We start from the raw sequence: 57,671 nt of genomic DNA, 5'->3' as shown, positions 1-57,671 counted from the left end.
CGCGCCCATGCTTGACAGCGCGGGCAGGCCGGTGTTCCTGCCCGCGCTTAATTCGTTAACCTGCGGACCATATCTGCATGAGCACAGCTTTCGTTTTCCCCGGACAGGGCAGCCAGGTCGTCGGCATGGGCAAGTCGCTCGCCGACAACTTCGCGGTCGCGCGTGATGTCTTTGCGCAGGTCGACGAGGCGCTCGGCGAAAAGCTGTCCGCGGTGCTGTGGGACGGTCCGATCGAGACGCTGACCCTGACCGCCAATGCCCAGCCGGCGCTGATGGCGACCTCGCTCGCGGCGATCCGCGTGCTGGAGGCCGAGGTGGGGCTGGACCTTGCCCGCGACGCGGCCTTCGTGGCCGGCCATTCGCTTGGCGAATATTCGGCGCTTGCCGCCGCCGGCGCATTCTCCATCGGCGACGCGGCACGTCTGCTGCGCCTGCGCGGCATTGCGATGCAGTCGGCCACGCCGGTGGGCACCGGCGCGATGGCGGCGATCCTCGGCCTCGACTACGACAAGGTGGTCGCGGTGGCTGCGGAGGCCGCGCAGGGGCAAGTCTGCGATATCGCCAACGACAATGCCCCGGGGCAGGTCGTGGTGTCCGGCGACGTGGCGGCCGTGGAGCGTGCGGTCGAGATCGCCAAGCGCGAGGGTGCCGCCCGCGCGATTCTGCTTTCCGTCTCCGCTCCCTTCCATTGCCGGCTGATCGCTTCCGCCGCCGAGGCGATGCGCGAGGCGCTGGCCTCGGTCGAGGTCGCCACGCCGAAGGTGCCGGTCGTCGCCAATGTGACCGCCGCCCCGGTGACGGATCCGGCGGTGATCCGCGAACTTCTCGTGCGCCAGGTGACCGGTACGGTGCGCTGGCGCGAATCCGTCGCCTTCATGGCCGAGCAGGGCGTGACCCGTCTCGTCGAGGTCGGGGCCGGCAAGGTACTGTCCGGCCTCACCAAGCGTATCGCCCGGCAGGTCGCCTCGGCCAATGTCGGCACCGCCGAGGACGTGGCGGCCTTCACCGCGTCCCCCGCCTCGGCCTGAGCAGCAGGAGTTTTCATGTTCGACCTGACCGGCAAGACCGCTCTCGTCACCGGTGCCACGGGCGGCATCGGCGGCGCCATCGCCAAGGGCCTCCATGCGCGTGGCGCGACCGTCGCCCTCTCCGGCACCCGTCGCGAGGCGCTGGACGCGCTGGCCGGCGAGCTCGGCGAGCGCACCGTGGTGCTGCCGTGCAACCTCGCCTCGACCGAAGAGGTCGAGGCCCTGGTGCCGTCCGCCGAAGAGGCGTTCGGCGGCAATCTCGACATTCTCGTCAACAATGCCGGCATCACCCGTGACGCGCTGTTCGTGCGCATCTCCGACGAGGCGTGGGATACGGTGATCGCGGTGAACCTCACCGCCGGCTTCCGCCTGATGCGGGCGGCCGCGCGCAACATGATGCGCCGCCGTTCCGGCCGCATCATCGGCATCACCTCCATCGTCGGCGTCACCGGCAATGCCGGCCAGGGCAACTATGCCGCGGCCAAGGCGGGCATGATCGGCATGTCGAAGGCACTGGCCAAGGAAGTGGCGGCGCGCGGGGTCACGGTGAACTGCATCGCGCCCGGCTTCATCGCCACGCCGATGACCGATGTGCTGAACGACAAGACCAAGGACGCGATTCTCTCCTCGGTGCCGGCCGCGCGCCTCGGCACCCCGGAAGACATCGCCGCCGCCGCCGTCTATCTCGCCTCCGACGAGGCCGGCTATGTCACGGGCCAGACGCTGCACGTGAACGGCGGCATGGCGATGATCTGATCAAAGCCGCTGAATCCGGCCATTCCGGTGCCCGCGGGGGCGCTGGTTTTGCCGGATGAAGTGTGCTAACGACCGCCTCGGCTCACAGGGGGCCGGACGCCGCACGCAAGGTGCGAGTCGTCCGCGACATCCTCTAATCGGGGCAGATAAGCGGGCTGTTCATCCGGAGTTCCGGGCGACGGCCGAAATTGAAACAACGTAGCAACCTCCTGATACGGACGAGGGTGAACCGATGAGCGATATTGCCGAGCGCGTGAAGAAAATCGTCGCCGAGCACCTGGGCGTGGAGCCCGAGAAGGTGACTGAGAATGCCAGCTTCATCGACGATCTCGGCGCAGACAGCCTCGACACTGTCGAGCTGGTGATGGCCTTCGAAGAGGCCTTCAATTGCGAGATCCCCGACGACGCCGCCGAGACGATCCTGACCGTCGGCGACGCGATCAAGTTCCTTGAAAAGAACGCCGCCTGAGGGTGGTGGAACGCGGCCGCGATGGCCGGTTTTCCCTCGGGGAGAACGCCGTCGCGGCACGCTGTGCTCCTGCTTCCGGAGAGATTGAATGAGGCGTGTCGTCGTTACCGGCCTTGGCATGGTGACGCCGCTTGGTTGCGGCGTCGATACCAGCTGGAAGAACATCCTGGCGGGCAAGAGCGGCGCGCGCGTCATCGAGAATTTCCCGGTAGACGACCTGCCCTGCAGGATCGCCTGCCAGGTTCCGCGCGGCGACGGCTCCGCCGGCAGCTTCAATCCCGACGAGTGGATGGAGCCGAAGGAGCAGCGCAAGGTCGACGACTTCATCATCTACGCGATGGCGGCGGCCAAGCAGGCGCTGGACGATGCCGACTGGCATCCCTCGACCTATGAGGATCAGATCGTCTCGGGCGTGCTGATCGGCTCCGGCATCGGCGGCCTGCAGGGCATCGCCGAGACCAGCCTGCTTTTGCAGGAGCGCGGTCCGCGCCGGGTCTCCCCCTTCTTCATTCCCGGCCGCCTGATCAATCTTGCCGGCGGTTATGTCTCGATCGCGCACGGTCTCAAGGGGCCGAATCACGCGGTGGTCACCGCCTGCTCGACCGGCGCCCATGCCATCGGCGATGCGGCGCGTCTCGTCGCGCTCGGCGATGCCGACGTGATGGTGGCGGGCGGTACAGAATCGCCGGTCAGCCGAATCGGCCTTGCCGGTTTCGCTGCCTGCCGCGCTTTGTCGACGAGCTACAACGACACGCCGGAAAAGGCCTCGCGCCCCTATGACAAGGATCGCGATGGCTTCGTCATGGGCGAGGGGGCTGGCGTCGTCGTGGTCGAGGCGCTCGAGCACGCGCTGGCGCGCGGCGCCAAGATCTATGGCGAGGTCGTCGGCTACGGCATGTCCGGCGACGCCTTCCACATCACCGCTCCCTCGGAGGATGGCGACGGCGCCTATCGTTGCATGGGCGCGGCGCTGAAGCGGGCCGGCATCTCGGCCTCCGAGATCGACTACATCAACGCCCACGGCACCTCGACCATGGCGGACGAGATCGAGCTGGGCGCGGTGCAGCGCCTGGTCGGCAATGCGGCGGCGACCATCTCGATGTCCTCGACCAAGTCGTCGATCGGCCATCTTCTCGGCGCGGCCGGCGCGGTGGAAGCCATCTTCTCGCTGCTGGCCATTCGCGACCAGATCGTGCCGCCGACCATCAACCTCGACAACCCGTCGATGGAGACGGCGATCGATCTCGTTCCGCACACGCCGCGTGAGCGACAGGTGGATTATGCCCTGTCGAACTCCTTCGGCTTCGGCGGGACCAATGCCTCGCTGGTGTTCAAGCGCTACGCGCATTGAACGGACGATGCCGATCTGCCTGTGGGGAAGTTGCGAGCCGGCTTCCCGCTTTCGCCATATTTGGAGGTAGTCTGCCTCCTGCGTCGTGCGGCCCCGCAGGCGCTGCGACCCGGCCCTCCGGGCGGGATCGCGAATTAGGCATAGGCGGCATGGACCGCCCGGCGGATTCGATCGATCCGCCCGGAACAGGCTTTCTGCGAGGCTCCCGATGACTGACGAGAATTCGCCGGCACCCGGATCCAATCCCGCCGGAGAGCCATCGACTCCGCCCCCGGCCTTCGAGCCCGCACACGCCGCACCGCCTCCGCCGCCGCGTCCGGCGAAGAAGGCCAAGCCGGGTCGCAAGGCCTCGGATCGCGCGAATCATCCGCTGGTGGTGGCCGGCAGCGCGGTGTTCACCCTGTTGCTGGTCGCCATCCTGCTCGGTGGCGGCGCCTTCTGGATCGGCAAGTCGCGCTATGTCGCGCCGGGCCCGTTGACCGCGGACACCACGCTGATCATTCCCGGCGACTACGGGCTGATGGACATCGCCGACCTGCTCGCCACCAAGGGCATCATCAACGACAAATGGGTCTTCGTAGCCGCCGCGGTCGGCACGCGCTCTTCAGGCAAGCTGAAGGCCGGCGAATATGCCTTCGACGCCGGCGCCTCCTCCCGCGACGTGCTGGATACCCTCGTCTCCGGCAAGGTCATCGAATACAACCTGACCATTCCCGAGGGGCTTACCAGCGACCAGATCGTCCAGCGGCTGGCGGAATTCGAGGTGCTGTCGGGCACAGTGCGCCAGACGCCGCGTGAAGGCAGCCTGCTGCCGGAGACCTACAAGGTCACCCGCGGCACCTCGCGCGAGGACATCCTGCGGCGTATGGCACGTTCGCAGCAGGCGGTGCTGCAGGAGATCTGGCAGAAGCGCGATCCCGCCGTTCCGCTGAAGAGCCCCGAGGAACTGGTGATCCTCGCCTCCATCGTCGAGAAGGAGACCGGCGAGCCGGACGAGCGCTCGCGGGTGGCGGCGGTGTTCATCAACCGGCTCGACAAGAAGATGCGGCTGCAGTCCGATCCGACGATCATCTACGGCCTCGTGCGCGGCAAGGGGCGGCTGGAGCGGCCGATCACCCGTGCCGACATCACCACGCCGACGCCGTTCAACACCTACGCGATTCCCGGCTTGCCTCCGGGTCCGATCGGCAATCCCGGTCGGGCCTCGCTGGAGGCCACCGCCAATCCGGCCAAGACCAAGGACCTGTACTTCGTCGCCGACGGCACGGGCGGGCACGTCTTCGCCGAGACGTTGGACCAGCACAATCGCAACGTCGCGAAGTGGCGCCAGATCGAGCGTCAGCAGCCGGCCTCGGCTGGCGTTTCCGGCAATACCGGCGCACCGCCGGCGGATTGAACGCGGCAATGGCTTGAGGGTCGAGGCATCGCTGGCTATGGTCCCGCCCTCCCGAAGGGTTCGGGTGGGGGAGTAGTGTTCATGGCGCTGGCCAGCATGACGGGGTTCTCGCGCACGCAGGGGCTCTCGGGCGCCTGGAATTGGGCGTGGGAGCTCAAATCGGTCAATGGCAAGGGGCTGGACCTTCGCCTTCGCCTGCCGACCGGCTGGGACGTCCTCGAGGCGCCGCTGAAGGTCATCGCCGCCAAGCAGCTGTCGCGCGGCAACATTAACGCCAATCTGACCATGACGCGCGGCGATTCGGCTGTCAGCGTGCGGGTCAACGAGGATGTGCTGCGCGCGGTGGCCGCGACGGTGTCGCGGATCGCCCGCGAAATGGAGGCTCCGCCGGTGCAGCTGGAGAGCCTGCTCGGCCTCAAGGGCGTGATGGAGATCGCTGAGGCCGAGGATACGCCGGAAGAGCTCAAGGCGACGGAGGCGGCGGTGGCCGCCGGCTTCGAGGCGGCGCTGGACGCGCTGATCGCCATGCGCGCCAGCGAGGGTGCGGCGCTCGGCGTCGTTCTCAACGAGCGACTCGACGGTATCGAGCGACTGACGGCGGCGGCCGAGGCCAATCCCGCTCGCCAACCAGAAGCGATCCGCGCCAAGCTCGCCGAGCAGATCGCGACGCTGACGGCCGGCAACGGCAAGACGTTCGATCCCGACCGGCTGCACCAGGAAGCGCTGATGCTTGCCAGCAAGGTCGATGTGCGCGAGGAACTCGACCGGCTGGTGGCACACGTGGCAGCCGCCCGTGCCATGCTGACGGAGGGCGGGCCGGTGGGCCGGCGGCTCGACTTCCTCGCCCAGGAATTCAACCGCGAGACCAATACCCTGTGCTCCAAGGCCAATGACGTCTCGCTGACGGCGATCGGCCTGGAGCTGAAGGGCATCGTCGAGCAGTTCCGCGAACAGGTCCAGAATATCGAGTGAGGCGCATGATCCCGGCCCGAACCGAAATCTCCATCGCCCGACGCGGGCTGATGCTGGTGCTGTCCTCGCCCTCTGGCGCCGGCAAATCGACGCTGGCGCGGTTGTTGTTGGAGAAGCACCCCGAGATACACCTCTCGGTGTCTGTGACGACGCGCGAGCGCCGGCCGAGCGAAGTGGAAGGCGTCCACTATCATTTCGTCAGCCGGGAGCGCTTCGAGCGGCTGCGCGACACCGATGATCTGCTGGAATCGGCCGAGGTACACGGCAATTTCTACGGCACGCCGCGCGAACCCGTGGAGGCGGCGCTGGCGGCCGGACGCGATGTGCTGTTCGACATCGACTATCAGGGCACGCTCCAGCTCTACGAGAAGATGCGTACCGACATCGTCGGCGTGTTCATCCTGCCGCCCTCGGCGACCGAGCTGAAGCAGCGGCTGGAGCGCCGCGCCGAGGACGCGTCCGGCGTGATCGAGAAGCGGCTGCGCAACGCCCGCACCGAGATCGCCCACTGGACCGAGTACGACTACGTGCTGGTGAACCAGGATCTCGACAAGACCTTCACCGCCCTGCGCAACATCCTTGCCGCCGAGCGTCTGCGCCGCGAGCGTCAACTCGGATTGCCGCCGGTCATCGAGCGGCTGGATCAGGAACTGGCCGGGCTCACCGACTGACGGGGAGCCTGTCCGGCCCGCAGTGTGACCAGCGCGTTGGCGAGCGCGACGAAGCCCTCCACCGGCACCTGCTCGGCACGTTCGGTCGGCTCGATGCCGGCGGCTTCCAGCAAGGCGAGGGCGTCGATGCCGAGGCTCTTCAGGCTCTGGCGCAGCATCTTGCGCCGCTGGCCGAAGGCGGCTTCCGTCACCCGCTCCAGCGTCCGCCGGTCGCAGGCGAGGGGCACCGGACGCGGGACGATGTGCACGACCGAGGACGTGACCTTGGGCGGCGGCACGAAGGCGGACGGCGCGACATCGAAGGCAATGCGCGCCACCGCCCGCCAGCCAGTCAGCACCGCCAGCCGGCCATAATGATCAGTGCCCGGCGTAGCGACGATGCGCTCGGCGACCTCCCGCTGGAACATCAGCGTCAGGCTCTCATAGAAGGGCGGCCAGGGCTCGGCCGACAGCCAGCCGACCAGCAGCGGCGTGCCGATGTTGTAGGGCAGGTTGGCGACTATGCAGGCGCGCCCACCGGCGGCGAGCGGTGCGAAGTCGGTGGCGAGGGCGTCGCCTTCGATGATCTCCAACCGGCCCGGATAATGTGCGGCGACCTCGTTCAGCGCCGCGATGCAACGGCTGTCACGTTCCACCGCCACCACGCGCTTTGCCCCCAGTGCCAGCAGCGCGCGGGTGAGGCCGCCGGGACCCGGGCCGACCTCGAACACTGTCATCTCCTCCAGCGCGCCGGCGGTGCGGGCGACGCGGGAGGTGAGGTTGAGGTCCAGCAGGAAGTTCTGGCCGAGCGACTTCAGCGCCGAGAGGCCGTGAGTGCGGATGACGTCGCGCAGCGGCGGCAGTTCGTCTATGGCGCTCATGCCGCCGCTCCCATCGCCGCGTCGGCCCCGGCGAGGCGGGCGGCGAGACGCAGCGCCTCGACCAGGCTGGAGGGATTGGCGCGGCCGGTGCCGGCGATGTCGAAGGCGGTGCCGTGGTCGGGCGACGTGCGTACGAAGGGCAGGCCGAGCGTGACGTTGACGCCGGTATCGAAGGCCAGCGTTTTCACCGGTGCCAGCACCTGATCGTGATAGGCGCCGATGACGACGTCATAGCCCCGGCGCGCGGCGGCGTGGAACAGCGTGTCGGCCGGCAGCGGGCCGCGCGCGTCGATGCCCAGCGCCCGCAGGGCGGCGACCGCCGGGCGGGTGACCTCCTCGTCCTCGCGGCCGATCGTGCCGTCCTCGCCGGCATGCGGATTGAGGCCGCATACCGCGAGGCGCGGTGCCGGGATGCCGAATCGGCGGCTGAGATCGGCAGCGGCGATGCGGCCGGTCTCGACCAGCAGCTCGACGGTGAGGAGGCGCGGAACCTCGGCGATCGGCACGTGGATGGTGGCGGGAATCACCGCCAGCTCGGTCGACCAGATCATCATCACCGGTCGGGGTGCCGGCTCGCCGCACAGATGGGCGAGATATTCGGTGTGGCCGGGGAAGGGAAAGCCGTTGGCGTAGAGCACCGACTTGGCGATCGGATTGGTGACGACCGCACGTGCGCGCCCTTCCCGGACGAAGGCCACGGCGGCATCGATCGCCGCCTGCGCCGCAGGTCCGCTGGACGCATCCGGTCGTCCGGGCTGCGCGGTGACGACCGGGCCGGTCGCCACCACCGGCAGAGCGGTGGCGAAGGCATCCGCCGCCCCTTCCGGCGGCACCTCGGCAATGTCGAGACTAAGGCCGAGATGCGCGGCGCGGGCGGCGAGACAGGCAGGATCGCCGGTGACGAAGAAGGGAGGCAGGCGCAGCTCGTCGCGCCGCAGCCAGGCTGCCAGAGTGATGTCCGGCCCGACGCCCGCCGGTTCGCCAAGCGACAGCGCAAGCGGGGAGAGGAGAGCGCCCATGGATGGAGGCGTCAGCGATACTGGATCATGGCGCCCTTGCGGGCTTCCGCCAGCAGTCGGGCCGACTGCGAGTCGAACTGCTTGTTCTGCAGCTCGTTGCGCACCTCGCGCTTCTGCGCGCTCTCGCCGACCACTTCACGGCGGTTGCAGATGGCGACCATCTCGATGCCGGCCTGTGTCACTTCCGGCTGGGTGGTCTGGCCGATCGGCGTGTCGTCCATGATCTTGCGCAGCGCCGGCGACATGTCGGCGGAGGTGCGGATCACCGGCTCGCGTACCACGGTCTCTCGCAGCTGGCGGGCGGCGGCGACGCCGGTATCGCAATCGGCGAAAGAGCGGCGCAGCGCGTTCGCCTCGGCCATGCGCTGCGAGCGCATGGCGGGGGGCGCCGTGCGGGACACCACGAGGACGATCTGGCGCACGGTGTATTCGGTGGTGCGCTGGGCCTGGGCGACGTCGGCGCCCTTGGCGTCCAGCGCGGCGAAGATGTCGGAATCGCGCACCGTGGTCGCGGATGAGAAGCGGCCGCGGACATAGTTGTTCCAGACATAGTCTGCCCGCATCTTCTGCTTGAGGATGCGCGCGTCGATGCCCGATCCGCCCAGCGCCTGGGTGAGCTGCTCAGGGGTGCGGCCGGAACGGCTCGCCATGTTGGCGAACATCTTGTTCACTTCCGCGTCATCGATGGTGATGCCGTAGCGATTGGCGGTGAAGATCTTCAGCCGCTCGTCGATCAGCTCTTCCAACGCCTGCTTGTTGTTCAGCGACCGGCGTTCGGTCAGCTGGGCGAGCTTGATGCGCTGGCTGACGTCGAAGCTGGTGATCGGGTCGCCCTGCACCATGACGAGGATCTGCTGCGCCTGGGCAGGCGCAGGGGCCAGAAGTGCCGGCAGCGCAAGGCCGGCGCATATGAGGGCGGCGCGGCACAGGCTCTTCAGCGAGAGGAACGCCGGGTTCGGATGGACGCGCGCCGTCCCCTTGCGATGACCCGTCGTAAGCATGCCGCTTTCCTTCTCCCTCTTGCCGGCGGACGCCGCCGCTATCCTGGCTGTTCTGGCCGCCGGTTGTGGCGTCAATGCGACGCCGGTGCCGTCACTCGGACGAGGAACTGCCGAGGCCGGTGGAGACGCCGACCGTTCCGAGCGTGCGCAGGGTGAGGGTCAGCAGCACGGTATCCACCCGCTCGCGGTTGCCGCTTTCGGTATAGTCGGACTTGTAGCTCAGCGTGATGCCGAAGCACTCGTCCATGTAGCTCACCCCGAACAGCGTGTAGTCGATCTCGTCGACCTGGAAATTGTAGCGGGCCGCGGCCTGCACGCTCCAGTTCTGGTTGATCTTGTAGCTGCCGGTGCCGAGCACGCCTTCGCGCTGCTCGTAATAGCCGAGCAGGGGCTGTGCGGCGTAGAGGCCGTAGATGGCGCCGAGCGTCAGCTTGTTGATCGTGGTGCGGCCTTCGACCTCGTAACGCTCCACCGACCAGTCGTCTTCGTCGAAACGGAAGCGGTTGATCAGCGCGAAGTTCTGCGTCGGCGCGTAATAGAGCCGGGCGACATAGTCGGACAGGTCTTCGTCCAGGCCGGATTCGAGGCCGGTATTGGCCATGTCCCCGATCGCGTAGGAGTTCTGGCCCGCGAACTGGTAGGACTGGCCGATCAACGCGTTGATCTGCCCGCCATTGTTCAGGAAGGCGTTGTATTGCAGGCCGTAATTGACGCGCGAGCCGCCCTCGACCCGGTCATAGCCGGAAAACTTGTTGATCTCGAACAGATTGGTGTCGTCGAAGATCAGGCTCTGCGCGTCTTCGTTCGGGAACTGGCCGATATCGGTCTCGTTCGGCCGAATGATCACCTGAGCGATCGGCTCAAGGGTCTGTGTGCCCCACTTCTCGGTGGACATGAGGGGATAGCGGTATTCGAGGCCGACGGCGGGCATGGCGCGGGCCAGCGACTGGTCGCTGCTCGACAGCCAGGGATAGTCCTGTTCCTCGGCCTGCACGGAGGCGACGTCCACCTGGGCATTGAGGAACGGCGTCCACATCTGGCCGGCGTCGTCGATGATGGTGCGGCGCCAGTTGGCGACGCCGGACAGGCGCGTATAGGTGCCGGCCATGCCGCGCATCAGGCAGTCCTGGCGCTGCTGCGCCGGGTCGGCGCCGACGGCGCTCAGGTCGCACGCATTGCTCGCACCCTCATAGGTGTCGGGCATGGCGAAGGCGGCGGAGGTGGCACGCAGGTCGGCTTCCTGCCGGGTGAGGGTGGTGAAGTTGAAGTCGTAGCTGAACTCGCCGCCGAACACCGACTGGCCGAGCGTCTTGCTGTAGTCGAGCACGCCGACGACCGGCTGCTGGTCCTGAATGTCGTATTCCGTCAGTCCCTGGAAATACATGCCGCGCAGGTCGAAATAGGACCGATCGCCCTGGCCGACCAAATAGACCTGCGAGGTGACTTCCTTCACGCTGTCCTTGATGAACTTGTAGTCCTCAAGGAACGTCTTGTCCGAGGTCAGCCAGCCATCCCAGCCCCAGTACCAGTTCTGGTTGATGTAGAACCGGCCATGGGTCTCGACGAAGCCGCGATCGTCACGGTAGCCCGGCGTATCGAGGAACTCGTCCTTGTCCTGCTGGTTGATCCAGGCGCCGCGCACGCTGTAGCTGCCGGTCTCCAGGCGATGGCGGAACTCGCCGTCCAGCACCACGCCCTGTTTGGACACGATGAGTGGCGAGAAGGTGATGTCCATGTTCGGCGCGATGTTCCAGAAATACGGAACCGTGCCGCCGAAGCCGATTTCGGACGTGTTGATGAACTGCGGCATCAGGAAGCCCGACTTGCGTTTGACGGTCGGGTCCGGCGCCTCGAGATAGGGCACCCATGCTATCGGAACGCCAAGGAATTCGAGGCTGGCGTTCTGGAAATAGATGGTCTGCTCCTTCTCCTTGTGAATGATGCGCGCCGCCTTGATCTGCCACAGCGGCGGCTTGGTGGTGTCGGTCTTACACGGTTCGCAGGGCGTGTAGGCACCGCTGGTCAGCACCGTGGTGTCGCCGCCCTCGCGGTCGGCCCGGGCGGCGGCGAAATGCAGGTTGTCCGGCGTGTCGATGCGCAGCGAGTTCACGAAGCCGTCGGCGAAGTTCTCCGACAGGTTCAGGCTCTCGGCGGCGATGACCTTGCCGTCCTTGTCCTTCAGCCGAACGCCGCCATCCGCCTTCAGGCGATTGTTGGCGCGATCATAGACGACGCGCTTCGCCTCGAGGACGGCGCCGTCGTAATAGATCTGCACGTTGCCGTCGGCGATGACTTCGTTGCGGTTGTAGTCATAGACCAGCTCGTCCGCCGTCACGAGCATCTTGGCGTTGGGATCGGTCTTGCGCTGGGTAAGCAGTTCACCCGCCGCCGCTGAGCTGGGCGTAGCCGCGTCCTGGGCCATAGCTCCGCTCACCGGAGCGAGAACGCCCAGCGCACTGCACAAAAACGTCGAGAACAGCCAACCGGCGAAGCGCCTACGATGTCCGCTGGACACCGGGGCGGCCTTGCCAATGTAGCCGGCTGGTACGCGGCCGACCTTCATCCGTCCTCCCGGTGAAGCAGGATGAGAACCCCCACCAATGCCCCAACGACTGCTGGAAACCACGCTGCGATAATGGGATGCACGACCCCAACCTCTCCGAGATCCTCGGCGAGCTTGGTCGCTACATAAAGCAGAAAGCCCGCCGCCACGCCACCGAGAATCGTCTGCCCGATGCCGCCGAAGCGGAAGACGCGCAGGCTGACCGAGGCGGCGATGAGCACCATTGCAAGCAGCAGAACGGGTCGCGCCAGCAGGCTCTGATATTGCAGCCGATAACGCTCGGCCCCGAAGCCCACGCGGGTCGCCGCCTCGATAGCCGCCGGCAGGTCCCAGAACGAGACGGTCTCGCTCTGCAGAGTCTCCTGGACCTGATCGGGGGTGAGATTCGTAGCTACCATGTAGGTTTCGTAGTTCTGTACGCCTATCGTCGGGGTGAGAACCCGCACCTCGTTGAGCCGCCAGGCTCCAACTTCCAGAACGGCGTTGCGGGCCTCGATCCGTTCCACCAGCTTTCCATCGGAACCAAACAAGAAGACGTTAACGCCGGACAATTGGCGTCCGCCGCCGGTCTGCGCCGCCGCCTCGATGATGGCCTGGCCGTCGACGCTCTGCTGGCGAATCCAGAAGCCGCTATTGGTGGAGGAGAACAGGCCAGTCTGGCGGTTGAAGATCTCCGCCTCGATGCGATTCGCCCGCTCCTTGAAGTCGGCCGATATCGGATTGTAGAGCGTGGTCGAGAGGATCCCGAGCACCACCGCGCAGATCGCCGCCGGCGAGATGAACTGCCAAGCCGAGATGCCGGCGGCGCGGGCCACCACCAGTTCGAGCCGGCGCGACAGGGTGAGGAAAGTGCCGATGGCGCCGAACAGCACCGCGAAGGGCAGCAGCTGCTCGGTGAAGAACGGCGCCCGGTAGACCGTCAGCAGGAACATCGTCAGCGTGTCGATGTCTCTCTCGCCCACGCGTCGCGACATCTCGAGGAAGTCGATGAGCATGATGAGGAACACGCAGCCGAAAAAGATGCCGAGCACCGAGCTCAGGAAGCGGCGAGCGAAATAGAATCCGAGCGTGCGTCCGATCACCGCCGCGCTCCCATCGTCCGAATCGTACACATGCGGTTCAGTTCACCGTCTCGCGCACGACGCGCTGGGCGAGGGCATCGAGCCGGCGCCGAATCGCCTCCGGCATGCGCGGCTTGAACCGGCCGCTGAGCAGCAGCACGGAGCCGGCGATGACGACGAGCGGCACCAGATAGACGAACGGCACCAATGCCGGATTGTTACGCACCTGCTGTACGAGGCCGAAGCTGATCACCTGCAGTGCGATGACAAAGGGCGCGGTGGCGGCGAGCGCGAGGCCGCGCCCTTCGCGCGTCGTACGCGGCTCGGCTAGCGCCGCGACGGCGATGCCGAAGAAGGCGAGCACATAGAGCGGCAGCGACAGCCGGCGATGGATCTCCTCGGTGAACCGGCCGGGATCGCTCTTATAAGCAGGATCGTCGGCGGGCGGGTTCAGCAATTCACGGAAGCTACGTTCCGGGGCGCGGTAGACCGGGCTGTCGCTGCCAGCGGTGAACGGCGAGAGGTCGAAGGCGTAACGCTGGAACTCGACGACGTTGCTGTCCTGCTTGCCGGGGGTACGGCGGTGGATCGCGCCCTCCTCGAGGATGAGGAAGGTGCCCTTCTCGGTATCGACGATCTGTCCGCGGTCGGCGAGGTAGGTGCTGATCTCCTCGGGATTGCGCGCGTCGTTGATGAAGATGCCGCCCAGCACGCCGGTCGTGTTGCGCTCGCGCACGTTGAACACCATGCCCGGCGCCAGGGTGGTGAAGCGGCCGGGCTGCGCGATGAAGGCGACGACGTCGGCGCGCACGCGCGTGATCTCATAACGAAACTGCCGCAGCGCCGCCGGTACCAGCTCCATGGAAAGGGCGGTGCACAGCGCGGCGACGAGGACGGCGAGGATGATCAGCGGCCGCAGGAAGCGGATGGTCGAGATACCGGCGGCGCTGGCGACGACGATCTCCGAATCGCTGTTCATGCGGAACAGTGTGTGGGCGACCGCGAGGAACAGCGCGGCCGGCGCCAGCGCCAGCACCAGCGCCGGGAGGGCGAGGCTGGTGATGAAGACGAAGGCCAGGATGGTCTGGCCCTGCGTGGTCATGATGTCGAGCTGGCGCAGGGCCTGGGTGACCCAGATCATGCCGGCCAGCACGGCAAGCGTACCGACGAACGCTATGCCCGCCGAGCGGAACACGTAGCGGTCAAGGCGGGTCATCAACGGGCGTTCCTCATCATGCCTTCCGAAACGTCCCCCGCGACCATCGCACCTGAAGAGCGCGGCCCTTCTCGCCACGATGAATAAGCGGGCTCGACGCCCGGTGCAAATCCCCACATGTGGGAGGCTGTTAACTCCGGTTCGACGGCGCCCCTCGTCGTGGCGTCGCGAATGGTCTAAACAGACCCGATGGCGCGAACCTGCCAGTACAAAGGTGCCCGATTATGGCCGACAGCGTGAAGATCAGCTTTGCTCCGTTTCCTGCGACCCTCGAAGGCTTCAGCGTGCTGCTGGCCGCCTCGGGTGCGGCGGGCGGGCGGGCGAGCCTGTCGGCGGTCGCCGAGGCGCTGGTCGCTCCGGCGGGCGATCTCGTCGAGCGCGCGGCCACGACCGACCGGTTCGAGGGCAAGAGCGGCGCTATCCTCGATCTTCTGGCGCCGGCCGGGCTCTCCGTGCCTCGGCTTCTTGTCGTCGGGGTCGGCAAGGCGGCCGAGATCCGGCCGCTCGACTGGCTGACGCTGGGCGGCACGATCATGGGCAAGCTGCCCGACACGGTGGGTGAGGTTGGCATCCTCGTCGATCTGCCAGCCGCGGAGGCCGGAGCCCAGGCGGCGGCGGAACTGGCGCTGGGGCTGAGGCTGCGTGCCTATGCCTTCGATCGCTACAAGACGAAGAAGAAGTCCGAGGACGCCGCGACCAAGCTGCGCGTCACTCTTTATGTAAAGGACGAGGCGGCCGCGAAGCGCGCCTGGCGCAAGCGCGAGGGTATCGGCGAGGGAGTGGTGATCGCCCGCGATCTCGTCAACGAGCCCGCCAATGTCCTCACCCCCACCGAATTCGCCCGTCGCGCCGGCGACCTCGCCAAGGTCGGCGTGGATGTCGAAGTGATGGGCGAGAAGGACCTGAAGAAGCTCGGCATGGGCGCGCTGCTCGGCGTTGGGCAGGGCTCCAGCGAGGAAAGCCAGGTGGTGGTGATGCGGTGGAGCGGCGCCAAGAGCGATTCCGCTCCGGTCGCTTTCATCGGCAAGGGCGTGGTGTTCGACACCGGCGGCATCTCCATCAAGCCGGCGGCCGGCATGGAGGACATGAAGGGCGACATGGCTGGCGCCGCCTGCGTGGTCGGCCTCATGCACGCGCTCGCGCGCCGCAAGGCCAAGGTGAACGCCGTCGGCGTCATCGGCCTCGTCGAGAACATGCCGGACGGCAAGGCGCAGCGGCCCGGCGACATCGTCACCTCCATGTCCGGCCAGACCATCGAGATCATCAATACCGACGCCGAGGGCCGGCTCGTGCTGGGGGATGTGCTCTGGTACACGAAGGAGCGCTTCAAGCCGCGCTTCATGGTGGACCTCGCCACGCTCACCGGCGCCATCATGGTGGCGCTCGGCACCGAGAATGCCGGCCTGTTCTCCAATGACGACGCGCTGGCCGCCAGCCTGCACGAGGCCGGGCTCGAGACCGGCGAGAAGGTGTGGCGCATGCCGCTTTCGCCCGAATACGACAAGCTGATCGATTCGAAGTTCGCCGACATGAAGAATACCGGCGGGCGATTCGGCGGCTCGATCACCGCCGCCCAGTTCCTCCAGCGCTTCGTCGGGACGGTGCCGTGGGCGCATCTCGACATTGCCGGCACCGGCATGTCGTCGCCGTCGAGCGAGATCAACCGCAGCTGGGGCGCCGGCTGGGGCGTGCGGCTGCTCGACCAGCTGGTGGCCCGCAAGTACGAGGACTGAGGCGAGGCGCGGTCGTGGCCGAGGTCTTCTTCTATCACCTCAAGGAGCGGCCGCTGGAGGCCGCTCTTCCGCAACTGCTGCAGAAATGCCTGGAGCGAGGCTGGCGTTGCGTGGTGCAGGCCGCCTCGCCCGAGCGGGTCGATGCACTCGATCAGCATCTGTGGACCTATGACGACGCCTCGTTCCTGCCGCACGGCACCGACCGGCAGCCGGAGCCGCATCGCCAGCCGATTCTGCTGACCGACGGCGACGGCAATCCCAACGAGGCGCAGGTCCGCTTTCTCGTTGAGGCCGCGGAGCTCGACGATGCCTCGCCCTATCTGCGCGTGATTCATATGTTCGACGACCGCGAGCCCGTCCATATCGAGCGGGCGCGGCACAGCTGGAAGGCCGCGCGGGCGGCCGGCCACGAGGTCGCCTACTGGCAGCAGGACGCCCAGGGACGCTGGGCGCGCAAGTAAGGCGGGGTGCTGAGCCGACTGCGGAGCGAATGCGGCGGCGGTTGGACTGCGACTGCCGGCGCCTGTGGATGACCTTATCCGCGCGTTAACAAACGGTTAAGCTTACCCATTGATTTCAAAAAGCTTTCCGTTTCGGCCTTCCCGAGCGTTTCCTACCCCGCTGCCTCCCCGAAATTGTGTCTAGTGCGCAACACCTGCCCGCGGAATGCCCCGTCCCCGCCCAATTCCGGCACTTTGGCTTTGCGCCCCGAAACCGATTCAAACAATATCATCTGCGGATGCCGTGCTTCACGAATGTGCGGTGGGTCCTGACAATCGAAAACCCAACATTGTCCAATTTGGGGGAGAATGAAGTGAAGACGGTCATGAAGAATATCCTGCTCGGCTCGGTCGCTGGGCTCGCGATGGTCGGGACTGCTGCGGCGGCCGATCTGCCTGTGAAGGCGAAGGCTGCGGAATACGTGAAGATCTGCTCGACCTACGGCGCGGGCTTCTACTACGTTCCGGGCACCGACACCTGCCTGAAGGTCGGCGGCTTCGTGCAGGCCGACTATTACTACCAGGACTACGATTACCTGAACAACGCGGACTTCCAGTCCTCGTACTTCCGTTCGCGCGCTTCGCTCCGTCTGGATGCCCGCACGCAGACCGAGTACGGCACCCTGCGTTCGTTCATTGACCTGCGCGCCACCTACGGCGACGGTCTCGGCAACGTCTACGGCGACGGCGGCGACTCGACCGCTCTGAACCTCGACAAGGGTTACATCCAGTTCGCTGGTTTCACCTTCGGTAAGGTGCAGTCGTTCTTCGACTACTACGCCGACAACAATATCTGGGGCTTCGACTCCCCGGCGATCACCGCTGACAGCAACGTGACCGCGGCTGCCTATACCGCTGACTTCGGCGGCGGCTTCACGGCCACGATCTCGATCGAAGACGACTCCTCGCGCTCGAACGGCGACAGCCTCGGCGTCACCACTCAGCCCGACATCCCGGCTCTGATCGCCAACATCAACTATGAAGGCGAGTGGGGCGGTTTCCAGGTTGCCGGCGCGATCCGTCAGCTGGACGACTCCTACTATGACCCCTTCGGCATCACCACCGATGACTCGGTTGGTTGGGCCGTTCTGGCCGGCGTGAAGTTCAACCTGCCGACCCTCGGCGACGGCGACACGCTGTACGTCGAATTCAACTACGGCAGCGGCGCGGTCGGCTACACCGGCATCAACGGTGGCTTCTCGACCATCTCTGACCAGCTGGCGCAGGACCTGTACTACAACGCCGCCACCAACACCCTGCAGTCGGGTGATGCCTGGACGGTCGCCGCCGAACTCACCCACTACTTCACGCCCCAGGTCTTCGGCGTGCTGTACGGCAACTACGGCGAGAACAGCGTCCCGTCGGGCGCCGATCCGTTCTACTCCGACTTCAGCCTGTGGACCCTGGGCGCGAGCCTGAACTGGGCCCCGGTCAAGAACCTGGTCTTCGTTGCGCAGTACACCTACGCCCAGACCAGCTACGACAGCCCGGTGCTGAACCCCTACGGTTCCTTCATCGACAGCTCGGACAACCAGCAGGTCATCCTGTCGGTCCGTCGCTCCTTCTGATCCTTTCGGATCTGAAGTCTTGGAAGCCCCGGCCTTGTGCCGGGGTTTCTTTTTTGTGACCTACCGTAAAGACGACGAGCTTGCTTGCGTCGCTCGCTGGGCTTGTTACGTTGGGGCGAGGGACTCCCTTGGCCGTCGGCGAAGGCTTGCGTCGATGGCGTTCTGGTGCAGCTGTCGTCGAGGCCGCAGCGGCCGGCCGGGGCGTTTAAGCTGACGGCCGGAGAACGGCGCCGGTACATGTTTCGCCCGCGTCGCGGCGAGACGGTTTAGCCGGGTGACGGCCGAAACATCCGATCGGTTTCGCTATTGTTGCGTGATGTCGTTTCGCCTGACGGACTATGGACGCGCGCGAGAAGCGCCGTCAGGTCAAGCGGCCTTCCGGAATTGGGTGTCGAGGCGGAAAGCGCCACTCGTCCGGCGCGGCGAAGGTTCAGCCCTCGGCGGCTTCCAGCGCATCGATTTCCGAGGAGAGCGTGATCCAGCTTTCTTCCTCGATGCCGAGCTTGCCGCTCTGCTCGCTGCGTTGGCGGGCCAGATCCGCCGCCTTCTGCGGATCCTTCGCATAGAGCGAGGCGTCGGCCAACTGGTCGTCGAGCTCGGCGATCTGCCGCTCCAGCCGGGCCATGCGAGTCTCGACATCCTTCAGCTTCTTGCGCAGCGGCGCCGCCTCCGCCCGCCGGCGCGCGGCGATCTGCCGGGCGGTATCCGCCTTGGGCGCGGCCCGGTCGTCCTTACGATCGGAGCGGCGCAGCACCAGCTTGCGGTACTCGTCGAGATCGCCGTCATAGGGGGCGACGGTGCGGTCGGCCACCAGCCACAGCCGTTCCGCGCAGGCATCGAGCAGCGAGCGGTCGTGGCTGACCAGAATCACCGCGCCGGGATAGTCGTTGATCGCCTCGACCAGCGCCTGTCGGGCGGCGATGTCGAGATGGTTGGTCGGCTCGTCGAGAATCAGCAGGTGCGGTCCGTGGAAAGCGGCGAGGCCGAGCAGCAGCCGCGCCTTCTCTCCACCCGACAGTGACGACACCGGCGTGTCGGCGGCTCCGCCGGAGAAGCCCAGCTCCGCCGCCCGCGAGCGCACCTTTGCTTCCGGCATCTCCGGCATCAGCCGACGCACGTGATGATAGGCACTTTCATCCGCCACCAATTCGTCGAGCTGATGTTGTGCCAGATAGGCGATGTCGAGGCCGGCCGCCCGGACGATGCGCCCGGACAACGGCTCGAGCCGACCGGAAATCAGCTTGGCGAAGGTCGACTTGCCGTTGCCGTTCGGCCCGAGCAGGGCGATGCGGTCGTCATGGTCGATGCGCAAAGTGAGGTTGCGCAAAATCGGCTTGCCGGGCTCATACCCCACCGACACGCCGTCCAGTGTCAGGATGGGCGGGGAGGGGATGCGCTCGGGGTGGCGAATGGAAATCGCCGCCGCCGCCTCGCCGGCCTCTTCAGTGATCGGCTCCATTCGTGCCAACGCCTTCAGCCGTGACTGGGCCTGCCGGGCTTTGGTCGCCTTGGCGCGGAAGCGCTCGACGAAGGATTCCATGTGCCGGCGCTTGGCTTCCTGCTTGGCGCGCAGCTTCTGGTTTTGCAGAAGCTTCTCGGCACGCTGGCGCTCGAACGAATCGTAGCCGCCGCGCCAGAGCTGCAGCTTGCCGCGATCTAGATGCAGGATGAACGAGACGGATTCGTTCAGCAATTCGCGGTCGTGGCTGACGATCAGCACGGTGCGCGGATAGTGGGCGAGATAGTCCTGCAGCCAGAGCGTGCCTTCGAGATCGAGGTAGTTGGTCGGCTCGTCGAGCAGCAGCAGGTCCGGCTCGGCAAACAGAATTGCTGCGAGGGCGACGCGCATGCGCCAGCCGCCGGAGAATTCCGAGCAGGGGCGCTGCTGCGCGGCATCGTCGAAGCCGAGACCGGCAAGAATGCGGGCGGCGCGGGCCGGCGCCGCATGCGCCTCGATATCGACCAGGCGGGTTTCGATTTCGGCGATCCGGCTCGGGTCGGTGGTGGTCGCGCTCTCGGCCATCAACTGCGCGCGCTCGGTATCGGCGGCCAGCACCACGTCGATGAGCTTGTCCGGGCCGGCCGGCGCCTCCTGGGCGACCTGACCGATGCGGGCACCGTTGGGGATGCGGATCTGCCCGCTTTCCAGCGACAGCTCGCCGGTGATGGCACGGAACAGGGTGGTCTTGCCGGTCCCATTGCGGCCGACAAGTCCCACCCGCGCACCTTCCGGTATGGCGACGGAGGCGTGGTCGATGAGCAGGCGCCCCGCGAGGCGCAGCGATATGTCGTCGAGGGTGATCACCCGCGCCTTTTGCCTTGCCGCGCGAGCCGGGGCAAGAGGCGGCGTCACACCGGAGGCTGTGTCATTCCGGCAAGGTCACAGGGACGTGGCCAGTCCGTTTTCCCGCTGGAAGGCGACGAGGTCCAGCGAGGGAGTGCCGGCATTGCCGAGAAAGTGGCTCAGCAGCGCATGAACCTGCCCACGATGATGGGTCTGGTGATTGAAGAAATGGTCCAGGACGGTGTCGAGCGGCTGCGTGAAGCTGGCGCCGGAACTGTTGGCGTAACGGATGTCGGCGGCCAGCGCCTGTTCGTCGAGCGCAGTGGCGAAGGTGATGATGCGGGCGTCTTCATCGAGGCGGGCGCGTTCGAGAGTGTCCAGATCCTCGAACAGGATGGCGTCGAGGCGTGCGGCAATCTCGCCCAGGCCCGTAAAGCGCTTCATCCATATGCGATCCGTGACCAGCAGATGGTTGAGCGTGCCGTGGACGGAGTGAAAAAAGGTGCCGCGATCCTCTCGGAATTGCAGCGGCGAGAGGCGCGCGGCGGCCTGATAGATTCGTTGGTTGGCCCAGGCATTGTAGAGCGACAGGCTGAGGTAGCGCTTCGCCGTCATCGACTTCACCTCTGCAACCGAGGAAATGACCTTATCCGCCGGACGATTATTCGTCTTGACGGCGGGGGCAACAAGGAATGTGCTTCATAAGGGGGCATTGTTGGGCGCCGGCGGGTGTTTCTGCACCTTCCGGCCCGGGGCACTGACCATGAAAAAGTATCTTGCTGAATTTATCGGCACGGCCGTCCTGGTGCTTTTCGGTTGTGGATCGGTCGCGGTGACGGGGTTCGCCGCCATCTCGCCTGTGTGGTTCCTCGCGGTGGCCTTGGCGTTCGGCTTGTCAGTGGCGACGATGGCCTATGGCATCGGCCCGATCTCCGGCTGCCACATCAATCCGGCGGTGAGCATCGGCGTGTGGGCGGCCGGGCGGCTGTCGACCGGCGATCTCGTCGGCTACGTCATCTCCCAGGTGCTGGGCGGCATCGTCGGAGCCGCGCTGCTCTACCTCATCGTGTCCGGCAAGATCGGCGGCTATGACCTCGCCGCGTCCGGCCTCGGCCAGAATGGCTGGGGCGAGGGCTATGGCGGTGGCTACGGTACGACCTCTGCCATCCTCGCCGAACTGATCGCCACCTTCGTGTTCCTGGTGGTGATCCTCGGCTCGACCAGCAAGGGCGGCGTCACGCCGGTTGCCGGCCTCGCCATCGGCCTGACGCTGGTGATGATCCACATCGTGTTCATTCCGGTGACGGGCGTGTCGGTCAATCCGGCGCGTAGCATTGGCCCCGCGCTGTTCGTAGGCGGCAGGGCGATCGAGCAACTCTGGCTGTTCATCGTGATCCCGCCGATCGGCGGCCTGCTCGCCGGGCTGCTGTTCCGGGCCAAGCTGCTGGAAGACTGATCCGCGACGGTCGCCCCTTAGACGATGAGATGGGCGGTGGGCGCGGGTCCGCCGCCCGTTGCGCTTGCGGGCCTGCCTTACGGCGCGGCGGCATGAAGATGTCGAGACCGGGAGTGTTCGGGCCGCAAAAACGAAAAGCCCCGGCTCGCCTGGGCGAGCCGGGGCGGATCAGCGCGGATCCGGGGTCGGCGAAACGGATCGCACCGTCGTCTGCCGGGCTTGGCCGGCAGGGTTCACGCTAGGGCCCGACGGTGGAACAGGGGCTGAACGTTCCGTTGGCTGCCATTCATCCGGCGACCCGGGAGGATTCCGGCGAGCCGCGCGCAAAAAAATGCCCCGGCTTCCTGGGGGAGAAGCCGGGGCGCTATGGGCTCGCGTGGGGCTTGGGGGAGTGGGATGCCGCGAGCCTAACCGTAAATCTCTCAGTAGCAGACGGCGCGCTCCACCTGTCGCATCTGACCGGCGTCGCTCACCCAACGCGTCTGCACCACGCAGTCGCCGGCGACCGGATCCAATGGAAGTTCGACCGTGCTGACGACGGGCGCTCGCTTGAAGTAACCGGTAGCGGAGGCCCCACCCACGAAAATGGCGGTGAGCGCCATCAGGGCCGCAATCGATCCAATGACAAAAGCCTTCGTCATGACACACGCCTCCGCCTCCCGGCGGATACAGTGCCGCCGGCATCTAAGTCTTTGAACTGCGACCCAATTTAATCAAATCGACTTCACCGCCGTCTTTCGATGTCAAACGCTACGTAGGGTATCCACCCCGTTGTCAACGTTAACGCCGTCTTAACGTGTGGATGAGTGGGAAAGTTCCAAGGCCCGATCATCAAGTCGTGATCGATCGGATTTTGCGGTTCCCTGTGGCTTCGACATCATCTTGTCGCGGCAGCGCACCATCGCTATAAGCCGCAGCGAAATTGCTTCCCCCCTACGTAGGAAAGAACGTCATGGCGCTCGAGCGCACCTTTTCGATCATCAAGCCCGATGCGACCCGCCGCAACCTGACTGGCGCGGTCAACAGCTACATCGAGAAAGCCGGCCTGCGGATCGTCGCCCAGAAGCGCATCCAGCTGACCAAGGCGCAGGCCGAGACGTTCTACGGCGTGCACAAGGAGCGTCCCTTCTTCGGCGAACTGGTGGAGTTCATGATCTCCGAGCCGATCGTCGTGCAGGTGCTCGAGGGCGAGAACGCCGTCGCCAAGTATCGCGAAGTGATGGGCGCCACCAACCCGGCGAATGCGGCGGAAGGTACCATCCGCAAGGACTTCGCCCTGTCCGTCGGTGAGAATTCCGCCCACGGTTCCGACAGCCTGGAGAATGCGGCGCTCGAGATCGCGCAGTTCTTCTCCGGCAACGAGATCGTCGGCTGAGCATCGCGATCCTTCGCTACACCATCCTTTAATACCGCACCCCGTCCGGCTTGCCGGGCGGGGTGTTGCTTTTTGTGCGGCGACGAAGACTTATTGCGCGCGCAAAAGCATTTACGGCAGGAAATTTCCCGGCGCGGGGTTGGCCACCTCGTCGATTATTATGTATGTTGCTTTCATGGGCGCTGCGGGGGTCCGGCCACAGGAGAAGTGGCCCGCAGCGGGGATGCCGTTTGGCGCGCCAAGAGCGCCCGGGAGTGGGCCCGCCGGAGCCACCTCCTCTTGCCTCACCGTAAACCGGCGCGCCAACGCCGAGGGAAAACCATAATCGTGCCTCGTCCGCGGGCGGACGGGCGGTGAGGGAAATCATATGAGCTATCTTGAGCCTCTATTCTGGCTCGCGTTGGTCAAGATCATCTGGATCAACGTGCTGCTGTCGGGCGACAATGCCGTCGTCATCGCCATGGCCTGCCGGTCGCTGCCGGACAATATGCGCCGCTGGGGCATGATCCTGGGCGCCGGCGTGGCGGTCGGCATGCGCATCGTGTTCACCGCGATCATCGCGGTGCTGCTCGGCCTGCCCTGGCTGCGCATCGTCGGGTCGCTGGCGCTGATGTACATCGCCGTCGATCTGGTGGTGCCCGAGGGCGAGGACGGCGAGGGCGGTGTGCAGGCGCATGACAGCCTGTGGCGCGCCGTCGGCACCATCGCGGTGGCCGACCTGGTGATGAGCCTGGACAATGTCGTCGCCATCGCGGCGGTCGCCGACGGCAACTGGGTGCTGATCACCATCGGCCTTGTCATCTCGATCCCGATGATCGTGGCCGGCGCCGCGCTGATCATGTCGCTGCTGTCGCGCTTCCCGGCCCTGGTGTGGGCGGGTGCTGCGCTACTCGGCTGGGTGGCTGGCGAGATGTTCGTGTCGGACATCAAGATCGCCGAATATCTCGGCGAGGCCTTCGTGCACCGCTTCGAATATCCGGCGGCGGCTCTCGGGGCGGCGCTGGTGCTGGCGATCGGCTGGTTCATGGCCCGGCGCATCAGCGCCGGCTCGGCGCGGCACGACGCGACGCACTGACACGCTGCGCGATCTCGCCGTCCTGACAAGCGCCCGCACCTGAAAAGGTCGCGGGCGCCTTCAGTTGATAGAGTGCGCTCTGGTACAAATAATTCCGTATGCCAGAGATGCGCATGATCGGCGGGATCGTTTCACTCATCGAGACGTTGACGACCTGAGAGGACGCGATGGATTTCACTAGTCCCATATTCTGGGTATCGCTGTTGCAGATCATCTGGATCGATCTGCTGTTGTCCGGCGACAATGCCGTCGTTATCGCGCTGGCGTGCCGCTCGCTGCCCGAGAAGCAGCGCAAATGGGGCATCCTGCTCGGTGCGGCGGCCGCGGTCGGGCTGCGCATCATCTTCGCGCTGGCGGTCTCCTACCTGCTCGGCGTGCCGCTGTTGAAGGTGGTCGGTGCGCTGCTGCTGTTCTGGATCGCCATCAAGCTGGTGCTCGACGAGGGTGGCGAAGGCCACCATGTCGAGAGCGCCGACAGCCTGTGGAAGGCGGTGCGCACCATCGCCATCGCCGACGCGGTGATGAGCCTCGACAATGTGGTGGCGATCGCCGCCGCGGCGCGTGGCCATGCCGAGCTGTTCATCTTCGGCCTGCTGCTCACCATCCCTCTGATCATCTTCGGCTCGCAGCTGATCCTGAAGCTGATCTCGCGCTTCCCGGTGCTGATCTGGTTCGGCGCGGCGCTGCTGGGCTGGATCGCCGGCGAGATGCTGGTCAGCGACAAGATCGTGCTGGAGACGATGCAGACCATGTCGCCGCAAATGGTTGAAACCATTGCCGATCCCGAGGATCCGGTGGGGCTGAAGCCGGCGGCGTTGCCGCATTATCTGGCGGCGGCGATCGGCGCGGCCTTCGTGGTGGCCTTTGGCTGGATCGTGAAGAGCCGTCGTTCCGAGGCGGTGGTCTCCGGCTCGCACTGAGCCCGTTGACGCCGTTCCAATGAGAGAGGCGCTCCGCTACGATGGTGGCGGAGCGCTTTTTCATGAATCAGCATACGTCCCCTGCGAAGAACCCGTCCGTGCGTATCGGCCATTCCGCCTGCCCGCATGACTGCCCGTCCACCTGCTCGCTGGAAATCGAGATATCCGGCAACAGGATAGGCCGCGTGCGCGGCTCGCGGGACAACAGTTTCACCGCCGGGGTGATCTGCGCCAAGGTGGCGCGCTATGCCGAGCGGGCGCATCACCCGGACCGGCTGACCCAGCCGCTGCGACGGTCGGGCCCCAAGGGATCGGGCGCCTTCGAGCCGATCTCCTGGGACGAAGCGCTTGATATCATTGTCGAAAAGTTCAGTGCCGCCGAGGCGGTGCACGGGCCGGAGGCGGTGTGGCCCTATTACTATGCCGGCACGATGGGTCTCGTCATGCGCGACGGCATCAACCGGCTGACGCATGCCAAGGGATATTCTCGTTTCTTTTCAAGCATCTGCGTCAATCCGGCCTGGTCCGGCTTCATGGCCGGCGCCGGGCGGCTGTCCGGTCCGGACCCGCGTGAGATGGGGCGGGCCGATCTCAACGTCATCTGGGGGACCAATCCGGTCTCGACCCAGATTAACGTGATGACTCATGCGGTTAGGGCACGCAAGGAACGCGGCGCGCCGATCGCGGTGGTGGATGTATACCGCTCCCCGACCATGGAGCAGGCGGATATCCCGCTCATGATCCGCCCGGGCACTGACGGGGCGCTGGCCTGCGCGATCATGCATGTGCTGTTCGCAGAAGGCTTCGCCGACCGGGCCTATCTTGCCCGCTATGCCCGCGACGCCGAGGAGTTCGAGGCGCATCTCGCCGACAGGACGCCGGAATGGGCGAGCGCGATCACCGGGCTGCCCGTCGCGGAAATCATTGATTTCGCTCGGCTTGTCGGGCGGACGCCGAGGACCTTCATCCGTGCCGGCTACGGCTTCACTCGCTCGCGCAATGGTGCGGTGAACATGCATGCCGTCACCTGCATCCCGACCATCACTGGCGCCTGGCAGCATGAGGGCGGCGGCGCCTTCCATTCCAATTCGGCGATCTTCGGCTGGAACAAGAGTCTGATCGAAGGAACCGACCTGCTGTCCGGTGAGGTGTATGGTCAGACCGATCGGGTGACCGGTGAGGCCAGAGCGACGCGTCAGCTCGACCAGTCGCGCATCGGCGCCATCCTCTGCGGCGAGGAGGAGGCGCTCGCCGGCGGTCCGAAGGTGACCGCGATGTTGATACAGAACACCAACCCGGTGACCATCGCCCCGGAGCAGGAGAAGGTGCGCGCCGGATTTGCCCGGGAAGACCTGTTCGTCGTGGTGCACGAGCAGTTCATGACCGAGACGGCGGTGATGGCCGACATCGTGCTGCCGGCCACCATGTTCACCGAGCATGACGACATCTATCAGGGCGGCGGCAACCAGTATGTCACCCTCGGTCCCAAGCTGGTGGACCCGCCGGGCGAGTGCCGCTCCAACCACGAGGTGATCTGTGCGCTGGCCGAGCGGCTGGGGGCGCGGCATCGCGGCTTCGAGATGAGCTCGCGCGAGATCGTCGACTGGACACTGCAGGCGACCGGGCGCGGCACCGTCGAGGAACTGGAGGCGAAGCACTTCATCGACGTGCAGCCGGATTTCGAGACGGCGCACTTCCTCAAGGGCTTCTCCTGGCCGGACGGCAAATTCCGCCTGAAGCCGGACTGGGCCAAGGTGCCGTTCAAGTCGCCGGGCAAGTTCGGGCCGATCGCCGACATGCCGGCCTTCCCCGACCACTGGGCGGTGATCGAGGAGGCGACGGCGGAGTACCCGTTCCGGCTGGTGACGGCGCCGGCGCGCAGCTTCCTCAATTCCACCTTCACCGAGACCCCCGGCTCGCTGGCCCGCGAGAAGCGGCCGACGCTGATGATCCACCCCGACGATGCCGCCGGGCTCGGGATCGCCGACGAGGATGAGGTGCGGGTCACCAGCGCGCGCGGCACGGTGACCTTGCACGCGGCGATCTTCGACGGGCTGCGGCGCGGCGTGGTGGTGGCGGAATCGATCTGGCCGAACGGCAAGCATGTCGGCGGGCGCGGCATCAACACGCTGACCGGCGCCGACCCGGTGGCGCCGGTGGGCGGCGCGGCGCTGCACGACAACCGGGTGCGCATCGCGCGGGCGGGGTGAACGGGGCTCTTTTCGGGATGCCGGGCGGCGGAGGGGCTGCGTGCTTCGAGGTCCGCTGCCGTTTGCCCTTAAGGTCAAAGGCGCCGCTCATCCTGAGTGTCTGCCCGGAATTGCCGAAAGAGCGTCCAAGCCCCCGCCTTCTGTAGGGGAGGGGGATTTTTTCTCTCCAATGTCTTCTCCCCCTCGCCGACCCGCTTCGCGGGCCACCTCTCCCCAACGGGATGAGGGAATTGCGTGCCAGACCCTGAGGTGCGAGCGCAGCGAGTCTCGAAGGATGTTCGGTAAAGCGCACCCGGACGAGCATCCCTCAAAGCTCGGCCGATGGCCGGGCACCTCAGGATGAGGGGGCTACTGGTGGCCGTCGCGTTTCGAGCCCGGCCCTCGACATGGGAGCGACTTTGGGAGCCGGCCGTTTGCTGTCATCCCGGCCACAGTGCAGCCTCGAGCCGGGATCGCTCGCCAATGCTTGCGCGATTCCGGATCGGTCCCGCGGACCGTCCGGGATGACGTCTTCAGGATGATGGCTTCGGGAAAGCGGCTTGCTTCACTTCCATCCGGCAAGGCGCGGTGGGAACGTGCAAGACGCCGGCGCCCGCCTTGGCTATTCGGCAGGCTGCGTCGCCGCCATCCGGCGCGCACCCGCACGGAGGTGAGCAATGACCGGGCTGCGCCCTTCGCGTATCGTCGATCTCTCACGGGAAATCGCCGACAATCCGGCGGATCCCTCCTTCATGCGGGTGAAGATCACCCATCGCCCGCATGCCCGCGCCCGCTGGCTGGTGCGCCTCATCGGCAAGCTGCCGTTCCGGCTGTTTCCGCGTGCTTTCGCCGGCTGGGCAGACGACGTCATCACCCGCCTCGGCGTGCACGCCACCACCCATATCGACGCGCCCTGGCACTACGGCCCGACCGACGCCGAGGGCCGGCGGCTGCCGAGCATCGAAGAGATGCCGCTCGAACTGGGCTTCGGGCCGGGCGTGGTGTTCGACATGACCCACAAAGGCGAGGGCGAGGAGATCACCGTTGCCGATCTCGAAGCCAGCCTCGCGGCGAGCGGGGCGAGCGTCGGGCCGGGCACCATCGCGCTGATCCGCACCGGGCGCGACCGTTTCCTCGGCACGCGGGACTACTGGACGCTGGGCACCGGCATGAGCGCCGCCGCCACCGAATGGCTGATCGACCACGGCGTGAAGGTGATGGGCATCGACCAATGGGGCTGGGACGTGCCGCTGCACCACCAGATCCGCCGCAGCCGCGCCGAGAACGACCGCGAAATCTTCTGGGCCGCGCATCTGGTCGGAAGGCGCAAGCCCTATTGGCACATGGAGCAACTGGCCGGGCTCGACCAATTGCCGGCTGATGGCTTCGACGTCGCGGTGTTCCCGCTGCGCATCAAGGGCGCCTCGGCGGCACCGGCGCGGGTGGTGGCGTTGCTCTACGACTGAGGCCGGCTCAGCCGACCGGCGCCGGCGGCACCACCAAAGCGTGGGCGTCGAGCTCGAACTCGTCGACGCGCACGACGCTGCCATCGATGCGGGTGCGCCCCTCGCAGACAAGGCGCAGCGCCGCCGGGTAGATGACGTGCTCCTGCCTGAGCACGCGGGCGCCGAGCGCCTCGGGCGTGTCGCCCTCCAGCACCGGGACGGCGGCCTGCATGATGATCGGGCCGACGTCCATTTCCGGCGTGACGAAATGCACGGTGCAGCCGTGGATCTTCACGCCCTCGGCCAGCGCCCGCTCATGGGTGTGCAGGCCCTTGAAGCTGGGCAGCAAGGCGGGGTGGATGTTGATCATCCGGCCCTGCCATCTGCGGGTGAAGCCGGGGGTGAGCAGCCGCATGAAGCCGGCGAGGCAGACGAGGTCGATCCCCTCGGCTTCCAGCGCGGCGTCGAGGGCGGCGTCGAAGGCGGCGCGGTCCGGCTTGCCGGCTTCGTCGCGGAACAGCGTATGGTCGATGGCGCGGACCGGGATGTTGCAGGCCTGCGCCCGAACGAGGCCGTGCGCCTCCGGCCGGTTGGAGATCACGCAGGCGATCTCGCCGGGAAAGCCGGGCGCCGCCGCCGCTTCGATCAGCGACATCATGTTGGAGCCGCGCCCGGAGATCAGCACGGCAATGCGGGGGGCGCCGGTGCGGGAACTTGCCACGTCCGGTTCTCCGCTCAGAGCGGGCAGGCGAGGTCGAGCGCGCCGTCATAGACGACATGCGCCGCGCCCTCGCCGGGCTCGATGGCGCCGAGGTGGATCACCTCCTCGCCCTGGTCGGCGAAGGCGTCGGCCACCGTCTCGGCATGCTCGCAGGCGCAGACCACCACCATGCCGATGCCGCAGTTGAAGGCGCGCAGCATCTCCTCGGCAGCGACGCCGCCGGTCTGGGCCAGCCAGCGGAACACCGGCGGCACCGGCAGGCCGTCGAGGTCGATGCGGCCGATGGTGCCCTTGGGCAGCACGCGCGGCAGGTTCTCGGTGAGGCCGCCGCCGGTGATGTGCGCGAGCGCCTTCACCTTGCCGGTCTCGCGGATGACCGACAGCGCCGGCTTCACATAGAGCCGCGTCGGGGTGAGCAGCGCCTCGCCGACCGTCTGGCCGGCGTGGAAGGGCGCCGGAGCGTCCCAAGAGAGGCCGGACAATTCGACGATGCGGCGCACCAGCGAATAGCCGTTGGAATGCACGCCGGAGGAGGCGAGGCCGAGCAGCACGTCGCCCGGCGCGATGTCCGGGCGCGGCAGCAGCTCGCCGCGTTCCACCGCGCCGACCGAGAAGCCGGCGAGGTCGTAGTCGCCCTCGGCATACATGCCGGGCATCTCGGCGGTCTCGCCGCCGATCAGCGCGCAGCCGGATTCGGTGCAGCCCTTGGCGATGCCGGCGACGATCTTGGCGCCGACCTCGGGGGCGAGCTTGCCGGTGGCGAAATAGTCGAGGAAGAACAGCGGCTCGGCGCCCTGCACCACGAGGTCGTTGACGCACATGGCGACGAGGTCGATGCCGATGGTGTCGTGGCGGCCGGTCTCGATGGCGATCTTCAGCTTGGTGCCGACGCCGTCGGTGGTGGCGACGATCAGCGGATCCTTGAAGCCGGCGGCCTTGGGATCGAACACGCCGCCGAAGCCGCCGATATCGGCATCGGCGCCGGGCCGGCGGGTGGCCTTCACCAGCGGCTTGATCAGGTCGACGAGCCGGTTGCCGGCATCGATGTCGACGCCCGCGTCGCGATAGCTGAGACCCTGCCCGTTGCCGCTCATGTTGCGCCCCTTCATCGGAAAGCACGCGGATTAGCCGCTTATCGGGCGTGGGGCAAGCCGAGGCGGCCGCGCCGGTCCCTGCGCGGGTCCGTGTGTGCGGCCTCAGCGATGGCCGGCGCGGTCGATGCCGAGCGCGACCAGCCCGGCGGCGAGGCCCCAGAAGGCGGAGCCGATGCCGAGCATCGACACGCCGGAGGCGGTCACCGCCAGCGTCAGCACCGCCGGGAAACGGCGAGGGGCATCGGCCATGGCGGTGCCGAGCGCGTTCACCAGCGGCCCGAGCAAAGCGAGGCCGGCAAAGGCAGCGATGAGGCCGGGCGGCAGCGCGGCGATCAGCGCCACCAGCGAGGCACCGCCGGCGGCCAGCACCAGATAGGACAGCGCGTAGAACGGGCTCGCCAGCCAGCGCTTCGCCGGATCGGGATGGGTATCCGGCCCGGTGCAGATCGAGGCGGTGATGGCGGCGAGGTTCGAGGTCAGCGAACCGAAGAACGCCGTGACCAGCGAGGAGAGGCCGGTGACGGCGAGGATCGGCGGGGTCGGCGGTCTGTAGCCGGCGGCCTGCAGCACCGCGAGGCCGGGCAGGTTCTGCGAGGCCATGGTGACGATGTAGAGCGGCACCCCGACGCCGATCAGCGCCTCCATGTCGAATTGCGGCCAGATGAGCGTGAGCGCGGGGGCCGGGATTGCGTCCGGCAGCGGCCCGACGCGGCCGAGGAAGAAGGCGAAGGCGATGCCGAGCGCCAGGATCGCCAGCACCGCGCCGAACGGGCTGATGCGCCGGGCGACGAGGAACAGCACCACCAGCGGCAGCACCAGCAGCGGATCGGCCTGCGCCGAGGTGAACACGGCGGCGCAGAAGCGGAACAGCACGCCGGCCAGCATGGCGGCGGCGATGGCGACCGGCAGGCGCTGCACCAGCGCGCCGAGCGGCTTCACCGCCGCGGTGGCGAGGATGAGCGCCGCGACGAGCAGATAGGCGCCGACCGCGGTCGACGGGGTGAGCCCGTGCGAGCCGGCCACCAGCGCCGCGCCGGGCGTCGACCAGGCGGTGATGATCGGCATGCGGTAGCGCCAGCCGAGAAAGGCGGAGGTCGCCGCCATCGACAGGCAGAGGCCGATCACCGCCGAGGAGGTCTGTGCCGGGCTCGACCCGACCGCCTGGGCGGCGGCGACGATGAGGGCGAGCGTGCCGCCGAAGCCGACCAGCGCCGCGACGACGGCGGAGGTGACCACCGAGGCGCGCAGGGCGGGAGCGGGAGGGGCGGGCGGGGTCTCGGCGGGGGCGTGCATGGGCGGGCACCACGGCAGGCGGCAGGGGAGGCGGCAGGACAGGGGAGGCGGCTGGGCGGCTGGGCGACGTGTCGCCGCGCATCGCTTGTGCCATGTCGGCGCGGCGGCGTCACGCGGGCGGGCGGGGTGGCGCGCCCCGGCCGGCGGCCGGCGATGCGGGGAAGGCTTGTCGTCGTCGGCTCGCAATGGGGCATCCGCCTGGCTCGGATGCGCCGGGCCTTTGCGTGTCAGGCGAGGCGGCCGATCGGGATGAATTCCGGGGCGTCGTCGGCGAGCGGCCCGCCGTTCCAGTCGCCGAGCCAGCGCTCGACCACGAGGCCGGCCCCGGCGATCAGCCGGGCCAGCTCGTCGCGCGGTGGGAAGGCGATGCGGCTGGTGGCGGTGAGTTCGCGGCCGTCGGGGAGGCGGTAGACGGTCTCGTAGGTGACGATGCCAGTGGCCGGGTCGTGGACCGCGCCGTTCCACGCCTCGACCTCGCCATGGCGCGGATGCGCCACGCCGCGGCGCGAATTGTGCGGCTGCCACTCCTCCCACTCTCGACAGGCGGGGTTGCGACTGTCGAACACGAAGCGTCCGCCGGGAGCGAGGTGGCGGGCGATGGTGGCGAGGGCGGCGTGCCGGTCGTCCTCGGTCAGGAACACCTGGAAGGCGTGGCCGGTCATCACGACGAGATCGAAGCGCTGGCCGAGATCGAGAAGGCGGGCATCCGCCTCCACCCATTGCACCGCCGCGCCGCCCGGACGGGCGCGGGCGATGTCGAGCATGGCGGCGGCCGGGTCGACGCCGGCGCGGCGCGGCGCTTCGAGCCCGACGAGGAAGGCGCCGGTGCCGCAGCCGAGATCGAGCACCGAGCCGACGCCGCGCGCCAGTTCGGTACAGAAGGCGACATCGGCGCCGCCCTCGTTCTCGGCATCGTAGAACGCCACCAGCGCGGCGTCGGTATAGAGCGGGTCGTGGTGGAGGGGGCTGGCATCGGTCATGTCGAGCGTCCTCCGGTCCGCACCCATCGCGAGGCGTTGCCATGGGCGTGCGGCAGGGAACGCGGTACCGCCGGGCCTGTCAACCGCGGCGGCCGTTCGCGGCATCGGGCGTGCGGTCGCTGATGCTTCAGGGCAACGGCTTTGCTGCCGCCATCGCCCCGGACCTCGCTGCGCATTGGAGAGGGCGAGGGAAGGGTGAGCGATATGCGGGACGGACGCCATGGCGCGCGAAGAAGCGGCGCGTTGAGGAGGCAGGAGGATCGCGGGAGTGGCGTCCGAGGGCACGGATCAGCGGGATGCCTCGAAGGGCTGCGGGGGGAAGCGAGGCGGCCGAGCGACACAGAGGAACGCACGGGATTGGTACGGGGGACCCGTGCGAACGATGTGCGGGCCGGCGGGGTGGAGGCAGGAGGATCGCGGGAGTGGCGTCCGAGGGCACGGATCGGCGGGATGCCTCGAAAGGCTGCGGGGGGAAGCGAGGCGGCCGAGCGACACAGAGGAACGCACGGGATTGGTACGGGGGACCCGTGCGAACGGTGTGCGGGCCGGCGGGGCAGAGGCCGGAGGAGTGCGGGAGACGCGTCCGAGGGCGCGGGCGGGTAGGACCCTTCGCAGAGGCACGGGGGAGGCGAGGTAGCCGAGGGATACGGCGACCACAGGGAGCCGTGCACGGGATCCATACGAACGGTGCGCAGGGAACTGGGGCATCGGAAGGACCAGTGGGGCGCCGGATGAGGGAGGGATGCGGCCGGGGCCGGCGGGACGAACGGTGTGCAGGGAGCTGGGGTATCGGAGGGATCGGCGGGGCGCCGGATGAGGCAGGGATGCGGCCGGGGCCGGCGGGGCGAACGGTGTGCAGGGAACTGGGGTATCGGAAGGACGAGTGGGGCGCCGGATGAGTGAGGGATGCGGCCGGGGCTGGCGGGCGCTTCGGGGGCGGTCCCGGCTCGCTTGGGCGCGGTGCCTTGGCAAGCCGGGGGCTGCGCACTATGTGCGCTGGGAGGAGCCCCGCCCGACGTGAACCTGCCCAACACCATCACCGTCCTGCGCCTGTTCGCCGTGCCGGCGGTGGTGTGGGCCATCGCCGACGGCCGCATCGCGCTCGCCTTCTGGATCTTTCTCGCCGCCGGCGTCTCCGACGCGGTGGACGGCTTCATCGCCCGGCATTTCGACATGCAGAGCGAACTCGGCGCCTATCTCGACCCGGTGGCGGACAAGGCGCTCCTGGTGTCGATCTATGTCGCGCTGGCGCTCGCCGGGCAGGTGCCGGGCTGGCTGGCGCTCGCCGTGGTGGTGCGCGACGTGCTGATCGTCGCCGCGGTGGCGGCCGCCTTCGCCATGGAGCGGCCGGTGACGATCCGGCCGCTCATCGTCTCCAAGCTCAACACCGCGGCGCAGATCGGCTTCGCGGCGCTGATGCTCGGCGCGCGCGGCTTCGACATACCGCTCGGCAATGCCTATGAGGTGGGGCTGGTGCTGGTCGCCGGCCTCACCGCGCTCTCGGCGCTCGCCTATCTTTTCGAGTGGAGCCGGCACCTCGCCCGCTGAATTGCGGGGAGATGCCATTGCGCCGCAATAATTCCTGATATCAATGCGGGTGACGAAACGTGACAGCCGGGATCGGTCGAACCGCATGATGTGGCACAAGCAGGTAACGTTCTGGCTGAGCTTCCTGACGGCCATCGTGCTGATCTGCTGGCTGCTCTCGGGGGTTCTGCTGCCCTTCGTCGCCGGTCTCGCGCTCGCCTATTTCCTCAACCCGGTGACGACGCATCTGGAGCGCTGGGGCGTCAACCGGCTGGTGGCGTCGCTCGCCACCATCGCGCTGACGGTGCTGGTCGCGATCCTTCTCCTGCTGCTGGTGGTGCCGATCTTCGGCGCGCAGTTCTCCGCCTTCCTGGAGCGGCTGCCGGAATACATCGTCAAGCTGCAGAACATGGTGACGAGCGAGGGCGCGCTCTGGCTGAAGACGGTGATCGGCGACCGGCTGCCCAACATCCAGCAGAGCCTCAGCCAGCTGGTGACGCAGGGCGCCTCCTACATCCTCAGCTTCGTGCAGTCGGTTTGGACCGGCGGGCAGGCGCTGATCTCGCTGTTCTCGCTGGTGGTCATCACCCCGGTGGTCGCGTTCTACCTGCTGAACGACTGGAACGACATGGTGGCCAAGGTGGATTCCTGGCTGCCGGTGAAGAACCGCGACAAGATCCGCGAACTCGCCAGCGAGATGGACCGCGCCATCGCCGGTTTCGTGCGCGGGCAGTCGCTGGTCTGCCTGATCCTCGGCTCCTTCTACGCCATCGCCCTGACGCTCACCGGGCTGAATTTCGGCTTCGTGATCGGCCTCGTCTCCGGCATCATCACCTTCATTCCCTATGTCGGTTCGCTGACCGGCCTGCTGCTCGCCGGCGGCGTCGCCATCGTGCAGTTCTTCCCCGACTACACGATGATCGGCCTCGTCATCGGCATCTTCGTGTTCGGCCAGTTCATCGAGGGCTACATCCTCTCGCCCAAGCTGGTCGGCGACAGCGTCGGGCTGCACCCGGTGTGGCTGATGTTCGCCCTGCTGGCCTTCGGCTACCTGCTCGGCTTCCTCGGCCTGCTGCTCGCCGTGCCGCTCGCCGCGGCGGTGGGGGTGCTGGTGCGCTTCGCCATCCGGCAATATCTCGACAGCCCGCTCTATACCGGCGAGGAAGAGGGCGAGCCCGACGCCGGCCCCGAGGTCCGCTGACCCATGTCTGTGCGTGACGTGCCGAGCCGCCAGCTGCCGCTGGACCTGCCGCCGGTGGAGAACCGTGGGCGCGCCGATTTCCTCGTCGGCCCGGCCAACGAGCCGGCCCTGGCGCTGATCGACGCCTGGCCGGACTGGCCGGCGCGGGCGGTGGCGATCACCGGGCCGGCGGGATCGGGCAAATCGCATCTCGCCGCCTTGTTCGCCGAAGCGAGCGGCGCCCGCCTCATGCCGGCGGCGGCGCTGACCCGCGAGACGGTGCCCGAGGCGCTGGCGACCGGGACTCTGGTGCTGGAGGACCTCGGCGAGGGGACGCTCGACGAGGCGGCGCTGTTCCATCTGCTCAATCTCGTGGGCGAGCAGCGCGCGCATCTGCTCGTCACCTCGCGCCAGCTGCCGGCGGTGCTGGCCGAGACGGTGGCGACGCGCGACCTCGGCTCGCGCCTCAGGGCGATGCCGGCGGTGCGGCTCGGCGCGCCGGACGACGCGCTGCTCGCCGCGGTGGCGGTGAAGTTGTTCGCCGACCGGCAGATCACCCCCGACGAGGCATTGATCGGCTATCTGATGGCGCGGGTGGAGCGCTCCTACGCCGCCATCGGCGCGCTGATCGCCGAGCTCGACCGCGAGGCGCTGGCGCGCAAGCGCCCCTTGACGCGGGCACTCGCGGCAGAGTTGCTGCGCGCCCGCGCCGGCTCGCACGCCGAGTCAGATGAGGCGGAAAGCGACGACGATCAGGACGGCCGCACGGCCGACGAAGGGGATTGACCGAAGGTGAAGCGTTCTATGTCATCCAACCGTCACGATGCCCAGCGACCTTCCGCCCCGAAAAGGCGGGTGCGTCGCGTCGCCAAGCGCGTCGAAGAGACAGGGCCGGCAGCGGTAATGGAGACCGAGGTGAACACAAGCGAAGCGAGCCTGCCCGCACCGGTGGTCGCCGGGCCGCTGCTGGACGAGGAATTGATGGCCTCGCCCGAGCGCTTCATCAATCGCGAGCTTTCCTGGCTGCAGTTCAACCGCCGCGTGCTGGAGGAGGCTTCCAACCGCGCGCATCCGATCCTGGAACAGCTGCGCTTCCTGTCGATCTCGGCGAACAATCTCGACGAGTTCTTCATGGTGCGCGTCGCCGGCCTCAAGGAGCAGCTGCGCGAGGGCTTCACCGCCAAGAGTCCGGATGGGCTCTCCCCCGCCGAGCAGCTGCCGCTGATCGCCGCCGCCGTCGCCGAGCTCGGCCATGACCAGCAGGGGCGCTGGCGCGAGCTACGCGGCGGGCTGATCGAGGCCGGCATCGTGCTGGTCGACGGCGCCGAGGTGCAGAAGGCCGACCGCGCGGTGCTGGACGACTTCTTCCTCAGCCGCGTCTTCCCGGTGCTGACCCCGCTCGCCATCGATCCGGCGCACCCCTTCCCCTTCATTCCCAATCTCGGCTTCTCGCTGGCACTGCAGCTGGCGCGCGTGCATGACGGGCGGCAGATGAGCGCGCTGATCCGCGTGCCCGCCAAGATCGACCGCTTCATCCGCCTGCCGGACGGCGAGGGCGGGGCGGCACGCTTCATCACGCTGGAGCAGATGATCGGCCTGTTCATCGGCCGCCTGTTCCCCGGCTACCAGGTGAAGGGCCATGGCAGCTTCCGCGTCATCCGCGACAGCGACCTCGAAGTCGAGGAAGAGGCCGAGGACCTGATGCGCCAGTTCGAGACGGCGCTGAAGCGCCGCCGCCTCGGCCAGGTGATCCGCATGGAGGTCGACGCCACCATGCCGGAGGAACTGCGCAACTTCGTCGCCCGCGAGCTCGGGGTCGCCGAGGACGAGATCTTCCTGGTCGACGGCGTGCTGGCGCTCAACGAGTTCAGCCAGCTGGTCGGCATCGACCGGCCGGACCTCAAGTTCAAGCCGTATAATCCACGCTTCCCCGAGCGTATCCGCGACCATGCCGGCGACTGCTTCGCGGCGATCCGCGAGAAGGACCTCGTGGTGCACCATCCGTTCGAATCCTTCGACGTGGTGGTGCAGTTCCTGCGGCAGGCGGCTCGCGATCCCAATGTGGTCGCCATCAAGCAGACTCTTTACCGCACCTCCTCCGACAGCCCGATCGTCAAGGCGCTCGCTGAGGCCGCCGAGGCCGGCAAGTCGGTGACCGCGCTCGTCGAACTGAAGGCGCGCTTCGACGAGGAAGCCAATATCCGCTGGGCCCGCGACCTGGAGCGCGCGGGCGTGCAGGTGGTGTTCGGCTTCCTGGAGCTGAAGACCCACGCGAAACTCTCGCTCGTCGTGCGGCGCGAGGGCGGCGCGCTGACCAGCTACTGCCATGTCGGCACGGGCAACTACCACCCGATCACGGCGCGCATCTATACCGACCTGTCGTTCTTCACCGCCGACCCGGTGATCGGCCGCGACGTGGCGCGGATCTTCAACTTCATCACCGGCTATGCCGAGCCGGCCGAGCTGGAGGCGATGTCGGTGTCGCCGCTGACGCTGAAGTCGCGCATCCTCGACCATATCGACGCCGAGATCGGCTTCGCCAAGGCCGGCAAGCCGGCGGCGATCTGGCTGAAGATGAACGCGCTGGTCGACCCGACCATCATCGACGCGCTGTACCGGGCGAGCCAGGTCGGGGTGTCGGTGGACATCGTGGTGCGCGGCATCTGCTGCCTGCGTCCCGGCGTGCCCGGCCTATCCGACAATATCCGCGTGAAGTCGATCGTCGGCCGCTTCCTCGAACATCCGCGCATCTACTGCTTCGGCAACGGCCATGGCCTGCCGCATGCCGAGGCGGCGGTCTACATCTCCTCCGCCGACCTGATGCCGCGCAATCTCGACCGGCGGGTGGAATCGCTCTGCCCGATCACCAACCCGACGGTGCACATGCAGATCCTCGACCAGATCATGGTCGCCAATTTCGAGGACAACCAGCAGAGCTGGCGCGTCTTGCCGGATGGCTCGTCGCAACGCATAGTCCCGGACGAAGGCGTCGAACCCTTCAACGCGCAGCAATATTTCATGACCAATCCGAGTCTGTCGGGACGTGGCAAATCGCTCAAGGACTCCTCGCCGCGCAACCTCATCCGGCGCCGGGGCCGTGCGTGAGATCATGAGCGACATGGTGCGCGGGGCGTCGAACGGCCTCGTTTCCGGCACGCCGGTGGCGGTCATCGACATCGGCTCCAACTCCGTCCGCCTGGTGGTCTATGAGCGCCTGTCGCGCTCGCCGACGCCGATCTTCAACGAGAAGGCCTCCTGCGCGCTCGGCCGGGAGGTGGCGACCACCGGCCGGCTGAACGCCGACGCGGTGGCAAAGGCGCTCACCGCGCTCCGGCGCTTCCGCGTGCTGTGCGACCGCATGGGCGTCGGCACGTTGCGGGTGATCGCCACTGCCGCCGCGCGCGACGCCGAGAACGGGCCGGACTTCGTCGCCGCCTGCACCGAGATCTGCCGCACCGAGGTGGAACTGCTCTCCGGCAAGCGCGAGGCGCAGCTCTCGGCGATGGGCATCATCTCCGGCGTGCATCACGCCAACGGGGTGGTCGGCGATCTCGGCGGCGGCTCGCTGGAACTCGCCGACGTGCACGGCCAGCACATCGGCTCCGGCGTGACCTTCCAGCTCGGCGGCCTCGCCTTGCAGGAGCGCTCCGAGAATTCGCTCAAGAAAGCCGACAAGATCGTCAAGGACGCGCTCGCCAAGGAGACGCGGCTCGAGCACCTGAAGGGCCGCACCTTCTACGCGGTGGGCGGCACCTGGCGCGCGGTGGCGCGGCTGCACATGTTCCAGCGCGGCTATCCGCTGCATGTGATGCACGGCTATGTCATCCCGGCCAAGGAGGCGCTGGAGTTCGTGCGCCTGCTGCGCCGCGTGCCGATCGACACGCTGTCGCGCATCGAGACGGTGTCCGACGTGCGCCGGCCGCTGCTCGCCTATGGCGCGGTGGTGCTGGAGCACATCCTTCGCATCGGCAAGCCATCCAATGTCTACATCTCCGCGCAGGGCGTGCGCGAGGGGCTGCTGTTCGAGGCGCTCGACGCCGCCGAGCGCAAGATCGACCCGCTCATCGCCGCCAGCGCCGAGGTCAACACGCTGCGCTCGCGCTCGCCGCTGCATGGCGAGGAACTGATCGCCTGGACCGACCGCTTCATGGCCTCCAGCGGCATCGAGGAGAGCCACGAGGAGAAGCGGCTGCGCCACTCCGCCTGCCTGCTCGCCGACATGAGCTGGCGGGCGCATCCCGACTATCGCGGCGAGCAGAGCCTCAACCTGATCGCCAACGCCTCCTTCATCGGCCTCGACCATCCCGGCCGCGCCTTCCTGGCGCTGGCGATCTACTACCGGCACATGGGGCTGGTCGACGAGGACCTCTCGCCACGCATCCGCGAGCTGGTCTCGACGCGGCTGCTCGACCGGGCGCGCATCCTCGGCGCGGCGATGCGGGTGGGCTACATCATCTCCGCCGCCATGCCGGGCACGCTGCCGATCGCGCCGATGACGGTCGACAAGGGCCGGCTGGTGCTGCACCTCGAAGGCGAGCTCGCGCCGCTCGGCAGCGAGCGCATCATCAGCCGCCTGCGCACGCTCGCCCGGCTCATCGGCCGCGAGCCGGTGGTGGTGACGTAGAAGAGCGTAAGTCGACAGCTTTACCTTACTGCTTCCCCTGATCTAGTATGAGCTTTGAGCTATTGCTGGAGCGGGGGCAAGCGATGGTTGTCATGCCGATTTCTGCGGTCGGACCTGTGGTTTCGGTGGCTTCGAGCGCGCTCACCCATTTTCGACCGTCGCGTTCACCTTACCTTCTAAGCTTTCTCCTGGCCAGTACACTGTCCGTTCTCGGAATGGAGACGGTCTATATCAGTAATCATATCAAGTTCTATCTGCTATGGCCGTTGTCTATCGTTCTATTTATACTTGTTATATTGTCATTTTATTTTCGGCCATTCGATGTGCAGCGGCTCAGCAAGCCGGATGCGGAGCTTGAAGAGGATCTCGACGGCCAGTTCAAGCTGGGTCGTACCTCATGCCTGGGGGCGGGCATGACGGCACTGTATATTTTTCTGAGATATTCGGATCCGGATAGCGATATATTTATAGTAGTATATATATTCCTAATAATGCATATGGCGATGTTCGTCATTTATATATTCTTCCGGAATTTCCACGAAGAATCTCTGACGAACATGGCCTATTTCCAGATGGCCTTCATGACAGCCTTCTGCGTCATCTACGCCTCTTACTCCGCTGCTCACGTGAATACGCGCGACGGGTCACTGTTTTACGAGTGCAAATCTGAGGTTCAATTCACCGGCACGCCCAAGGCGACGGAGGGCGAAGGCGAGGCGCCGGCCCCTCTTCCGCCGGATCACGTTCGCAAGACGAATGTCGACTACTGCCAGCAGGTCAATCATTCGGTGATCTATTCTGATCTTCAGGATGGCTATCTGAGCGTGAACATATTGTCGGTGCAGGAGGTCGGGCGCACCGTGTCGGTCCATGCCTTCATGATGATGGTGTTCGGCATCATCTGGTTCATTTACGACATATTCTGGGTCCGCCAGCTCTCGCTCGTCTGGCGGGGGAGCAAGCTGGTGGTCGCCGAGACGGCGCCGGCCGGCTAGGTCCTGTCGCTGGGCTGTCATCGCCCGATCGGCGGTGGCGGGCCGATCCCATCTCGGCGGGCGCCGCCTCCGTTTCTTCGGGATCCTACGGGGCGGGCCGCTCCAGCGCGATCACCCGGCCGCGCTGCATGGCCAGCGCAAGCCGGCCGTCCTTCAGCGCCAGCGCCTTCTCGCCGAACAGTTCGCGCCGCCAGCCCGCCAGCGCCGCCACCTGCGGCTCGTGATCGGCGGCGATGCGCTCGAGGTCGTCCACCGTGGCGATCACCTTGGCGGCGACGCCGTGCTGCTCGGAGGTCATGCGCAGCAGCACCTTCAATAGTTCCACCGTCGCCGAGGCGCCGTTGGACAGCGGGCGGTCGCGTTCGATCTCCGGCAGGGTCTTCGGGTCGCGGGCGAGGCCGGCGCGTACCGCCTCGAGGATCTGCTCGCCGGTGCGCGAGCGCTCGAAGCCCTTGGGGATGGAGCGCAGCCCGGCGAGGCGCTCGGGCGTGGTCGGATGCTGGGCGGCGATCTCGCCGAGCACTTCGTCCTTGAGGATGCGCGAGCGGGGAATGTCGCGCGACTGCGCCTCGCGCTCGCGCCAGGCGGCGACCTCCATCAGCACGGCGAGGTCCTTCGGCTTGCGCACCCGCGAGCGCAGCCGCTCCCAGGCCCGCTCCGGCTCCTGCCGATAGGTGTCCGGCGAGATGAGCACCGCCATCTCCTCGGTCACCCATTCGCTGCGGCCGCGCTTGACGAGATCGGCGTCGAGCTTGCGGTAGACGTCGCGCAGATGGGTGACGTCGGCCTCGGCATAGGTGATCTGGGCGGCCGAGAGCGGTCGGCGCGACCAGTCGGTGAAGCGCAGCGACTTGTCGAGCACCGCGCCGGTGAGGCGCTGCACCAGCTGGTCGTAGGAAATGCTGTCGCCATGGCCGAGCACCATCGCCGCCACCTGGGTGTCGAACACCGGATGCGGGATGATGCCGGCGAGATGCCAGACGATCTCGATGTCCTGCCGCCCGGCGTGGAACACCTTGAGCACCTGTTCGTTCGCCATCAGCTCGAAGAGCGGCGCGAGGTCGATGCCCTCGGCGATGGCGTCGACCACCACTGCCTCGTCGGTCGAGGCGAGTTGCACGACGCACAGCTTCGGCCAGAAGGTGCTCTCGCGCAGGAACTCGGTGTCGACGGTGACGAAGGGATGCCGGGAAAGGCGTTCGCACGCGGCGGCGAGGGAATCAGTGGTCGTGATCATGTCCATAGTGGCAATTTCATAGCTGATTAAGCGGATGGAAACGACCAAGAATCCGCCATGACCTAGCGAAAGCATTAACCATCGCGCGCTAGTGTCCGCCGGCACGAGCGCCCGGCAGATGGTCGCTCCCTCAACAGGAAACGACCATGACGAAGACGCTTCTCGCTCTTTCCCTCGCCGCCGGGCTCGTCGCCAGCGTGCCGGCCTCGGCCGCCGACCGCGTGGATGCCGGCGTGCTGGTGTGCAGCGTCGCCTCCTCGATCAGCATGATCGTCTCCTCGAAGCAGGAGATGAGCTGCACCTTCAAGCCGGTGAACGGGCCGGATGCCAACTATAAGGGCGTCATCAGCCGGGTCGGCCTCGATCTCGGGATCACCGGGGCGGGGATGATGACCTGGGGCGTCGCGGCGCTGACCAAGAGCGTGGCGCCGGGCGCGCTCGCCGGCAAATATGCCGGCGTCTCCGCCGACGTCGCGCTGGGCGTCGGCGTCGGCGCGAACGCGCTGGTCGGCACCGACAAGTCGGTCGCGCTCAATCCGGTCTCGGTCGAGGGCAATATCGGCGCCTCGCTGGCGCTGGGCGTCGCCGAGATGACCCTGACCTACCTGCCGTGAGCGTGCCGGCGGCCCGGGCAATGGTCCGGCCGCCGAGCCTCCGCGAGGCGCGCGAACGGCAGTGCTTGCGAGGAGCAACGGCGTGATGTCGCTCGCCAACAGCTACTATCCGGCACTGTCGATCGCGCCCAATCTCCTGGTTGCCGCACTGCTCGGCGCGCTGATCGGGCTGGAACGGCAGTTCCGCCAGCGCTTCGTCGGGCTCACCACCCATGCGCTGGTGGCGCTCGGCGCGGCGGCCTTCACCTCGCTCGCCCTGCTGATCGGCGATGCCACCGATGTACGCCTCGGCGGACAGGTGGTGACCGGCATCGGCTTCCTCGGCGCCGGCCTCATCATGCGCGACGGGCTGAGCGTGCGCGGCCTGTCGAGCGCGGCCACCGTCTGGGCGACCGGCGCGGTGGGGGCGCTCGCCGGCTACGGCTTCGCCATCGAGGCGGCGGAGACCACGGCGCTGGTGGTGTTCATCAATCTCGTCATGCCCCGGCTGAGCGTGGTGCTGGAGCGCCTGGCGCCCGAGCCGAAGGTCGAGCGCTACTACATTATCGAGCTGACTTGCGCGGCTCCCGACGAGGCGGAAATCCGCACGCGGCTGCTCGCCGCCATCCAGAAGCAGGGACTGCGCCTGCAGGCGCTGGAGAGCCATCTCATCGAGGGCCGCGGCGACGTCGAGGTCGAGGCGATGGTGTTCAGCGGCCGCGAGGAGGATGCGCGGGTGGAAGGGCTGGTCGGCGAGTTCAGCCGCTCGCCGCAGATCTCCGCCGCCAAATGGACCTCGACCGCGCCGCCGGAGTGAGCGGAAGGCGGCGCCGGCGCGCCTTGGACCGCGCCTTGGACATTGACAAACCGCGCGCCCGCATGCACCCCTCCGCCCGCCCATGGGCGCCGGGGATCGGCGCCGCGGGGCGTTGTCGTTCGTCCGCCGATCCGGTTTGAGGTTACACCATGCATCGCTATCGCTCGCACACCTGCGGGGCCCTTCGCGCCAGCGATGTCGGCTCCACTGCGCGGCTCTCCGGCTGGTGCCACCGCATCCGCGATCATGGCGGCGTGCTGTTCATCGACCTGCGCGACCATTACGGCCTGACCCAGGTCGTGGTCGATCCCGATAGCCCGGCTTTCAAGCTCGCCGAGACCGTGCGTTCCGAATGGGTGATCCGCGTCGACGGCCGGGTACGCAACCGGCCCGAGGGCACCACCAATGCCGACCTGCCGACCGGCGAGGTCGAGCTCTACGCCACCGAAATCGAGGTGCTCGGCCCGGCCGCCGAGCTGCCGCTGCCGGTGTTCGGCGACATCGACTATCCCGAGGAGACGCGGCTGCGCTACCGCTTCCTCGACCTGCGCCGCGAGAAGCTGCACCGGAACATCATGACGCGCGGCGCCATCATCGACTCCATGCGCGCCGGCATGAAGGGGCAGGGCTTCTTCGAGTTCCAGACGCCGATCCTCACCGCCTCCTCGCCGGAAGGCGCGCGCGACTTCCTGGTACCGAGCCGCATCCATCCCGGCACCTTCTACGCGCTGCCGCAGGCGCCGCAGCAGTATAAGCAGCTGATCATGATGAGCGGCTTCGACCGCTACTTCCAGATCGCCCCCTGCTTCCGCGACGAGGACCCGCGCGCCGACCGCCTGCCGGGCGAGTTCTACCAGCTCGACCTCGAAATGAGCTTCGTCGAGCAGGAAGACGTGTTCGCCGCCGTCGAGCCGGTGATCACCAGCGTGTTCGAGCAGTTCGCCGACGGCAAGCCGGTGACCAAGAACTGGCCGCGCATCCCCTATGCGGTGTCGATGCGCAAATACGGCACCGACAAGCCGGACCTGCGCAACCCGCTGGAGATGAGCGAGGTCTCCGAGCATTTCCGTGGTTCGGGCTTCAAGGTGTTCGCGCGCATGCTCGAAGACCCGAAGAACGAGGTGTGGGCGATCCCCGGCCCGACCGGCGGCTCGCGCGCCTTCTGCGACCGTATGAATAGCTGGGCGCAGGGCGAAGGCCAGCCGGGGCTCGGCTACATCATGTGGCGCGAAGGTGGCGAAGGCGCCGGCCCGCTCGCCAACAATATCGGCCCGGAGCGCACCGAGGCGATCCGCCAGCAGCTCGGCCTCGGCGCCGGCGATGCCGCCTTCTTCGTCGCCGGCAACCCGGAGAAGTTCGTCAAGTTCGCCGGCGCCGCCCGCACCAAGGTGGGCGAGGAGCTGAAGCTGGTCGATTTCGACCGCTTCGAGCTGGCCTGGATCATCGACTTCCCGTTCTACGAGTGGAGCGAGGACGAGAAGAAGGTCGACTTCTCGCACAACCCGTTCTCCATGCCGCAGGGCGGGCTCGATGCGCTGAACAACCAGGATCCGCTGACCATCAAGGCGTTCCAGTACGACATCGCCTGCAACGGCTACGAGATCGCCTCCGGCGGCATCCGCAACCACCGTCCCGAGGCGATGGTGAAGGCGTTCGAGCTGGCCGGCTATGACGAGGAGACGGTGAAGGAGCGCTTCGGCGGCATGTATCGCGCCTTCCAGTACGGCGCGCCGCCGCATGGCGGCATGGCGGCCGGCGTCGACCGCATCGTCATGCTGCTGTGCGGCGTGTCGAACCTGCGCGAGATCTCGATCTTCCCGATGAACCAGCAGGCGCAGGACATCCTGATGGGCGCGCCCTCGGCGGCGACGCCCAAGCAGCTGCGCGAGCTGCATATCCGCGTCAACGCGCCGGAGAAGTAGGGGCGGGGCTTCGTCGCTTCGGCTCAGATAAAAAGCCGCGTCCTGTCCGGGACGCGGCTTTTTTCATGCGTGGGAAGCCGTCGGCGTGAGGGCGCCGCCGCTCACGGATTGTCGACCACCTGGATGTTGACCTGGTCCAGCAGGCTGGTCGGGTCGCTGCGCATCGCCTCGACGGCGACGAGCAGTGGGAGGGGCTGCCCGCGCGGGGTGACGCGCAGCGCCAGCGTGCCCATCGGCTTCTGCAGGAAGGCCACCAGCGCCTGCACCGCCGGATCGAGATCCGGCCGGTCCTCGGTGACCGGGCCGAGCAGCATCTCGGCGAATCCGGCGAAGAGCTGGCGCAGCATTTCCGGCTGCACCCCCTGTTCGCGCGCCGCCTCGGCGAGCTTCTGGTCGTAGATGCCGGAATCGGTGAGCGTCAGCTGCACCATGTCGACATTGGCCGTCATCGCCGCGCCGAGCGCCGCCGTCGGGTCCGGCGAGAAGGCGGCGGCCTCGACATTGCCCAGCCGCGCCTTGCCGTGCAGCGCGAAGGAATCCGACATCTCCGCATAGACCGGCTCGACCAGCACCGCCTTGTCGCCCGGATTCCAGCGCGCGCCGACATCGACCGATAGGCTGGCGCGCGACACGCCGTCCGGCACCAGCAGCGCCAGCGGGCTACCCGTCGGCAGGCTGGCCGTGGGGCCGGAGCCGCGCAGCTTGAAGGCGAGGCGGGTGGGCACCGCGCCATCAGCGGCGTCCCAGGACAGCGACAGCGTGTCGAGCCGCAGCGGCTCGCCCTTGGCGGCGAGCGGCGCCTCGAGGCCGGCGACCTCCACGCTGGCGAACATGCCGATGAGCGCCATCAGCTGGGCCGGGTCGCGGGTCAGCGCCGGCGTGGTCGCCACCTGCGCGGCGAAGCGCAGCGTATGGCCGGGGCTGAAGCCGCCCAGCGCCAGACGATCGAGCCGAAAGCTGGCGCCGTCCGGCTGCTGGCCGGACAGCCCTTCCACCGAGATCAGGTCGAGGCGCCCGCCATCGAGCTTGCCGAGACCGATCGTCTTGATGGCGACGGTGGGGCCGTCCTTTTCCTTGGCCTCCAGTCCCTCGAAGCTGGCACTGCCGATGCGCAGCGCGTCATAGGCGCCGGCGATGCCGACGAGCAGCTCGGCGACTTCCTGCGGTGCCGGCTCGCGGCCCTGCGCCGCCACTTCGCTGACGCGGCGGCCGATGGTGAGCAGATCCTCCGCCGGTACGCCGGAGGGCTGCAGCGCGACGTCGTTCACCTTCATCGCCGCCCATGTCTCGGCGGTGCCGTTCTCGGCGCGGAAGCTGTATTTCTCGGCGCGGATGCTGCCATAGACGGTACGGAAATCGGTCTCCCGGCGGCGACGGTCCGGATCGAGCAGCACCAGCAGCGGCACGATGTCGATGTTTTCCGCCACCACCGGGCCCATCTCGCCCTGCGCCGCCACGGCGGGCGTGCCGCCGATCTGGAAGCTGGTCGATTCCACCCCGAGGCGGGCGATCTTGCCGGCCTCGAAACGCTCCAGCACCAGCGGCCCGTAGGTGACGTCGGTCTCGACGCGGGTGGTCGCCTCGCCGGTGACGGTGGAGCTGCTGGAGGCGGGAATGTCGATGCGCCCGATGCGGGTCGCCTCGACGATGGCCAGCACCAGCGGCCAGGGTTGCTGGCCGGCGGTGGCGACCTGCGCCGGCCCGACCACATCGGTGAGCGCGATCAGCGGCGCAGCGAATCGGCCGGTGACGTCAGGAGCCAGCGGCAGCGGGCCGTCAGCCTCCAATTCGCGAATCTCGACCTCGCGGACGGAGACCTTGTCGGCGGCCGGCTGGTCCAGCCCGCGGGCGGTGAGGGCGGCGATTCGCACCTTGCCCTGGCCGGGGGCCTCGACCGCCAGGTCCTTGACGTCGAGGCGGCGCTCGAAGACGTCGAAATCGACGGCTCCATGGCTGGCGGTGATGCCGTCGGCGGCCAGTGCGGCCACGAGCGTATCGATCTGCCGCCGCGCCGCGTAGTCGGCATAGAAGATCAGCCCGAAATAGCCGGCGCCGACCGCCAGCAGGAGCGCCGCGAGGGCGATGAGGAACGTCTTGCGCATGAGGCCGTGACCCGAAAGCGGTTTTCCGAAGCAGGCCCGTGCCCGCTCCGGCATGGCAAACCATAACCAACCGCCGAAAGGCCAGCATTACAAATTCGGAAAGTCGTTGTACCGCCGCCGGGAATGCCTATTCTCCGGCCAGAATTTCCGGTTAGGGAAACGTTCAATGGCCTCTTATATCTCTGACGACCTGCGCTCGGGTGCGCTGGTCTATCACCGGCTTCCGCGTCCCGGTAAGCTCGAAATCCAGCCCACCAAACCCCTGGCGAACCAGCGCGACCTCGCTTTGGCCTATACGCCCGGCGTGGCGGCGGTGTGCGAGGCGATCGCCGCCGACCGGGAGCTGGCGGCCGAGCTGACCGCCAAGCAAAACCTGGTGGCGGTGGTCTCCAACGGTACGGCGGTGCTCGGGCTCGGCAATATCGGCCCGGAAGCCTCCAAGCCGGTGATGGAGGGCAAGGCGGTCCTGTTCAAGAAGTTTGCCGGCATCGACGTGTTCGACATCGAGATCAACGCCCTCGAGATCGATCATGTGGTGAGCGTGGTGGCGGCGCTGGAGCCGACCTTCGGCGGCATCAACCTCGAGGACATCAAGGCGCCGGAGTGCTTCGAGATCGAGGCCCGCCTGCGCGAGAAGATGAACATCCCGGTGTTCCACGACGACCAGCACGGCACCGCGATCATCGTGGCGGCGGCGGTGGTCAACGCGCTGTTCATCGGCGCGAAGAAGATCGAGGAGGTGAAGATCGTCACCTCCGGCGCCGGCGCGGCGGCGATCGCCACGCTGAACCTCTTGGTCTCGATGGGCGCCAAGCGCGAGAACATCTTCGTCACCGACATCGAGGGCGTGGTCTATGAGGGCCGCGAGAAGCTGATGGACCCCTATAAGGGGGCCTTCGCGCAGAAGACCGAGGCGCGCACCCTCGCCGAGGTGATCGTCGGCGCCGACATCTTCATCGGCCTGTCCGCCGGCGGCGTGCTGAAGTCGGAGATGCTGAAGAACATGGCCGAGCGCCCGCTGATCATGGCGCTCGCCAACCCGACGCCGGAGATCATGCCGGACCTCGCGCGCGACGCGCGTCCCGACGCGATGATCTGCACCGGCCGTTCGGACTTCCCGAACCAGGTCAACAACGTGCTGTGCTTCCCGTTCATCTTCCGCGGCGCGCTCGACGTGGCGGCGACGACGATCAACGAGGAGATGAAGATCGCGGCGGTGAACGCCATCGCCGAGCTGGCCCGCGAGACGCCCTCCGACGTGGTGGCGCGCGCCTATGGCGGCGAGACCCCGGTGTTCGGCGCCACCTCGCTGATTCCCTCGCCCTTCGATCCGCGCCTGATCCAGCGCGTGGCGCCGGCGGTGGCGAAGGCGGCGATGGAGAGCGGCGTCGCCAAGCGGCCGATCGCCGATTTCGAGGCCTATAACGAGCAGCTGGACCGCTTCGTGTTCCGCTCCGGCCTCGTGATGAAGCCGGTGTTCGCCACCGCCAAGCAGGCGCCCAAGCGGGTGATCTACGCCGAGGGCGAGGACGAGCGCATCCTGCGCGCCGCCCAGGTGGTGGTGGAGGAGGGCATCGCCCGGCCGATCCTGATCGGCCGCCCGGCGGTGATCGACACCCGCCTCGCGCGCTTCGGCCTCTCCATCAAGCCGGGCCAGGACTTCGACCTGATCAACCCGGAAGACGATCCGCGCTATCGCGACTATGTGCAGACCTATGTCGAGCTGGCCGGCCGGCGCGGCGTCACCCCGGAGATCGCCCGCACGCTGGTGCGCACCACGCCGACGGTGATCGCCGCGGTGGCGATGATGCGCGGCGATGCCGACACCATGCTGTGCGGCGTCGAGGGGCGCTTCCTGCGCCACCTCCGGCACATCCGCACCATCATCGGGCTGGCGCCCGGCGTGCGCGACGTCTCGGCGCTGTCGATGCTGGTGACGCAGAAGGGCGCGTTCTTCATCTGCGACACCCAGGTCTCGGCCGATCCCAGCGCCGAGGACCTCGTCGAGATGGCGATCCAGGCCGCCGGCCATGTGAAGCGCTTCGGCCTCGAGCCGCGCATCGCCATGGTGTCGCACTCGGACTTCGGCTCGCGCGACGACGCCAGCGCGCAGAAGATGCGGTTCGCCACCGAGCTGCTGCACCAGCAGGCGCCGGAGCTGATGGTAGACGGCGAGATGGAGGGCGACAGCGCCATCGTGCCGGAGATCCGCGAGCGGGTGCTGCCGGGCAGCAAGCTGCAGGGCGTGGCGAACGTCCTCGTCATGCCGAACATCGACGCCGCCAACATCGCCTACCAGATGGTGAAGGTGTTCGGCGACTCGCTGCCGGTGGGGCCGATTCTGCTCGGCACCGCCAAGCCGGCGCACATCCTCACCCCCTCCGTGACCGCCCGCGGCATCGTCAACATGACCGCCGTCGCCGTCGTCGAGGCGCAGGGCTAAATACCGTTCCGGCCGGCGGAGGCCTTGCCTTCGCCGGCTCTTCGCACAAGGGGCTCGCCGGTCGGCGGCCTCGCCACGGAAGAAGACCACATCATGATGCTTCGAGCCTCTTTCGCCCTCGCCCTGCTCGCCGCGGCGAGCGTGGCGAGCTTTTCGAGCGCGCCGGCGCAGGCGCAGAACCGGACCACCACGGGCGCCATCGTCGGCGGCGTCACAGGCGCGGTGGTCGGCGGCGCGGTAACCGGCAGCGGCACCGGCGCACTGGTGGGCGGGGCGGTCGGCGCCGGCACCGGGGCGGCGATCGGCGCCCAGTCGGACCGCAACCGCCGCGCGCGCTCCTATTATTTCTGGCGGCGCGGCAACTGCTATCTCCGGCAATCGAACGGGCGCGTGGTGCAGGTAAACCGGCGCAACTGCCGCTGAGGACGTTAGGCACTGAGGCGTGATTGTGGCGATATCTGCCGTGCAAAAGCCATAATTGTGACCATCCTGTGCGCGGTCTCGTTTGGCGGGGTTTGAGCGTCCGGGAAGGCGCGCAGGCCCGTTCAAGTGTGGCGAAGCGCAGGACTGCCGCCCAGCATCCGGCGTGCATGTAATAACAGGATCTTCCGAAGGTTTTATCGATGGCTGATACCGGCACCGTGAAGTGGTTCAACGAGCAGAAGGGCTATGGTTTCATCCAGCCCGACAGCGGCGGCAAGGACGTGTTCGTCCACATCAGCGCGGTTCAGCGCTCGGGCCTGCAGGGCCTGCGTGACGGCGAGAAGCTCTCCTTCGAGCTGCAGACCGACCAGCGCTCGGGCAAGACCTCTGCGGTCAATCTGCGCCCGCTCTGATTCCTCGTTTCCGGTCATGCGCCGGAACGGGTGATCGGCCTGAAAAGGCCTCCATAGATAGATTGCCGCCGTCCGTAACGCCGGACGGCGGTTTTCTTTCGTTCTCTGCCCATTTCTCGCGCGATGATGTTGAAGCCCTTGCATTGCAGGGCATTCCGTCTAGTCTCACCCGCGACTTTGGGCGGACTACTGGGTCGTTTCACCTGCCTTGCCGGTGCACGTTCAGATTTTCTTCCAAATTCGAAGGTGGCTGCGGCCGCTCACTGTAACCTCAGGCGAGAGACTACCCTCTATGTCGACCCAGACCGGCACCGTTAAGTGGTTCAATGATCAGAAGGGCTATGGTTTCATCCAGCCCGACAACGGCGGCAAGGACGTTTTCGTCCACATCAGCGCGGTTCAGCGCTCGGGCCTTCAGGGCCTGCGCGATGGCGAGAAGATCTCCTTCGAGCTGCAGACCGACCAGCGCTCGGGCAAGACCTCGGCCGTCAATCTGCGCGTGAGCTGATCCCGCGCGGGTGGCATCGCCGCCCGATAGACAAGGAAAAGCCGTCTTCTCCACTGGAGAGGGCGGCTTTTTCTTTGCGGCATGTCTTCGCAAAGTAGAATTGCCAAGCAGATGCTTGCACCCCCAAGGCGGGTCTCGCCAATGCTTGCCGGCCGACGTTGCTTCGTGTCGCTCCGGTCGGGTGGCCGTTGCCGGCGCTGCCGGCTAGGGCACGCGCGGGCGCTCCAGCAGCGTCATCGGATGTCCCTGATAGACGCCGTGGCCACACACGGTGAAGCCGAGCTTGCCGGCGACATGCAGCGAGGCGGCGTGGTCGGGATGGATCATGCAGGTGATGCGGTCGCCGCTGCCGTGCCGGGCGGCCCAGTCGAGTGCGGCGGTCATCGCCTCCTGCGCCAGCCCCTTGCCCTGGGCGGCGCCGACCAATGCCCATCCGGCCTCCATCGTGCCTTCCAGCGAGGGGGTGATCGCCCGCTTGAGATCGTGGAAGCCGGCCTCGCCGATGAAGGCGCCGGTCGCGCGGTCCTCGACGGCGAAGAAGCCGAAGCCGAGATGGTGCCACAGCCCGATCTGCCGCAGAAAGCGGCTCCACGCGGCCTCGCGCGCCAGCGGCATGCCGCCGATGAAGCGCACCACCGACGGCTCGCTCCACATTGCCGCATAGGCGTCGAATTCGTCGAGGCGATAGGCCCGCAACCTGAGCCGCGGGGTGAGAAGCGTCGGGATCATGGCACACTCGGGGCTTGCCGGCGGTGTCCGGGAATGGGCGCGCCGGCGGCGGCACGTCGGAGAGGGGCGGGGGCCGGTTCGATCAGGCCGAGCGGCCATCATAGGGCGCGGGGGTGAGGGCGGCGAGGTCGACGCCCTTCAGCGACCGGACATTCACCGCCGCTATCTTGGTGCCGTCCGGCATCTCCCCCTTGGCGAAGGGCTCGACGCCGCAGGTGGTGCAGAACATGTGGCCGATGACGTGGCGATTGAAGCGATATTCGTTGAGATGGTCCTCGCCGGCGGTGACGCGGAAGGCTTCCGCCGGCGCGAAGGCCATGATCAGCCCCTTGGCGGAGCAGATCGAGCAATTGCAGACAATGGCGCCGGAAAGGTCGAGGCTGCACTCGAACTGCACCGCGCCGCAATGACAGGCGCCGGTAAAGGCGCGGGCGGTGGCCGGGGGCGTATCGGACATTTCGGGCTTCCTCATGCGGCTCAGGACAGCCGGCAGGGTGGACGAGGTTGCCGGGCATGTCGAGGCAGGCCGGGCAACGCGGCGTGGCGGCACGCAACGGGCGGATAGGTGGGGGCGGGCGACATGGAGGCACGGCCACATGGAGGCCCGGACACATGGAGGTCCGGCTCCCGCGAATCGGCGCGTCGCCGAGGCCGGCCTTCATCAAGGCTCGGACCCCGTCGAGGCCTGCACGTTGCGGAGACGCGCCCGTCGAGGATCTGCGCTCTCGCCGGTATCTGAGCGTTCAGGCCTGCGCCGTCGGAAACCCTATCCTCAGCCGGGCTCGCCTGCGGCGGCGGGGGCCTCGCCGCGCAGCCGGCGCTCCGCCTCTTCCCAGAGCGCGCCGAGCCGGGCGTCGTAATCGGGCTTGAAGCGGTACATCTTGCCGTAATAGGGGCCGCCGGGCGCGAGGGTGATCTCGCCAAGCACCGGTCCCCAGGGGGTGGCGAACAGGTCGACGCTGGCGAACGGGGTCTTGAGCGCGGCCATGACCTGGCGGGCCGCACCCAGCATCTCCTGCCAGCAGGCGGGGCGGCGCGGCGTGCCCGGCTGGATCAGCTTCCAGTCGTTTTCGAGATGGGCGTCGCGGTCGAACTCGGCGAAATCGGGACCGAACCACGCCATGGCGGGCCGGTCGCCATTGCGATCGATCTGGGTGATCAGCTCCACGCGGCCGCCGAAGCAGTAGAGCTTGTAGTCCCACGGAACCGGACCCTGCCGGCTGTCCTCGGGCAGCAGCAATTCCTCCAGTATCAGGCGGAACGAGCCCTTGTAGCGGTTGTTCTCGTAGCAGTGCCGCTGCTCGGCGAGGATCTGCTCGGTGGTCAGGTCGCGCTTGCGCAGGAAATCATGGTAGCGCCCCTTGGCTTCCCGCTTGAGGATCATCACGCCCTCGGTCGAGTGCATGCCAGTCGGCTTGCAGACGAAATAGCCGGGGGCGAGGTCCGGGTTGAACTCCTCGATCGAGCGGAACACGGCGTAGCGCGCCGGGGTGCGGAGACTGATCTTGGTCGCGAACTCGTAGGCCTTCAGCTTGTCGCCCACGAACCAGGGGACGTCCGGCTCCTCGCCGGCGATGCGCCGCCGCTGATACTCGACCCAGCCCGTCATGCACGTCTCCTGCCTCAACGTTACCGGACGCGCACCATAGGCAGGAGAACGGCCGCAATCCAGTCGTCCGACGGCCGAACGCAAAGAGGCCCGCGAGCGAACTCACGGGCCTCCCTGTCCAAGCGGGAGCCGGCTGCGGGCGGACCCGCGACGGCTCAGCTGCAACCGGTCGTCGAGCCGCAGGTCTCGCACTTCAGGCAGGTGCCGTTGCGCACCATGGTGAAGTTCTGACACTCGGGGCAGGCTTCGCCCTCATAGCCCTTGGCGCGGGCGATGGCGCGAGCCTCGGCCTTGGTCGGCTGGGCGCTGGCCGCCGGAGCCGCCCACGGCAGCGCATCGGTCTCGGCGGCAACTTCCGCCTCCGCCTCGTCTTCCGCCTCCGGCTTCAGCGCGGTCGCGCCCTGGGTGAGGCCGCCGCGCAGGCTGGTGACGTTCGCCGCGCCCGCCGCACGAGGCTCGCCGCCCACCGCCGAGGAGGGCACCACCATCAGCCCGACCGAGCGACCGCGCGTCAGGCCCTTGGAGACCATGCGCGAGGCCGGGGTCGCGCCCGGCGAGGCCTTGCCCTCGTCCACGCCCTTGCCAAGCGCGTCGAAGTTCGACTCGGAGAGGTCGACATGGCCGAGATCGTTGCGGCCAAGATAGGACACCGCCAGCTCGCGGAAGATGTAGTCGAGGATCGAGGTGGCGTATTTGATGGTGTCGTTGCCCTGCACCGGGCCGGCGGGCTCGAAGCGGGTGAAGGTGAAGGCGTCGACATACTCCTCCAGCGGCACGCCGTACTGGAGGCCCAGCGACACCGAGATGGCGAAGTTGTTGATGAAGGAGCGCAGCGCCGCGCCTTCCTTGTGCATGTCGATGAAGATCTCGCCGAGGCGGCCGTCATCATACTCGCCGGTGCGCAGGTACACCTTGTGGCCGCCGACCACCGCCTTCTGGGTATAGCCCTTGCGGCGATCGGGCATCTTCTCGCGGTTGTGGACCTCGATGATGCGTTCCACCACCTTCTCGACGATCTTCTCGACCACCTGGGTGGTGCGGGCGGCGGCGGGCTTCTCCAGCAGCGCCTCGACCTGATCCTCCTCGTCATCCTCATCGGCGACGAGCTGCGAGTTCAGCGGCTGGGAGAGCTTGGAGCCGTCGCGATAGAGCGCGTTGGCCTTCAGCGCCAGACGCCAGGAGAGCAGGTAGGCCTCCTTGCAGTCCTCGACGGTGGCGTCGTTCGGCATGTTGATGGTCTTGGAGATCGCGCCCGACAGGAAGGGCTGCGCCGCCGCCATCATGCGGATGTGGCTCTCGACCGAGAGGAACCGCTTGCCGATGCGCCCGCACGGATTGGCGCAGTCGAACACCGGGTAGTGCTCGACCTTCAGGAAGGGCGCGCCTTCCAGCGTCATCGCGCCGCAGACATGCACGTTGGCGGCCTCGATGTCCTTCTTCGAGAAGCCGAGATGGCCGAGCAGGTCGAAGGTCGGGTCGGCCAGGCTGGAAGCGGGGATGCCGAGCTTGGCCAGCGCCTCGTCGCCGAGCGTCCAGCGGTTGAAGACGAACTTGATGTCGAAGGCCGACTTCACGCTGCCGTCGATCTTCGCCAGCATGGCGTCGTCGAAGCCCTTGGCGCGCAGCGTCGAGTGGTTGATCGCCGGAGCCTGGGCGATGGAGCCGTGGCCGACCGCATAGGCCTCGATCTCGGCGAGCTGGCTCTCGGAATAGCCGAGCGTGCGCAGCGCCTCCGGCACGGCGCGGTTGATGATCTTGAAGTAGCCGCCGCCGGCCAGCTTCTTGAACTTCACCAGCGCGAAATCGGGCTCGATGCCGGTGGTGTCGCAGTCCATGACGAGGCCGATCGTGCCGGTGGGCGCGAGCAGCGTGGTCTGGGCGTTGCGGTAGCCGTGCTCGACGCCGAGGGTGAGGGCCTCGTCCCAGGTCGCCTTGGCGCGCTCGATCAGGATCGGGTCGGGGCAGGAGGCGTGGTCGAGCGGCACCGGATCGGTGGCGAGCGCCTCGTAGCCGGCGGCCTCGCCATAGGCGGCGCGGCGATGGTTGCGGATGACGCGCAGCATCTGATCGGCATTGGGGGCGTAGTTCGGGAACGGCCCGAGCTCCTTCGCCATCTGCGCCGAAGTGGCATAGGACACGCCGGTCATGATCGCGGTCAGCGCGCCGCAATAGGCGCGGCCTTCCGCCGAGTCATAGGGGATGCCGGAGGTCATCAGCAGGCCGCCGATATTGGCGTAGCCGAGGCCGAGGGTGCGGTACTCGTAGGAGAGCTTGGCGATCTCCTTCGAGGGGAACTGCGCCATCAGGATCGAGATTTCCAGCACTACCGTCCACAGGCGGCAGGCATGCTCGTAGCTCTCGACGTCGAACGAGCCGTCCGCCTTGCGGAACTGCAGGAGGTTCAGCGAGGCGAGATTGCACGCCGTGTCGTCGAGGAACATGTATTCCGAGCACGGGTTCGACGCGCGGATCGGGCCGCCGGCCGGGCTGGTGTGCCAGTCATTGATGGTGGTGTGGAACTGGATGCCGGGATCGGCGCAGGCCCAGGCGGCGTGGCCGATCTTCTCCCAGAGCTCGCGGGCCTTCAGCGTCTTAGTGATCTTGCCGGTGGTGCGGCCGACGAGGTTCCAGTCGGCGTCCGACTGAACCGCGTTCAGGAAGGCGTCGTCGACGCGCACCGAATTGTTGGAGTTCTGGCCGGCGACGGTCAGATACGCCTCCGAATCCCAGTCGGTGTCGTAGATCGGGAAATCGATGTCGGTGTAGCCCTGCTGGGCGAACTGGATGACGCGGCGGATGTAGTTCTCCGGCACCTGCGCCTTCTTGGCGGCGCGGATCTCGCGCTTCAGGGCGGGGTTCTTCTCCGGGTTGAAGCAGTCCTCGCCGTCGCCGTCGCAGTTCACGCAGGCCTTCATCACCGCCTTCATGTGGCGGGCGACCAGCTTGGAGCCGGCGACGAGGGCAGCGACCTTCTGCTCCTCCTTCACCTTCCAGTCGATATAGGTCTCGATATCGGGATGGTCGGCGTCGACCACCACCATCTTGGCGGCGCGGCGGGTGGTGCCGCCCGACTTGATGGCACCGGCGGCGCGGTCGCCGATCTTCAGGAAGGACATGAGGCCGGAGGAACGGCCGCCGCCGGACAGCTTCTCGCCTTCGCCGCGCAGGGCGGAGAAGTTGGAGCCGGTGCCCGAGCCGTACTTGAACAGGCGGGCCTCGCGCACCCACAGGTCCATGATGCCGCCCTCGTTGACGAGGTCGTCGCCCACCGACTGGATGAAGCAGGCATGCGGCTGGGGATGCTCGTAGGACGACTTCGAGCGGGTCAGCTTAGTCGTCGCGTAGTCGACGTAGAAATGGCCCTGGCCGGGGCCGTCGATGCCATAGGCCCAGTGCAGGCCGGTGTTGAACCATTGCGGCGAGTTCGGCGCCGCCATCTGCATGGCGAGCATGTAGCGGTGCTCGTCGAAGAAGGCCTGCGCGTCCTCCTCCGAATCGAAGTAGCCGCCCTTCCAGCCCCAATAGGTCCAGGTGCCGGCGAGACGGTCGAAGA

General features: G+C 67.3%; 48 protein-coding genes (1 of these 48 only partly in view). 29 read left to right on the top strand and 19 right to left on the bottom strand.

All coding sequences use genetic code 11. The features are described from left to right. Positions 1 to 77: 77 nt before the first annotated feature. The 7 genes from fabD to gmk all read left to right on the top strand — a co-directional run bounded on the left by fabD (position 78) and on the right by gmk (position 6,643). Positions 78 to 1,028, top strand: coding sequence for an ACP S-malonyltransferase (gene fabD, locus KHC28_RS22340; RefSeq protein ID WP_214010557.1), 951 nt, complete (start codon positions 78 to 80; stop codon positions 1,026 to 1,028). Positions 1,029 to 1,043: 15 nt separating this feature from the next. Continuing rightward, positions 1,044 to 1,784, top strand: a complete 741-nt coding sequence (gene fabG, locus KHC28_RS22335) for a 3-oxoacyl-[acyl-carrier-protein] reductase (RefSeq protein WP_214010556.1) — start codon at positions 1,044 to 1,046, stop codon at positions 1,782 to 1,784. Positions 1,785 to 2,016: 232 nt separating this feature from the next. Further along, positions 2,017 to 2,253, top strand: coding sequence for an acyl carrier protein (locus KHC28_RS22330; protein WP_013165911.1), 237 nt, complete (start codon positions 2,017 to 2,019; stop codon positions 2,251 to 2,253). Positions 2,254 to 2,341: 88 nt separating this feature from the next. After that, complete coding sequence (fabF, locus tag KHC28_RS22325; protein WP_214010555.1) at positions 2,342 to 3,604, top strand: beta-ketoacyl-ACP synthase II; 1,263 nt, start codon at positions 2,342 to 2,344, stop codon at positions 3,602 to 3,604. Between the two features lie 373 nt (positions 3,605 to 3,977). Beyond that, positions 3,978 to 5,000, top strand: coding sequence for an endolytic transglycosylase MltG (gene mltG / locus KHC28_RS22320; RefSeq protein ID WP_312893312.1), 1,023 nt, complete (start codon positions 3,978 to 3,980; stop codon positions 4,998 to 5,000). An 81-nt stretch (positions 5,001 to 5,081) separates the two neighbouring features. Beyond that, positions 5,082 to 5,972 (top strand): YicC/YloC family endoribonuclease, encoded by an 891-nt coding sequence (locus KHC28_RS22315; protein WP_214010553.1) that lies wholly within the window; start codon positions 5,082 to 5,084, stop codon positions 5,970 to 5,972. Between the two features lie 5 nt (positions 5,973 to 5,977). Further along, positions 5,978 to 6,643, top strand: a complete 666-nt coding sequence (gene gmk, locus KHC28_RS22310) for a guanylate kinase (protein WP_214010552.1) — start codon at positions 5,978 to 5,980, stop codon at positions 6,641 to 6,643. Here gmk and rsmA read toward each other — a convergent pair. The 6 genes from rsmA to lptF all read right to left on the bottom strand — a co-directional run bounded on the left by rsmA (position 6,616) and on the right by lptF (position 14,363). After that, positions 6,616 to 7,503 (bottom strand): 16S rRNA (adenine(1518)-N(6)/adenine(1519)-N(6))-dimethyltransferase RsmA, encoded by an 888-nt coding sequence (gene rsmA, locus KHC28_RS22305; RefSeq protein ID WP_214010551.1) that lies wholly within the window; start codon positions 7,501 to 7,503, stop codon positions 6,616 to 6,618. The two genes, gmk and rsmA, sit on opposite strands and share 28 nt — an antisense overlap. Continuing rightward, entirely contained in the window at positions 7,500 to 8,522 is a 1,023-nt protein-coding gene (gene pdxA / locus KHC28_RS22300) for a 4-hydroxythreonine-4-phosphate dehydrogenase PdxA (protein WP_214010550.1), read from the bottom strand. The genes rsmA and pdxA overlap by 4 nt, the downstream gene beginning before the upstream one ends. 11 nt (positions 8,523 to 8,533) lie before the next feature. Next, complete coding sequence (locus KHC28_RS22295) at positions 8,534 to 9,523, bottom strand: peptidylprolyl isomerase (protein WP_246565105.1); 990 nt, start codon at positions 9,521 to 9,523, stop codon at positions 8,534 to 8,536. 91 nt (positions 9,524 to 9,614) lie between these two features. Next, positions 9,615 to 11,945: an LPS-assembly protein LptD gene (locus KHC28_RS22290; protein WP_246565104.1), complete on the bottom strand. Its 2,331-nt coding sequence runs from the start codon at positions 11,943 to 11,945 to the stop codon at positions 9,615 to 9,617. Positions 11,946 to 12,082: 137 nt separating this feature from the next. Continuing rightward, a complete protein-coding gene (gene lptG / locus KHC28_RS22285; protein WP_214010548.1) occupies positions 12,083 to 13,168 on the bottom strand; it encodes an LPS export ABC transporter permease LptG in 1,086 nt (361 codons plus the stop codon). A gap of 37 nt (positions 13,169 to 13,205) precedes the next feature. Next, on the bottom strand, positions 13,206 to 14,363 hold the full coding sequence (lptF, locus tag KHC28_RS22280; RefSeq protein ID WP_214010547.1) for an LPS export ABC transporter permease LptF: 1,158 nt from the start codon (positions 14,361 to 14,363) through the stop codon (positions 13,206 to 13,208). Between the two features lie 224 nt (positions 14,364 to 14,587). Between lptF and KHC28_RS22275 the strand changes: the two genes are divergently transcribed. From KHC28_RS22275 to KHC28_RS22265, 3 genes are all read left to right on the top strand, one after another. Further along, on the top strand, positions 14,588 to 16,096 hold the full coding sequence (locus KHC28_RS22275) for a leucyl aminopeptidase (protein WP_214010546.1): 1,509 nt from the start codon (positions 14,588 to 14,590) through the stop codon (positions 16,094 to 16,096). A gap of 14 nt (positions 16,097 to 16,110) precedes the next feature. Further along, positions 16,111 to 16,557 (top strand): DNA polymerase III subunit chi, encoded by a 447-nt coding sequence (locus tag KHC28_RS22270; RefSeq protein ID WP_214010545.1) that lies wholly within the window; start codon positions 16,111 to 16,113, stop codon positions 16,555 to 16,557. Positions 16,558 to 16,910: 353 nt separating this feature from the next. Then, a complete protein-coding gene (locus tag KHC28_RS22265; protein WP_312893311.1) occupies positions 16,911 to 18,164 on the top strand; it encodes a porin in 1,254 nt (417 codons plus the stop codon). A 430-nt stretch (positions 18,165 to 18,594) separates the two neighbouring features. On the opposite strand, the gene KHC28_RS22260 is transcribed toward KHC28_RS22265, so the two are convergent. Then, on the bottom strand, positions 18,595 to 20,469 hold the full coding sequence (locus tag KHC28_RS22260) for an ABC-F family ATP-binding cassette domain-containing protein (protein ID WP_214010543.1): 1,875 nt from the start codon (positions 20,467 to 20,469) through the stop codon (positions 18,595 to 18,597). A 75-nt stretch (positions 20,470 to 20,544) separates the two neighbouring features. Beyond that, complete coding sequence (locus KHC28_RS22255; RefSeq protein WP_214010542.1) at positions 20,545 to 21,063, bottom strand: DinB family protein; 519 nt, start codon at positions 21,061 to 21,063, stop codon at positions 20,545 to 20,547. A 148-nt stretch (positions 21,064 to 21,211) separates the two neighbouring features. On the opposite strand from KHC28_RS22255, the gene aqpZ reads away from it, so the two are divergent. Beyond that, a complete protein-coding gene (gene aqpZ, locus KHC28_RS22250; protein WP_214010541.1) occupies positions 21,212 to 21,904 on the top strand; it encodes an aquaporin Z in 693 nt (230 codons plus the stop codon). Between the two features lie 422 nt (positions 21,905 to 22,326). Here aqpZ and KHC28_RS22245 read toward each other — a convergent pair whose 3' ends face one another. Then, positions 22,327 to 22,545: a hypothetical protein gene (locus tag KHC28_RS22245; protein WP_214010540.1), complete on the bottom strand. Its 219-nt coding sequence runs from the start codon at positions 22,543 to 22,545 to the stop codon at positions 22,327 to 22,329. A gap of 311 nt (positions 22,546 to 22,856) precedes the next feature. Between KHC28_RS22245 and ndk the strand changes: the two genes are divergently transcribed. From ndk to KHC28_RS22220, 5 genes are all read left to right on the top strand, one after another. After that, on the top strand, positions 22,857 to 23,279 hold the full coding sequence (gene ndk / locus KHC28_RS22240; RefSeq protein ID WP_214010539.1) for a nucleoside-diphosphate kinase: 423 nt from the start codon (positions 22,857 to 22,859) through the stop codon (positions 23,277 to 23,279). A 367-nt stretch (positions 23,280 to 23,646) separates the two neighbouring features. After that, positions 23,647 to 24,354 carry a TerC family protein gene (locus KHC28_RS22235; protein WP_214010538.1) on the top strand — a complete coding sequence of 236 codons (708 nt, stop codon included), beginning with the start codon at positions 23,647 to 23,649 and terminating at the stop codon, positions 24,352 to 24,354. A gap of 167 nt (positions 24,355 to 24,521) precedes the next feature. Continuing rightward, positions 24,522 to 25,274 carry a TerC family protein gene (locus KHC28_RS22230; RefSeq protein ID WP_214010537.1) on the top strand — a complete coding sequence of 251 codons (753 nt, stop codon included), beginning with the start codon at positions 24,522 to 24,524 and terminating at the stop codon, positions 25,272 to 25,274. A 62-nt stretch (positions 25,275 to 25,336) separates the two neighbouring features. Next, positions 25,337 to 27,484: a molybdopterin-containing oxidoreductase family protein gene (locus tag KHC28_RS22225; protein WP_214010536.1), complete on the top strand. Its 2,148-nt coding sequence runs from the start codon at positions 25,337 to 25,339 to the stop codon at positions 27,482 to 27,484. 656 nt (positions 27,485 to 28,140) lie between these two features. Further along, positions 28,141 to 28,929: a cyclase family protein gene (locus KHC28_RS22220; RefSeq protein WP_214010535.1), complete on the top strand. Its 789-nt coding sequence runs from the start codon at positions 28,141 to 28,143 to the stop codon at positions 28,927 to 28,929. A 7-nt stretch (positions 28,930 to 28,936) separates the two neighbouring features. Here the strand turns inward: KHC28_RS22220 and purN are convergent, their stop codons facing one another. From purN to KHC28_RS22200, 4 genes are all read right to left on the bottom strand, one after another. After that, positions 28,937 to 29,629 carry a phosphoribosylglycinamide formyltransferase gene (gene purN / locus KHC28_RS22215; RefSeq protein ID WP_312893310.1) on the bottom strand — a complete coding sequence of 231 codons (693 nt, stop codon included), beginning with the start codon at positions 29,627 to 29,629 and terminating at the stop codon, positions 28,937 to 28,939. A 14-nt stretch (positions 29,630 to 29,643) separates the two neighbouring features. Then, entirely contained in the window at positions 29,644 to 30,723 is a 1,080-nt protein-coding gene (gene purM / locus KHC28_RS22210; RefSeq protein WP_214010534.1) for a phosphoribosylformylglycinamidine cyclo-ligase, read from the bottom strand. Between the two features lie 102 nt (positions 30,724 to 30,825). Then, positions 30,826 to 31,971, bottom strand: coding sequence for a benzoate/H(+) symporter BenE family transporter (locus KHC28_RS22205; protein ID WP_214010890.1), 1,146 nt, complete (start codon positions 31,969 to 31,971; stop codon positions 30,826 to 30,828). A 272-nt stretch (positions 31,972 to 32,243) separates the two neighbouring features. Beyond that, the gene (locus tag KHC28_RS22200) at positions 32,244 to 32,996 is read right to left on the bottom strand and encodes a class I SAM-dependent methyltransferase (protein ID WP_214010533.1); all 753 of its coding nucleotides are present in this window, start codon (positions 32,994 to 32,996) and stop codon (positions 32,244 to 32,246) included. Positions 32,997 to 34,013: 1,017 nt separating this feature from the next. On the opposite strand from KHC28_RS22200, the gene KHC28_RS22195 reads away from it, so the two are divergent. The 6 genes from KHC28_RS22195 (at position 34,014) to KHC28_RS22170 (ending at position 41,322) form a co-directional block, all read left to right on the top strand. Continuing rightward, a complete protein-coding gene (locus tag KHC28_RS22195) occupies positions 34,014 to 34,544 on the top strand; it encodes a CDP-alcohol phosphatidyltransferase family protein (RefSeq protein ID WP_214010532.1) in 531 nt (176 codons plus the stop codon). A gap of 85 nt (positions 34,545 to 34,629) precedes the next feature. After that, a complete protein-coding gene (locus tag KHC28_RS22190; protein WP_214010531.1) occupies positions 34,630 to 35,724 on the top strand; it encodes an AI-2E family transporter in 1,095 nt (364 codons plus the stop codon). A gap of 3 nt (positions 35,725 to 35,727) precedes the next feature. Beyond that, complete coding sequence (locus KHC28_RS22185; RefSeq protein WP_246565103.1) at positions 35,728 to 36,489, top strand: P-loop NTPase family protein; 762 nt, start codon at positions 35,728 to 35,730, stop codon at positions 36,487 to 36,489. Positions 36,490 to 36,606: 117 nt separating this feature from the next. Then, positions 36,607 to 38,808, top strand: coding sequence for an RNA degradosome polyphosphate kinase (locus KHC28_RS22180; protein WP_214010887.1), 2,202 nt, complete (start codon positions 36,607 to 36,609; stop codon positions 38,806 to 38,808). A 4-nt stretch (positions 38,809 to 38,812) separates the two neighbouring features. After that, positions 38,813 to 40,327, top strand: coding sequence for an exopolyphosphatase (gene ppx, locus KHC28_RS22175; protein WP_214010888.1), 1,515 nt, complete (start codon positions 38,813 to 38,815; stop codon positions 40,325 to 40,327). Between the two features lie 47 nt (positions 40,328 to 40,374). Continuing rightward, the gene (locus KHC28_RS22170; RefSeq protein WP_214010530.1) at positions 40,375 to 41,322 is read left to right on the top strand and encodes a hypothetical protein; all 948 of its coding nucleotides are present in this window, start codon (positions 40,375 to 40,377) and stop codon (positions 41,320 to 41,322) included. Positions 41,323 to 41,407: 85 nt separating this feature from the next. Here the strand turns inward: KHC28_RS22170 and rnd are convergent, their stop codons facing one another. Next, complete coding sequence (rnd, locus tag KHC28_RS22165; protein ID WP_214010529.1) at positions 41,408 to 42,565, bottom strand: ribonuclease D; 1,158 nt, start codon at positions 42,563 to 42,565, stop codon at positions 41,408 to 41,410. Between the two features lie 140 nt (positions 42,566 to 42,705). On the opposite strand from rnd, the gene KHC28_RS22160 reads away from it, so the two are divergent. The 3 genes from KHC28_RS22160 to aspS all read left to right on the top strand — a co-directional run bounded on the left by KHC28_RS22160 (position 42,706) and on the right by aspS (position 45,891). After that, positions 42,706 to 43,173, top strand: coding sequence for a DUF992 domain-containing protein (locus KHC28_RS22160; protein ID WP_214010528.1), 468 nt, complete (start codon positions 42,706 to 42,708; stop codon positions 43,171 to 43,173). Positions 43,174 to 43,258: 85 nt separating this feature from the next. Next, positions 43,259 to 43,969, top strand: a complete 711-nt coding sequence (locus KHC28_RS22155) for an MgtC/SapB family protein (protein WP_246565138.1) — start codon at positions 43,259 to 43,261, stop codon at positions 43,967 to 43,969. Between the two features lie 149 nt (positions 43,970 to 44,118). Further along, complete coding sequence (gene aspS / locus KHC28_RS22150) at positions 44,119 to 45,891, top strand: aspartate--tRNA ligase (RefSeq protein WP_214010527.1); 1,773 nt, start codon at positions 44,119 to 44,121, stop codon at positions 45,889 to 45,891. A gap of 101 nt (positions 45,892 to 45,992) precedes the next feature. Here aspS and KHC28_RS22145 read toward each other — a convergent pair whose 3' ends face one another. Further along, positions 45,993 to 47,993, bottom strand: coding sequence for an aq_1923 C-terminal domain (locus KHC28_RS22145; protein ID WP_214010526.1), 2,001 nt, complete (start codon positions 47,991 to 47,993; stop codon positions 45,993 to 45,995). A gap of 166 nt (positions 47,994 to 48,159) precedes the next feature. Here KHC28_RS22145 and KHC28_RS22140 point away from each other — a divergent pair, with 166 nt between their 5' ends. From KHC28_RS22140 to KHC28_RS22125, 4 genes are all read left to right on the top strand, one after another. Next, the gene (locus KHC28_RS22140) at positions 48,160 to 50,436 is read left to right on the top strand and encodes an NADP-dependent malic enzyme (protein WP_214010525.1); all 2,277 of its coding nucleotides are present in this window, start codon (positions 48,160 to 48,162) and stop codon (positions 50,434 to 50,436) included. A gap of 93 nt (positions 50,437 to 50,529) precedes the next feature. Then, positions 50,530 to 50,859, top strand: a complete 330-nt coding sequence (locus KHC28_RS22135; protein ID WP_214010524.1) for a YMGG-like glycine zipper-containing protein — start codon at positions 50,530 to 50,532, stop codon at positions 50,857 to 50,859. Between the two features lie 200 nt (positions 50,860 to 51,059). Next, positions 51,060 to 51,272 (top strand): cold-shock protein, encoded by a 213-nt coding sequence (locus KHC28_RS22130; RefSeq protein ID WP_213363279.1) that lies wholly within the window; start codon positions 51,060 to 51,062, stop codon positions 51,270 to 51,272. Between the two features lie 292 nt (positions 51,273 to 51,564). Further along, positions 51,565 to 51,780 (top strand): cold-shock protein, encoded by a 216-nt coding sequence (locus KHC28_RS22125; protein ID WP_214010523.1) that lies wholly within the window; start codon positions 51,565 to 51,567, stop codon positions 51,778 to 51,780. A gap of 204 nt (positions 51,781 to 51,984) precedes the next feature. On the opposite strand, the gene KHC28_RS22120 is transcribed toward KHC28_RS22125, so the two are convergent. The 4 genes from KHC28_RS22120 to KHC28_RS22105 form a co-directional block, all read right to left on the bottom strand. After that, complete coding sequence (locus tag KHC28_RS22120) at positions 51,985 to 52,509, bottom strand: GNAT family N-acetyltransferase (protein ID WP_214010522.1); 525 nt, start codon at positions 52,507 to 52,509, stop codon at positions 51,985 to 51,987. Between the two features lie 82 nt (positions 52,510 to 52,591). Next, positions 52,592 to 52,966, bottom strand: a complete 375-nt coding sequence (locus tag KHC28_RS22115) for a GFA family protein (protein WP_214010521.1) — start codon at positions 52,964 to 52,966, stop codon at positions 52,592 to 52,594. 315 nt (positions 52,967 to 53,281) lie between these two features. Next, positions 53,282 to 54,118 carry an ATP-grasp fold amidoligase family protein gene (locus tag KHC28_RS22110; RefSeq protein ID WP_214010520.1) on the bottom strand — a complete coding sequence of 279 codons (837 nt, stop codon included), beginning with the start codon at positions 54,116 to 54,118 and terminating at the stop codon, positions 53,282 to 53,284. Between the two features lie 155 nt (positions 54,119 to 54,273). After that, positions 54,274 to 57,671, bottom strand: partial view of a vitamin B12-dependent ribonucleotide reductase gene (locus KHC28_RS22105; protein ID WP_214010519.1) — the 3' portion only. Its footprint extends 325 nt past the window's final position; 3,398 of the gene's 3,723 nt are visible here — the last part of the coding sequence; the start codon falls outside the window, past its right edge; it ends in the stop codon at positions 54,274 to 54,276.

It is taken from the genome of Ancylobacter sonchi (assembly GCF_018390695.1).
Lineage (GTDB): Bacteria > Pseudomonadota > Alphaproteobacteria > Rhizobiales > Xanthobacteraceae > Ancylobacter > Ancylobacter sonchi.
The sequence above is the reverse complement of the archived record's forward strand: the minus strand, read 5'-3'. Positions and strand labels throughout refer to the sequence as shown.

Coding starts and splice junctions, on each gene's coding strand:
- fabD (WP_214010557.1), top strand. CDS start 78: ATGAGCACAGCTTTCGTTTTCCCCGGACAGGGCAGCCAGGTCGTCGGC.
- fabG (WP_214010556.1), top strand. CDS start 1,044: ATGTTCGACCTGACCGGCAAGACCGCTCTCGTCACCGGTGCCACGGGC.
- KHC28_RS22330 (WP_013165911.1), top strand. CDS start 2,017: ATGAGCGATATTGCCGAGCGCGTGAAGAAAATCGTCGCCGAGCACCTG.
- fabF (WP_214010555.1), top strand. CDS start 2,342: ATGAGGCGTGTCGTCGTTACCGGCCTTGGCATGGTGACGCCGCTTGGT.
- KHC28_RS22315 (WP_214010553.1), top strand. CDS start 5,082: ATGGCGCTGGCCAGCATGACGGGGTTCTCGCGCACGCAGGGGCTCTCG.
- gmk (WP_214010552.1), top strand. CDS start 5,978: ATGATCCCGGCCCGAACCGAAATCTCCATCGCCCGACGCGGGCTGATG.
- rsmA (WP_214010551.1), bottom strand. CDS start 7,503: ATGAGCGCCATAGACGAACTGCCGCCGCTGCGCGACGTCATCCGCACT.
- pdxA (WP_214010550.1), bottom strand. CDS start 8,522: ATGGGCGCTCTCCTCTCCCCGCTTGCGCTGTCGCTTGGCGAACCGGCG.
- KHC28_RS22295 (WP_246565105.1), bottom strand. CDS start 9,523: ATGCTTACGACGGGTCATCGCAAGGGGACGGCGCGCGTCCATCCGAAC.
- KHC28_RS22290 (WP_246565104.1), bottom strand. CDS start 11,945: ATGGCCCAGGACGCGGCTACGCCCAGCTCAGCGGCGGCGGGTGAACTG.
- lptF (WP_214010547.1), bottom strand. CDS start 14,363: ATGACCCGCCTTGACCGCTACGTGTTCCGCTCGGCGGGCATAGCGTTC.
- KHC28_RS22275 (WP_214010546.1), top strand. CDS start 14,588: ATGGCCGACAGCGTGAAGATCAGCTTTGCTCCGTTTCCTGCGACCCTC.
- KHC28_RS22255 (WP_214010542.1), bottom strand. CDS start 21,063: ATGACGGCGAAGCGCTACCTCAGCCTGTCGCTCTACAATGCCTGGGCC.
- aqpZ (WP_214010541.1), top strand. CDS start 21,212: ATGAAAAAGTATCTTGCTGAATTTATCGGCACGGCCGTCCTGGTGCTT.
- KHC28_RS22245 (WP_214010540.1), bottom strand. CDS start 22,545: ATGACGAAGGCTTTTGTCATTGGATCGATTGCGGCCCTGATGGCGCTC.
- ndk (WP_214010539.1), top strand. CDS start 22,857: ATGGCGCTCGAGCGCACCTTTTCGATCATCAAGCCCGATGCGACCCGC.
- KHC28_RS22235 (WP_214010538.1), top strand. CDS start 23,647: ATGAGCTATCTTGAGCCTCTATTCTGGCTCGCGTTGGTCAAGATCATC.
- KHC28_RS22230 (WP_214010537.1), top strand. CDS start 24,522: ATGGATTTCACTAGTCCCATATTCTGGGTATCGCTGTTGCAGATCATC.
- KHC28_RS22225 (WP_214010536.1), top strand. CDS start 25,337: ATGAATCAGCATACGTCCCCTGCGAAGAACCCGTCCGTGCGTATCGGC.
- KHC28_RS22220 (WP_214010535.1), top strand. CDS start 28,141: ATGACCGGGCTGCGCCCTTCGCGTATCGTCGATCTCTCACGGGAAATC.
- purM (WP_214010534.1), bottom strand. CDS start 30,723: ATGAGCGGCAACGGGCAGGGTCTCAGCTATCGCGACGCGGGCGTCGAC.
- KHC28_RS22200 (WP_214010533.1), bottom strand. CDS start 32,996: ATGACCGATGCCAGCCCCCTCCACCACGACCCGCTCTATACCGACGCC.
- KHC28_RS22190 (WP_214010531.1), top strand. CDS start 34,630: ATGATGTGGCACAAGCAGGTAACGTTCTGGCTGAGCTTCCTGACGGCC.
- KHC28_RS22185 (WP_246565103.1), top strand. CDS start 35,728: ATGTCTGTGCGTGACGTGCCGAGCCGCCAGCTGCCGCTGGACCTGCCG.
- KHC28_RS22180 (WP_214010887.1), top strand. CDS start 36,607: ATGGAGACCGAGGTGAACACAAGCGAAGCGAGCCTGCCCGCACCGGTG.
- ppx (WP_214010888.1), top strand. CDS start 38,813: ATGAGCGACATGGTGCGCGGGGCGTCGAACGGCCTCGTTTCCGGCACG.
- KHC28_RS22170 (WP_214010530.1), top strand. CDS start 40,375: ATGAGCTTTGAGCTATTGCTGGAGCGGGGGCAAGCGATGGTTGTCATG.
- rnd (WP_214010529.1), bottom strand. CDS start 42,565: ATGGACATGATCACGACCACTGATTCCCTCGCCGCCGCGTGCGAACGC.
- KHC28_RS22160 (WP_214010528.1), top strand. CDS start 42,706: ATGACGAAGACGCTTCTCGCTCTTTCCCTCGCCGCCGGGCTCGTCGCC.
- KHC28_RS22155 (WP_246565138.1), top strand. CDS start 43,259: ATGTCGCTCGCCAACAGCTACTATCCGGCACTGTCGATCGCGCCCAAT.
- aspS (WP_214010527.1), top strand. CDS start 44,119: ATGCATCGCTATCGCTCGCACACCTGCGGGGCCCTTCGCGCCAGCGAT.
- KHC28_RS22145 (WP_214010526.1), bottom strand. CDS start 47,993: ATGCGCAAGACGTTCCTCATCGCCCTCGCGGCGCTCCTGCTGGCGGTC.
- KHC28_RS22140 (WP_214010525.1), top strand. CDS start 48,160: ATGGCCTCTTATATCTCTGACGACCTGCGCTCGGGTGCGCTGGTCTAT.
- KHC28_RS22135 (WP_214010524.1), top strand. CDS start 50,530: ATGATGCTTCGAGCCTCTTTCGCCCTCGCCCTGCTCGCCGCGGCGAGC.
- KHC28_RS22130 (WP_213363279.1), top strand. CDS start 51,060: ATGGCTGATACCGGCACCGTGAAGTGGTTCAACGAGCAGAAGGGCTAT.
- KHC28_RS22125 (WP_214010523.1), top strand. CDS start 51,565: ATGTCGACCCAGACCGGCACCGTTAAGTGGTTCAATGATCAGAAGGGC.
- KHC28_RS22120 (WP_214010522.1), bottom strand. CDS start 52,509: ATGATCCCGACGCTTCTCACCCCGCGGCTCAGGTTGCGGGCCTATCGC.
- KHC28_RS22115 (WP_214010521.1), bottom strand. CDS start 52,966: ATGTCCGATACGCCCCCGGCCACCGCCCGCGCCTTTACCGGCGCCTGT.
- KHC28_RS22110 (WP_214010520.1), bottom strand. CDS start 54,118: ATGACGGGCTGGGTCGAGTATCAGCGGCGGCGCATCGCCGGCGAGGAG.